This window comes from Stenotrophomonas sp. Sm10 (genome assembly GCF_030985515.1).
Lineage (GTDB): Bacteria > Pseudomonadota > Gammaproteobacteria > Xanthomonadales > Xanthomonadaceae > Stenotrophomonas > Stenotrophomonas hibiscicola.
In genome coordinates this window covers 1-53,768 of sequence record NZ_JAPTFO010000022.1, presented here as the reverse complement: position 1 = coordinate 53,768, position 53,768 = coordinate 1, and the positions used below count along the sequence as shown (strand labels likewise).

The following is a 53,768-nucleotide window of genomic DNA, read 5'->3' as shown; positions in this document are numbered from 1 at the left end:
CTAAAAAAAACCGCGCCCCCCCCGGGGGCGCCGCTTTGACCTCAACGATGTTCAGTCGAGCATGGCTCGACCCTACTTTGCAGCGGCCGCAGCCTTGTCCTTCATCATCGCGTCGCGGGCAGCCTTGAACGGGTTGCCTTCGTACCAGTTCGGCCAACGATCGCCACCGGCCAGTTCCTTGCCCACGCCGTACATCAACTGAAGGTCTTCGACGGTACCGTCCAGCTTCCAGGTGGCCGCGTCGAACTCGTCCTTCGGGCCGTGGTAACGGTTGGCGCCGTAGTCGGCTGCGGCCTTGCGGCCAGCGTCAACGCCGCCCTCGCGCAGGTCCTCGCCGCCATCGGCGTACAGGGCCGGCACGCCGGCTTTGGCGAAGTTGAAGTGGTCCGAGCGGAAGTAGAAGCCGCTCTGCACCGACGTCTCACCATGCAGCGTGCGGTCCTGGGCAGCGGCCAGCGGCTTGAGGATGTCCTCCAGCTCCGAACTGCCGAAGCCGGTGACGGTCACGTCCTTGGCACGGCCGGCCACTGACATCGCGTCGATGTTGATCACGCCAGCAATCTTGTCCAGCGGGAAAGTCGGATGGGCAACGTAGTACTTCGAACCCAGCAGGCCGGATTCTTCCAGGGTCACCGCCAGGAACACCACCGAGCGCTCCGGCTTCGGATCCTGGTGCGCCATGGCTTCGGCCACTTCGAGAATACCGGCGACGCCGGTCGCATTATCGACGGCGCCGTTGTAGATGTTGTCGCCGGTCTCGCCCTCATGCTTGCCCAGGTGATCCCAGTGCGCCATGTACAGCACCGCCTCGTCAGCGCGCTTGCTACCCGGCAACACACCCACCACGTTGCGCGACTGCTTCTGTGCGATCTGGCTCTTCAGGTCGACCGCAGCGGTGGCCTTCAGCGGCACCGGCTTGAAACCGCGCTTGCTGGCATCCTTGTAGGCCTGCGCCAGGTCCAGGCCGGCTCCGGCAAACAGCGCCTTGGCCGCGTCGGCACTCAGCCAGCCCTGCACCGGAATACGGGCTTCCGGGTCATCCTTGGCCGGCAGGTCGTACTGCGGGCCAGCCCAGGAATTCTTCACCACGTCCCAGCCGTAGGACGCGCCGGCGGTGTCGTGCACGATCAGCGCGGCAGCGGCCCCCTTGCGGGCAGCCTCCTCGAACTTGTAGGTCCAGCGGCCGTAGTAGGTCATGCGCTTGCCGTCGAACAGCTTCTCGTCGTCGACATGGAAGCCCGGATCGTTGACGAACATCACGACGGTCTTGCCCTTCCAGTCCTGGCCGGCGTAGTCGTTCCACTTCTGCTCCGGCGCATCGACGCCATAGCCGACGAACACCAGGTCGCTGGCATCGACCTTCACCTCGGCCTGGCCGGTACGGGTGCCGACCACCATGTCGGTGCCGAACTTCAGTTCGGTGGTCTTGCCGCCCTGGGTGATCTTCAGCACGGTCGATTCGTCGGCCGTGGTCTCGGTCATCGGTACATCCTGGAACCAGCTGTCGCCGTTGCCGGGCTGCAGGCCGATGCGCTGCATCTGGTCGCGGATGTAGTTGACCGTCAGTTCTTCGCCCTTGCTGCCCGGCGCGCGGCCTTCGAACTCATCCGAAGCCAGGGTCTTGACCATCTCGGCGAAGTCGCCGGCATTGATCTCCGGGGAGAACGCATGCGCAGCCGGCTTGGCAGCTGCGGTATCGGTGGCCGGCGCGGGCGCCGGAGTGTCTTCGCCTTTGCAGGCACTGAGCGCGGCCGCAGCGGCCAGGCACAGGAGGAGTTTGCGGGGCATCGTCGATTCCTGGGTAACAAAGGGCGGCCGCGCGTCGTGCACGACCGGTGTCAGCGAGTATCACCGAACCCGAAGGCGCGGTGCGCTCAGTCCGCGGGAGCGGTTTCGGTGTCGAACGGGATCGGCTCGGCGCCGGTGACCGGGCCGATGCGCGCAGTGCGATGCACGTACAGCACCACCTCGCGTTCGAACTGCAGTGGACCCTTGACCACGGCATTCGGGCCGATGATCACACGCGGCTTGCGGCTGGCGGTCAGCGAGACACTGAAGTTCGGCTTGCGCACATGCACGCCGCCGTTGACCTGCGAACCGATACCGACGGTGATGTCACCGTTGACGGTCTCCACATCCTTGCCGACGCGGCTTTCGACCAGGCCGATGCCACCATTGACGGTCTCGACACCGCCTTCGACCTGGCTGCCGCGATCGGTGAAGATGCTGCCGTTGACGGTGCTGACGCCGCCGCTGGCGATCACTTCGCGGCCCAGGCGTACGCCGCCGTTGACCGTTTCGATCTTGCCGGTGCGCGCGCCGTCGGCGACCTTGACCCCGCCGTTGACGGTGTCGATGCTGCCGGTCTCGACGCCTTCGCCGACGCGGATGCCACCGTTGACGGTGTCCAGCTTGCCGTAGCGCTGGCCGGGTTCGGCGCTGATGCTGCCGTTGACCTTGCTGATGTTCTCCTGCGCACAGACCGGCCCGGTGGCCAGCAGTACGCCCAACAGCAGCGGAATGGAAAGAATTTTCATGGCGACCTCGATGGAAGTGCGGCTGGCAGGCCGCGTGCGGAGATGTCACCATTCCCCGGTAGCCCCCGCAACTGCCTGAAGTCACTGGAAAGCCCTTGCGCGACAACGTCTTCCCATCACGCCGACATCACATCGCCGCTGCCCGCGGCGGTCGCTGCCTGCTGCTGGGGCTGGCGTTTGCGCTGGCCCTGCCGCTGCCCAGCGGTGCGCAGACCACCCGCGAGACCGAGCGCAAGCTGCAGAAACTGCGTACCGAACTGAAGGGCGTGGCGCAGGAGCGACGGCAGATCGAGGGCCAGCGCGGGCAGGCATCGCGGCAGCTGCGCGAGGCCGACGAGAAGGTAGCCCGCACCGGCCGTGCCCTTGCGCAGACGGAAGCCGCGCTGCGCGAGCAGGGCCGCGCCCTGGCCGAAGCCGAGCAGCGCCGCAGCACGCTGCAGGGCAACCTGGCCCAGCAGCACCGCGAACTGGCCGGGCTGTTGCGCGCGGCGTATCAGCTGGGCAACCACGCACCGCTGAAGCTGCTGCTCTCGCAAGACACGGTGGCCGATGCCAACCGCGCCCTGGCCTACCATCGCTACCTGCAGCGCGAGCGTGCGCAGCGGATCACCACGCTGACCGCCGACCTGAAGGAACTGGAAGCACTGCAGGCGCAGATCGCCGAGCGCAAGCAGAAGCTGCAGGGGACGCAGCAGGACCAGAAACAGCAGGCAGCCGCCCTGGAAGCGGACCGCCGCGATCGCGCAAAGACCGTTGCCTCGCTGGAAGAGCGCTTCAAGGACCAGCGCGAGAAGGAACAGGCGCTGGGCCAGGACGCCAAGGCGCTGGAAACATTGCTGGCCAACCTGCGAGCGGCCGCTGCCCGTGCCGAGGCCGAGCGCCGCGCGGCTGCACGCCGTGCGGCAGCGGAGAAGGCCGCCGCCGAACGTGCTGCACGCCAAGCCGCCGCACAGGGCCGGCCGCCACCGCCACCGACCAAGGTGCCGCCTGCGGTCGCATCGGCACCGGCGCCGAAGGTGGGCGGCCTGGGCTGGCCGTTGTCCGGCAACCTGCTGGCCCGCTATGGCGGCAAGCTGCCCGATGGCCGCACCAGCAGTGGCGTGCTGATCGGCGCACCGGCTGGCAGCACGGTCACCGCCGTGGCCGATGGCACCGTGGTGTTCTCCGACTGGATGACCGGCTACGGCATGATCCTGATCGTCGACCACGGCAACGGCTACATGAGCCTGTACGCGCACAACGACACCCTGCTGAAGGATGCCGGTGCGCGGGTCAGCCGCGGTGATGCAGTGGCCAAGGTCGGCAATTCGGGTGGCCAAGGTGTCACCGCGCTGTACTTCGAGCTGCGTCGTGGCGGGCAGCCGGTCAACCCGGACAGCTGGCTGCAGCGGCGCTGAACCCGGCTCGTTACGCACGGGCCGGATTCAACGGGAATTTAGCTGTGCTTCGCGCATAATCGGTGCATGTGCCTTGGGCACCATGCCACCGTCGACAGGAGTGATCCATGCGCGCAGCCCGTACCGCCACCCTCTTGCTGGCCCTGTTGCCAGCGCTGTCCTGGGCGCAGCAGACCGCGCCTGCCCCAAGCCAGGAAACCAGCGGGCAGGCAGCGAACAGCGAGGAGGCGGTGACCTCGAAGGTGCCGCTGGAGGAAATCCGCCGGTTCGTGGCCGTGTACAACGCGGTGCGCGCCGCCTATGTCGACCCGGTCGATGACAAGAAGCTGATGCAGTCAGCCGTGCGTGGCCTGCTGCTCGACCTTGATCCGCACAGCACCTACTTCAACAAGGAAGACGCGCAGGCTTTCGACGAGCAGGCCAACGGTGCCTACGAGGGCATCGGCGTGGAGCTGCAGCAGCAGCCGGACAACGCCAGCATGAAGGTGATCGCGCCGATCGACGACACGCCGGCAGCCAAGGCCGGCATCGTTGCCGGCGATTTGATCATCGCCATCGACGGCAAGCCGATCAGCGCCATCGATGCGAGTGAACCGCTGCGCGGCCCGGCCGGCAGCAAGGTGGTGCTGACCATCGTGCGCGAAGGCAAGCCGAAGCCGTTCGATGTCAGCCTCACCCGCCAGACCATCCGCGTGACCAGCGTGCGCAGCCGCCTGCTGGAACCCGGCTATGGCTACATCCGCCTGAGCACCTTCCAGGCCGATACCGGCTCGGACTTCCAGAAGCACGTGCAGCAGCTGCAGAAGCAGTCCGGTGGCCAGCTCAAGGGCCTGGTGCTGGATCTGCGCAGCAATCCGGGTGGCCTGCTGACGGCCGCCGTGCAGGTAGCCGACGATCTGCTCGACAAGGGCAACATCGTCAGCACCCGTGGCCGCATCAGCATCAGCGATGCCCGATTCGACGCGACCCCAGGCGACCTGCTGAAGGGTGCACCGGTGGTGGTACTGGCCGATGCCGGTTCGGCCAGTGCCTCGGAAGTGCTCGCCGGCGCGCTGCGCGACAACAAGCGCGCCCGAGTGGTTGGCAGCCGCACCTTTGGCAAGGGCTCGGTGCAGACCGTGTTGCCGCTAGACAACGGTGATTCGGTGAAGCTGACCACCGCGCGCTATTACACGCCCAGCGGCAAGTCGATCCAGGCCACCGGCATCGTGCCGGATGTTGAGTTGAAGCCCGCCGCTACGTCGGCGGAGGATGCCCTGCCGGCCAGCCTGAGCGATTACAGCGAAGCCACCCTGCCAGGCCATCTGCGCGGCGACGACGAAGGCACCGAGGGCTACCACGCCGGTGCGGTGCTGCCGGGCGACGGCCCGATCAACGACGCGCTGGCCGAGCTGAAGAACCCCGGTTCGGTGGCTGTACGGTTGAAGGCCGAGGCCGAGAAGGCGGATGCCGCCAAGACCGCGAAGGCCGCTGCGGCGAAGCCGGAAGCGAAGGTCGAACCTAAGCCGGAAGCAAAGCCGGAAGCAAAGCCCGCACCGGCCCCGGCCAAGCCCTGACGGTAGCGCCGGGCCGTGCCCGGCGTCGGCTCAAGGGCGGAAGAAGAAAACAAATGCCTGCCAGCGGCCGGCACTACCCGGCGTCAGAAGCCGTGGCGCTTGCGCAGTCGGCGCGCGATCGCAGCCCGCACGTAGACCCCGTACACGACGCCGAACACGAAGCCACCGATGTGCGCCCACCAGGCCACCATGCCGAAGCTTGGGCCGATGTGGGCGAACACCACCTGCAGTGCCGCCCAGACGCCGATCAGCAGGTACGCCGGGGCGCGCACGAACTCCAGGAACAGGCCGAGCGGGATCACCACGCCCAGCCGCGCGCCCGGGAACAGGGCCAGATAGGCGCCGATCAGGGCCGACACCGCGCCGCTGGCGCCGATGATGATCTGGTCCGGGCTGCCCATGGTGTAGATCGCCACCAGGTTCGACACTGCGCCGCCGACCAGGAACAGCAGCAGCAGCCGCCACGGCCCCAGCACCCGCTCGGCGGGCAGGCCGAAGATCAGCAGGAACACCAGGTTGCCCAGCAGATGTGACCAGTCGGCGTGCAGGAACAGGGCGGTGAACAGGCGCAGCACGCTGCCGTCCTGCAGGGTCGCCCACCAGTCCAGCGGGTGGGTCAGGCCGGTGGACAGGGCGCCCCAGTCCAGCCAGAGGCTGCCGCGGGCATCGTCCGGCCGCGAGATCGACCACAGGAACGCCAACCACAGTGCCGCAAACAGCACGGGCGTGGCCCAGCGCAGGGCCGCCTTCTTGCGGGACGGGAGGGAGACGAACATGGCACTAGCCTAGCGTGCGGGCGCTTGCGGCGGGGATTGTCCTGTTCAGCTTTCGAGACGAGAAAACCGACCGCACCGTTATTGTTTCATTAACGGCTCTGGGTAATACTCGCATACGGCGTCGTATGTCGGGAGGGGAATCCGGCGCGCTCCGATGGGTCCCAGGACCTGGCGGGCGCAGGCGCACTCAGAGCACCATCACCGCTTACCGGAGAGAGAGAACTACGATGCAAACCGCTTCCACCATTGCCCGACTGACCCTGCTGGCCGTCGGCGTTGCCGGTGCGCTGGCCGCCGCCGATGCCAATGCTGCCGCCTTCCAGCTGAAGGAAAACAGCGCCAAGGGCCTGGGCCGCGCGTTCGCCGGCTCCACCTCGACCGAAGGTGACGCCTCGGTCATCGCCACCAACCCGGCCTCCATGCGCCTGCTCGACGGCACCCTGGTCCAGGGCGACGTCAGCGCCATCAGCTTCGGCGCCAAGTTCCGCGGCCAGGGCCAGTACGGCAACGGCGCGCCGATTTCCGGTGGCAACGGCGGCGACGCCGGCATGATCGCCCCGGTTCCGGCCGCGTACTTCCACGTGCCGTTCGGCGAGAACGACAACATGCACTTCGGTGCTTCGCTGACCGTGCCGTTCGGCTTCAAGACCGAATACGACCGCGACTGGGTCGGCCGCTACAATGGCGTCAAGACCGAGCTGCAGGCGATCGACCTGGGCGTGGCGTTCTCCTATGACGTCAACCCGTACCTGTCGTTCGGTGCTTCGGTGTTCGCCGAGCGCCTGAACGTCGACCTGACCAGCGCTGTCGACACCGGCACCGCGATCAACGCCACCGCCCAGCGCACCGCGGCGGCGCGTGTGCTGGCTGCAGGCGGCACCCCGGCCCAGGCTGCGGCGGCGTCGCAGGCGGCTGCACGCCAGGCCGCCCAGCTCGGCTTCTCGCCGGGCACCGCCGATGGCTACCTGCGCATCAAGGGCGACGAAGTGTCGGTCGGCTACACCCTGGGCATGACGGTCACCCCGGTGGAAGGCACCAACATCGCCTTCAGCTACCGCTCGAAGGTCGAGCACAAGATCACCGACGGCAAGGCCGACTTCACCATCCCGCAGAACGCTGCCGCCTTCCTGGCCACTGCCGCCCCGGGTACCTTCATCGACAGTAACGGCCGCGCCACCATCACCCTGCCGGCCAGCGCCACCGTGGGCTTCACCCACCGCGTGAACGACCAGTGGCAGATCATGGCCGAGGTCACGCGCACGGCGTGGAGCAAGTTCGACCAGGTCACCGTCGACTATGACTCCAACCAGCCGGACAGCGTGCTGCCGTTCCACTACCGCGACACCACCTTCGCGTCGATCGGTACCGATTTCCGCGTGAACGACAAGCTGACCCTGCGTGGCGGCCTGGCCTACGACCAGACCCCGACCACCGACGCCCACCGTGACGTGCGCGTGCCGGACACCACCCGCAAGTGGCTGTCGCTGGGCCTGACCTACGCCGCTTCGGACAAGATGGAATACAGCGTGGGTTACACCCACCTGTTCACCAAGGATCCGAACATCACCTCGACCTCGGCCACTGCCAACACCGTGACCGGCAAGTACAAGGTGAGCGGCGACGTGCTGGCGGCGTCGATGCAGTACAAGTTCTGATTCGGGCGATTGCCTGAAGCAGGACACGGAGGGCCCCGCGCAGGCGGGGCCTTTTTTTTATGCATGGATGACGCTTCCGGCTCGTGACTTTATTGGGAGTGCCTGCCACCTTGCCGGGATTTACGCAGTGCAGGCGAATACAAAATGGTTGATCGTCGCTACCAGAAGCGGATGATCCGATACTGGGCTCGGGAAGAGGCCAAGGCGAACGCGACTCTGGATCGCGTGCTGGAGTCGGAATGGTTCGACTACTGGCACACGCATCTTGACTGGATGGGGCGCGGCAATCGCCATATCAGTGATCGCATCGCCGTTGCCGCAGGGCTCCTACGGCTGCTTGAACGGGTTGCGTCGAGCGGGCGGGAGCATGTGCAGTGTTGGGTGACGCTGGCGCCGGATACCGGTCAGAGTGCGTTGTTCCTGCATTCGCCGAATCCTCAGGGAACGCCATGGCCGCATCCGTTCGATGGCGTGATCTGGGACATCGTTCCGCCTGACTGGCTTGCGCCGTTGCTCTCTTCAACCGGCCTGCAGCCAGGACGCTGGGGAAGCGGAGAAAGCCAGCGATTGCTGGTGCGCGTGCGGCCTTGATTTCCATCCACGCATGGCGAGGATCTACCGGGTTGTCTACGCAGCGCGTGGATCCACGACAATAGCGCCATGAACCTGTCCGACCCGAACTTCCAGCTGGAGCTGGCCGCCAACATCGCCGTCGCCGGCTCGATCCTGTTGGCCGGCCGCAACAACGTGCACACCTGGTGGCTGGGCATCGTCGGCTGTGCATTGTTTGCTGCCGTGTTCGAACGCTCGCACCTGTACGCGGACATGGTGCTGCAGTTCTTCTTCATCGCGATCAGCGTGCTGGGCTGGTGGCAGTGGCTGCGCGGCGATCATGGTGCGCCGTTGCCGATTACTTCATTGCGGCCGCGTGCCTGGGCCTGGCTGGCGCCGCTGGCGGTAGTGGCCACCTTCGGCTACGGCTGGATGCTGACCCGACTGACCAATGCCTATGCGCCGTACATCGATTCGGCGGTACTGGTGCTGAGCGTGATCGCGCAGATCCTGATGATGCGGCGCAAGCTGGAGTCGTGGTGGGTCTGGCTGCTGGTAAACACCGTTGCAGTGCCGCTGTACTACAGCCGTGGCCTGCACCTGACCTCGATCCTGTACATCGGTTTCTGGGTCAATGCACTTGTTGCTCTCGGGCACTGGCGCAATCTGATGCGGGCCGAGGCCACGACGGCACCTGAATTCCTGTAGAGCCGAGCCCACGCTCGGCTGCGCCGGAAAAGCCGAGCATGGGCCCGGCGCTACAGGAAGCAAAACACAAGAAACCCCGCATTCGCGGGGTTTCTTGTTTACCGCACCAAGCAGGCGATCAGTCGCCCAGGGTCAGCAGCGAGGCGTTGCCGCCGGCGGCGGTGGTGTTCACCGTCACCGTCTTTTCGGTGGCAAAGCGCAGCAGGTAGTGCGGGCCGCCGGCCTTCGGGCCGGTGCCGGACAGGCCCTGGCCGCCGAACGGCTGCACGCCGACCACTGCACCGATCTGGTTGCGGTTGACGTACACGTTGCCGACATGGACGCCATTGCTGATGCGGTCAACGGTTTCGTCGATGCGCGAATGCACGCCCAGGGTCAGGCCGTAGCCGGTAGCGTTGATCTGGTCGATCACCGCGTCGAGCTGGTCGCCCTTCCAGCGGATCACGTGCAGGACCGGACCGAAGACTTCCTTCTGCAGCTGGCCCAGGTCCTTCAGTTCGTATGCGCGCGGCGCGAAGAAGGTGCCGTGCGCCGTTTCGGCGGACAGCTCGGCGGCGGCGATCAGGCGCGCTTCGCGGTCCATGCGCTCAGCGTGTTCCTGCAGGATCTTCAGCGCGTCGGCGTCGATCACCGGGCCGACGTCGGTAGACAGCAGGCCCGGGTTGCCGACCTTCAGTTCCTTCATCGCACCGGCCAGCATGGTCATCACCTTGTCGGCGATGTCGTCCTGCACGAACAGCACGCGCGCGGCCGAGCAACGCTGGCCGGCGGAGGTGAAGGCCGAACCGATCGCGTCCTTGACCAGCTGTTCCGGCAGCGCCGAGGAATCGGCGATGAAGGCGTTCTGGCCACCGGTCTCGGCGATCAGCACGCCGATGGCGGCGTCACGCGCGGCCATCGCACGGTTGATCGCACGGGCGGTCTCGGTGGAGCCGGTGAAGGCCACGCCGGCCACGCGCGGGTCGGCGGTCAGCGCTGCACCCACGGTGGCGCCGTCGCCCGGCAGGAACTGCACCACCTCGGCCGGCACGCCGGCATCGTGCAGCAGCTTCACCGCGTAGTAGCCGATCAGGTTGGTCTGCTCGGCCGGCTTGGCGATGACGCTGTTGCCGGCGGCCAGTGCGGCGGCGACCTGGCCCAGGAAGATCGCCAGCGGGAAGTTCCACGGGCTGATGCAGACGAACACGCCGCGGCCGTGCAGCTGCAGCTCGTTGGATTCACCGGTCGGGCTGGGCAGCTTCTCGGCGTGGCTGAACTGCTCGCGCGCCTGCTTGGCGTAGTAGCGCAGGAAATCCACGGCTTCGCGCACTTCGGCGATGCTGTCGGGCAGGCTCTTGCCGGCTTCCTTCACGCACAGCGCCATGAACTCCGGCATGCGCGCTTCCAGCTGGTCAGCGGCGTGTTCGAGGATGGCGGCGCGGCTGGCGGCCGGGGTGCGGTTCCAGGCCGGTTGTGCGGCCACGGCGTTGGCCAGGGCCTTCTGCACGGTGGCGGCATCGGCGGCCAGCCACTGGCCGACCACTTCGCGGGTGTCGGCCGGGTTGGTCACCGGCAGCGCGGCGCCGGCCGGGTTGGCACCCGGTACCAGCGGCGAGGCCTGCCACGGCTTCACGGCGGCGTTGAGCTGCTCGGCCAGGGCGCGCAGTTCGTTGTCGTTGGCGAGGTTGGCGCCCATGGAGTTCTTCCTGTCGTGGTTCTGGCTGCGCAGCAGGTCAACCGGCAGCGGGATCTTGGGATGCGGAATCGATTCGAACGAGGCGACCATCTCGACCGGATCGCGGATCAGGTCGGCGATCGGCACGCGCTCGTCGGTGATGCGGTTGACGAAGCTGGAGTTGGCACCGTTTTCCAGCAGGCGGCGCACCAGGTACGGCAGCAGGTCTTCGTGCGAACCGACCGGGGCGTACACGCGGCAGGGCAGGTTCAAGCGATCGGCCGGCACCACTTCGGCGTACAGGTCGTCGCCCATGCCGTGCAGCTTCTGGTGCTCGTACACGCCGCCGTTGGCGATGCTGCGCACGGCCGCGATGGTGTGCGCGTTGTGCGTGGCGAACATCGGGTAGATCGCATCCGCATGGGTGAACAGCCGCTTGGCGCAGGCCAGGTAGGACACATCGGTGTTCTGCTTGCGGGTGAACACCGGGTAGCCCGGGTAGCCTTCGATCTGCGCGCGCTTGATCTCGGCATCCCAGTAGGCGCCCTTGACCAGGCGCACCTGCAGGCGGCGACCGGCACGGCGTGCCATGTCGGCCAGGTGGTCGATCGTGTACGGCGTGCGCTTCTGGTAGGCCTGCACGACCACGCCGAAGCCATCCCAGCCAGCCAGCGAGGCGTCGGAGAACACCTGCTCGATGATGTCCAGCGACAGTTCCAGGCGGTCGGACTCTTCGGCGTCGACGGTGCAGCCGATGCCGTAGCTCTTGGCCAGCTGTGCCAGTTCCAGCACGCCCGGCACCAGGTCCTTCAGCACGCGCTCGCGCTTGGCGTGCTCGTAGCGCGGGTACAGCGCCGACAGCTTGATCGAGATGCCCGGCGCGTTGTTGACGTCGCCGTCCGGACGGCCACCGCGGGCCTTGTGATCGCCGCCGATGGCGTGGATCGCACGACGGTAGTCTTCCAGGTAGCGCAGCGCGTCCTTCATGGTCAGCGCGCCTTCGCCGAGCATGTCGAACGAGTAGCGGTAGCTGGCGTTGTCGCCCTTGTGCGAGCGTGCCAGCGCTTCGCTGATGGTGCGGCCCATGACGAACTGGTGGCCCATGATCTTCATCGCCTGGCGCACGGCCAGGCGCACCACCGGCTCACCGACGCGGCCGACCAGGCGCTTGAATGCGCTGGGCGCATCGGCGCGCGTGGCGTCGTTCATCTGCACCAGCTTGCCGGTCAGCATCAGGCCCCAGGTGGAGGCATTGACCAGCACCGAGTCGCTGCCGCCCAGGTGTTTTTCCCAGTCGGCATCGGCCAGCTTGTCGCGGATCAGCTTGTCGGCGGTGTCCTGGTCCGGAATACGCAGCAGCGCTTCGGCCACGCACATCAGCAGCACGCCTTCCTCGCTGCCCAGGTCGTACTGGCGCATGAAGGCTTCGATCGCGCCCTGGTCCTTGGCACGCACGCGCACGCGGCCGACCAGGTCGGCGGCCAGCGCCTGCACCCTGGCCTGTTCCTCGGCGGGCAGGCGCGCCTGCGCCAGCAGCTCGCGGACGTGGCTGGCCTCGTCCTTCAACCAGGCATCGGTGATGGCCTGGCGGAACGCGTTGGGGGGCGCCGGCAGTTCCGGCGACAGCAGCGCGCCCGGACGCGGGGCGTCGTGGGCGGCAGGGGAGGAGGAAGGTGCGTTCATGCCGGTCCGGCCAGTGGAAAACTTGGCGATTTTAATCATTTTTGCGGCCTTCGGAAGTGCCACGCAGACACCTTCATGAAGGGCTGATAGCCACTAACGGTGGTGGATTCGGCGTGTTCAGCAAACCCGGCGATATTTGTGCTGAATTCGTCATCCGTGCCGCCGACCGCATGCTGTGTTGCAGCATCGGAAAAAGTGTGAATGCACCCTTGCTACCGGCGAGAGGGCGGGGCTACCATCGAGACGTTTCCCGCGGCAGGAACGCGGTTGCGACATGATCGAGGTGCTTCCAGCTCCGGATGGGTCAGGTACGCAGCTGCGGCTGCGTCCCCCACGGGCGCTCGATGCCCGGCAGTTCGTCCTGTTGTTCACCGTGTTGTCGGGTGCGATGTGGCTGGTGTCCGCCCTCGGGTGGTGGGCCGGCAATGCGTTCGCCCCCCTGTTCGCGCTGCTGTACAGCCTGGTGCTGGCGGCGGCGCTGCGTGCCTTGTGGCGCAGCGGTGAACGGCAGGAGGAGATCCGGGTAGTGCCGGCGTACGTGGAGGTCATCCCCGTACCCGGTGGATCGCCGGTGTTCCGGGCCCACCCCCATTGGGTGCGCCTGCTCACCGACGATGAGAGGGTCCGGCTGGCGTCCAGCGGCCGGCAGGTGGAGGTGGGGAGTTTCCTCGCGCCGGCCGAACGTCAGACGCTTGCAGAGACACTTGAAAGCTTGCTCGCCGCCAGCGATGGCGGCAACCGACGACGCTAAGGGTCTAGGCAATGAAGCAAAGCAGCAGGTGGGGCACGAAGTGCGTGAACGCGGTTGCCGCAGTGCTGGCGACCGGGGGACTGATGCCGGCGTTGGCCTGGGCCCAGGCGGCCGATCCCAAGCCGTGGCAGCTGAACATGGGCAAGGGGGTGACCCAGACCTCGCGCCTGGCCTGGGAATCGAACAATCTCTCGTTGATCATCTGCACGGTGATCGGCGTCATCGTGTTCGGCGCGATGGCCTATGCCATCTTCAAGTTCCGCAAATCCAAGGGCGCGGTCGCCGCCACCTTCAGCCACAACACCAAGGCCGAAGTAATCTGGACGGTGATCCCGGTGATCATCCTGATCGTGATGGCCTGGCCGGCCACCGCCAACCTGATCAAGATGTACGACACCCGCGATGCCGAGATGACGGTGAAGGTCACCGGCTACCAGTGGATGTGGAAATACGAATACCTTGGCGAGAACGTCACCTTCACCAGCCGCCTGGACCGCGAGTCCGACCGCGTGCGGCAGAGTGGCATCGTGCCGACCCGCGAAAGCCATCCGCACTACCTGCTGGATGTCGACAACCGCCTGGTGCTGCCGGTCGATACCAAGGTGCGGTTCGTCATCACTTCCGATGATGTGATCCACGCCTGGTGGGTGCCGGCGCTGGGCTGGAAGCAGGACGCCATCCCCGGCTTCATCAACGAAGCCTGGACCCGCATCGAGCAGCCCGGTGTCTACCGCGGCCAGTGCGCCGAGCTGTGCGGCAAAGACCATGGCTTCATGCCGATCGTGGTCGAGGCGGTGTCCAAGGAGGACTTCAGGAAGTGGCTGGCGCAGCGCAAGCCGGCGCCGCCCGCCGAGCCCGCCACGCCTGCGGCACCTGCCGAACCGACTGCACCGGCGGGCGAGGCACCGGCTGCGCCTGCTGCTGCCGAAGCGGGCAGCGCGCCTGCCAGCGCGGCCAGCGGAGCGTGATGTAAAGCCCGCGGCCGCTCGCGGCCGTGGTGACAACCGATTCTGAGAGGTGTTTTGCAATGGCGCACTCGGCAGTTGGGCACGACGATCACCATCACCACCAGAGCTTCTTCGAGCGTTGGTTCTTCTCGACCAACCACAAGGACATCGGCACGCTGTACCTCGGTTTCAGCTTCATCATGTTCATCATCGGCGCGGCGATGAGCGTGGTGATCCGCGCCGAGCTGGCGCAGCCGGGCCTGCAGTTCGTCAAGCCCGAGTTCTTCAACCAGATGACCACCGTGCATGCGCTGGTGATGATCTTCGGTGGCGTGATGCCGGCGTTTGTCGGCCTGGCCAACTGGATGATCCCGCTGCAGATCGGCGCGCCGGACATGGCGCTGCCGCGCATGAACAACTGGTCGTTCTGGTTGCTGCCGGTGGCTTTCAGCCTGCTGCTGCTGACCCTGTTCCTACCCGGTGGTGCCCCGGCGGGTGGCTGGACGCTGTATCCGCCGCTGTCGCTGCAGGGCGGCTACAACGTGGCCTTCAGCGTGTTCGCCATCCACGTGGCCGGCATCAGTTCGATCATGGGTGCGATCAACATCATCGCCACTGTGCTGAACATGCGCGCGCCGGGCATCGACCTGCTGAAGATGCCGATCTTCTGCTGGGCCTGGCTGATCACCGCCTTCCTGCTGATCGCGGTGATGCCGGTGCTGGCCGGTGCGGTGACCATGCTGCTGACCGACAAGTTCTTCGGCACCAGCTTCTTCAATGCCGCCGGTGGCGGTGACCCGGTGATGTACCAGCACATCTTCTGGTTCTTCGGCCATCCCGAGGTCTACATCATGATCCTGCCCGCCTTCGGCGTGGTCAGCGAGATCATCCCGACCTTCAGCCGCAAGCCGCTGTTCGGCTACCAGGCGATGGTGTACGCCACCGCCGCGATCGCGTTCCTGTCGTTCATCGTCTGGGCCCACCACATGTTCACCGTGGGCATGCCGCTGGGCGGCGAGATCTACTTCATGTTCGCCACCATGCTGATCTCGATCCCGACCGGCGTGAAGGTGTTCAACTGGGTCAGCACCATGTGGCGTGGCTCGCTGACGTTCGAGGCACCGATGCTGTGGTCGGTGGCCTTCGTCATCCTGTTCACCATCGGTGGCTTCTCCGGCCTGATGCTGGCGATCGTCGCCGCCGACTTCCAGTACCACGACACCTACTTCGTGGTCGCCCACTTCCACTACGTGCTGGTGACCGGTGCGGTGTTCGCGCTGATCGCCGCGGTGTACTACTGGTGGCCGAAGTGGACCGGGCGGATGTACAGCGAGAAGTGGGCCAAGGTGCACTTCTGGTGGTCGATCGTATTCGTCAACCTGTTGTTCTTCCCGCAGCATTTCCTCGGCCTGGCCGGCATGCCGCGCCGCATTCCCGACTACAGCGTGGCGTTTGCCGACTGGAACCTGATCAGCTCGATCGGTGCGTTCGGCATGTTCGTCACCCCGTTCATGATGGCCGCGATCCTGCTGTCGTCGCTGCGCAGCGGTGAGAAGGCCGAAGCACGCAGCTGGGAAGGTGCACGCGGGCTGGAGTGGACGCTGCCGTCGCCGGCACCGGCGCATACCTTCACCACGCCGCCGACCATCCGCCCGGGCGATCTGGCGCATGACGACATCACGCATTGAGGTGGGGCATGCATAACGAGAGCCCACTGCAAACCTGTAGAGCCGAGTCATGCTCGGCTGACGTGGAGCAGCCGAGCATGGCTCGGCTCTACAACAGCCCGGGCGACGCCCCGGAAAACGGCATCGAACAGCAGCGCCAGCGCGCCAGGCGCACGGCGATGTGGGTCGGCGCCATCGCGGTGCTGGTCTACGTCGGCTTCATCCTCAGCGGGGTGATCGGCCGATGAGCGAGGCGCCAGCCAGCACACCGTCTCGCAGTGCCGGGCTGCCGCGCCTGATCGGCGTGGCGGTGGCGGTGTTCCTGCTGACCTTCTCGCTGGTGCCGCTGTACCGCATTGCCTGCGAAAAGGTATTCGGCGTGCGCCTGGAACGCGGCCCGGGTGGTGAAGCCAGTACGGGTGCTGCAGCTGGCAAGCGCACCGTGCGGGTGGAGTTCGATGGCGGCGTCAATTCGCGCCTGCCGTGGTCGTTCCATCCCGAGCAGCTGACCATGGATGTGGTGCCCGGCGAACTCAACGAGGCGCTGTACTTCGCCCGCAACGACAGCCAGCAGGCGGTGGTCGGCAGTGCGGTGCCTTCGGTGGCGCCGGCGCGTGCCTCGGGCTTCTTCAGCAAGACCGAATGTTTCTGTTTCACCGCGCAGACGCTGCAGGCCGGCGAGAAGCGCGACATGCCGGTGCGTTTCATCGTCGATCCGGACCTGCCGCCGGAGATCAAGACGATCACCTTGTCCTACACCTTCTACCGCAACGACGCGCTGTCCGATCGGCTGGCCCCGGCCGCCACCTCGGACGGCGCGCACGCCGCACCCTGACCCGGATACCGACATGGCCCAGACACCGACCGACGCCAACGTGTACTTCGTCCCGGCCCAGAGCAAATGGCCGTTCGTGGGCTCCATCGCGATGATGGTGACCATGGTGGGCGTGGCCAGCTGGCTCAACGATGCCAGCTGGGGGCGCTGGACGTTCTACATCGGTATCGCGATGCTGGTGCTGACATTGTTCTGGTGGTTCAGCGACGTGGTGCGCGAATCGCAGGCCGGCAACTACAACCAGCAGGTCGATGGCTCGTTCCGGATGGGGATGATCTGGTTCATCTTCTCCGAAGTGATGTTCTTCGGCGCCTTCTTTGGCGCGCTGTTCTACACCCGCAATCTGGGCCTGTCGTGGCTGAGCGGCGAAGGCCGCGGGGTGATGACCAACGAGCTGCTCTGGCAGGGTTATTCCGCCGGCTGGCCGACCAACGGGCCGGCGGCGATCGGTGGCGCGTTCCAGACCATCCCGGCCTGGGGCCTGCCGCTGATCAATACGCTGATCCTGCTCACCTCCGGCGTGACCTTGACCATCGCCCACCACGCGCTGAAGGCCGGCAACCGCCGCCAGCTGCTGATCTGGCTGGGCCTGACCGTGGTGCTCGGGCTAGGCTTCCTGACCCTGCAGGCGGAGGAGTACATCCACGCCTACAAGGAACTGAACCTGACGCTCGGCTCGGGCATCTACGGTTCAACCTTTTTCATGCTGACCGGCTTCCACGGCGCGCACGTGCTGCTGGGCACGATCATGCTGATCGTGATGTGGCTGCGTTCGGCCAAGGGACACTTCACCCGCGACAACCATTTCGGTTTCGAAGCCGCCGCGTGGTACTGGCACTTCGTCGACGTGGTGTGGCTGATGCTGTTCCTGTTCGTCTACGTGCTTTGACCGCGCACGCATCGGTGGCCTCAGCCGCCGACGCCGTGCGGCTTGATCCAGCCCATGTAGATGCTCACGATCACCAGTACGATCAATGCCACCGACACCGCGATGCGACGTGTCAGCGCGTTGACCGTGCGCTTGGTCTGGCCGCGGTCGACCAGCAGGTAGTACAGGCCGGCGCCCAGATTCCAGACGATGACGATCAGAAACGCGATTACCAGCAGGGTCTTCAGCGAATCACTCATGCGCGGCTCGAGGGCAGGGTGGATATGCCTATCTGACCGCGTTTGCGCGGACTTGTCATGACGCGCCAGCACACGCGCGTGTTCGGATGGATGCTGGCCGTGCTGGCGATGGCCGGATTCACCGCATTGGGGCTGTGGCAGCTGCAGCGCATGCATGCCAAACAGGCAATGTTGGATGCACAGGGTCCAGCCGTGGCTCAGACGCTGTCGCTGGCCCAGGCGCTGGCCGCACCGGGCGCGTTGCATGGCGTGGCCGACCATGGCCGCTTCCTGCCTGGCGTGGTGCTGCTGGACAACCAGATCCGGCATGGTCGCGCCGGCGTGAAGATCTATCGCCCCTTCCGCAGTGACGAGGGCAGCGTGCTGCTGGTCGATCTGGGCTGGCGCGCGCTGCCGCCGGATCGCACGCTTCCGGAGGTGCCGTCGCCGCCTTCGCCGGTGGCCGTGCGCGGGTTGCTCGCGCCGCCACCGTCGGCGGGACTGGTGCTGGGGCCGGCATTTTCTGCCACCAGTGAGGCGGGGCGCTGGCTGGCCAGCCGGTTGCCGGCCGAGGGCCTGGCCGCAGCACTGGGTGTGCCGGCGTTGCCGGAACGCGTCCTGCGCCTGGACCCGGCGCTGCCCTTCGGCGACGAACGCGACCTGGACCTGCTGCCGAACACGCTGCCGCCGCAACGCCACCTGGGCTACGCCGTGCAGTGGTTCGGCCTGGCCCTGACCGTGCTGGTGGTCGCGCTGGTACTGGACTGGCGCAGGCGCCGTGCTGCCCGGTAGTGCCGCCCGCTGGCCGGCAACCCCCGCATTCCTGGATGCCGGCCAGCGGCCGGCACTACCGGCATCGTTTACCCAACCATGAGAAAATGCCCCGCATGAACACTGCTACGTCCCCGCAGGCGCGCGGCTCCGGCCGCCGGACCCTGGTGCTGCTGTTTGCCGTGTTCTTCGGGGCGATGGCGCTGGCCGCCGTGCTGCGCTTCTCTGGCTGGCAGCCCACAGGGCACCGCAATGCCGGCCAGCTGCTGAAGCCGCCCGTGGACCTGCGCCAGCAGGCACCAACCCTGGCCAACGGCCAGCCCTACCCGTGGAACCCCGAAGCCCGTACCTGGCGCCTGCTGGTGGCACCGTCCGGCGCCTGCGACGCGCCGTGCGTCACTTTGTCGCAGGGACTGGGCAAGGTGTGGCAGCTGTTCGGCCATAACGCCGATAATGTCGAGATCCTGTGGCTGGGAACGCCACCGGCGTCGATCGCCTCGCTGCCCGCGCTGCGGCCGCTGGCTCCGTCGCCAGCCCTGCGCGCGGCGCTGCCCGGCGTCGATGATCCGGCTGGACCGCCGGTCTACGTGATCGATCCGAACGGCTTCGTGATCATGCGCCATGCCCCCGGTAGTGATCTGGGCGGCCTGCGCAAGGACATGGCCACGTTGCTGAAACTGAAGTGAGTCCCGTTTGATGAGCCTTTCCGCGCGTCCGGCGCTGCACCGCAATTTCCACCGCCTGGCGTGGTTCGCCATGATCATGACGGCGAGCACGATCATGTTCGGCGCCTTCGTGCGTCTGTCCGATGCCGGCCTGAGCTGCCCGGACTGGCCGACCTGCTATGGCCAGGCCACCTGGCCGCAGCACGTGGAAGAGACCATCGGCCACCCGGCGGCGGAGATCCGCCCGCTGGAGACCCACAAGGCCTGGCGTGAACAGGTGCACCGGTTCCTGGCCGGCGCACTGGGCATCGAGATCCTGACCCTGGCGCTGCTGGCCACGCGCAAGCGGCGATTCGGAAGCACGGCGGTGGTGACCGCCTGCGTGCTGGTGGCCGCCGGCATACCGCTGTACATGATGGGCTGGCATGGCACCGCCAGTACCTTGGCTCTGGTCGGCGAGGCGATCCTGCTGATCGCCGCGCTGCGCTGGAGCAACATCGACCTGGCACGCGCTGCACTGCTGACCCTGGCGGTGGTGATCTTCCAGGCCCTGCTGGGCATGTGGACGGTGACCCTGCTGCTCAAGCCCATCGTGGTGATGGGGCACCTGCTGGGCGGCATGCTGATGTTCGCGCTGCTGGCCTGGATGGCGTGGCGTGCCACGCACATGCCGATCACCCTGGCCGAGGCGCCGAAGCTGAAGTGGCTGCTGCGCATCGGCCTGGCCGTGCTGGTCACCCAGATCGCCCTGGGCGGCTGGGTCAGCGCCAACTACGCGGCGCTGGCCTGCGGCGGTGGCAGCGCCTCGCTGGACAACTTCCCGCGCTGCGCCAACCAGTGGTGGCCGCAGCACAACTTCGTCGAAGGCTTCACGCTGTGGCGTGGCATCGGCGTGGATTACGAAGGCGGCGTGCTCGATGGAGCCTCGCGTATCGCCATCCAGATGGCCCATCGCCTGTTCGCCGTGGTGGTGGCCGTCTACCTGCTGTGGCTGGGCGTGCGCCTGTTCCGTTTGCCGAGCATGCGCGGCTGGGCCAGCGCGCTGATCGCGCTGCTGGTGTTGCAGGTCACCCTCGGCATCCTCAATGTGAAGCTGGCGCTGCCACTGGAAGTGGCCGTGGCCCACAACGGCGTGGCCGTTGCCCTGTTGTTCGTGCTGGTCAGCCTGCTGGCCCGCCTGCGCGCCCCGGACTGACTCCATGTTTTCCAATTACCGCCAGTACTGGGACCTGACCAAGCCCAAGGTCGTTGCCCTGATCGTCTTCACCGCCCTGGTCGGCATGGTCCTGGCTATCCCGGGCGTGCCCAGCTGGGAGCAGGTGCGCGCCGGCCTGCTCGGCTTCCTCGGCATCTGGCTGGCCGCTTCGGCGGCCGCCGCGATCAACCAGCTGCTGGATGCGCACATCGATGCGCAGATGGCACGCACGTCGTGGCGCCCGCTGGTGGTCGGCAAGGTCAAGCCATGGCAGGTGCTGGTGTTCGCCGGCGTGCTGATCGTGCTGTCGATGACCATCCTGGTGCTGTGGGTGAACCTGATCACCGCCGTGCTGACCTTCGCCTCGCTGATCGGCTACGCGGTGATCTACACCGTGTACCTCAAGCGTGCGACCTCGCAGAACATCGTCATCGGTGGCCTGGCCGGCGCGATGCCACCGATGCTGGGCTGGGCCGCGGTGACCGGCATGCAGGGTTCGTCGGACTGGGCGTATTCGTCGCTGCTGGTGCTGATCATCTTCATCTGGACCCCGCCGCACTTCTGGGCGCTGGCGATCTTCCGCCGCGAGGACTACGCGAAGGCGGAGATCCCGATGCTGCCAGTGACCCACGGCGTGGCGCACACCCGCAAGCAGATCATGGTGTATTCGGTGGTGCTGGCGCTGGTCTGCCTGCTGCCGTACCTGGTGGGCATGAGCGGTGCGTTCTACCTGGGCGGCGCGATCGTGCTCAACGCCGTGTTCCTCTGGTACGCCTGGCGCATGCTCAACCCGCCGGACGAATTGTTCTCGATGAAGATGTTCTATTACTCCATCGTCTACCTGATGGCGCTGTTCGCCTTCCTGCTGGTGGACCACTGGATCCTGCCCTGGTTGTAAAGCGCCACCTGTAGAGCCGAGCTCATGCTCGGCTGAGGGGTGGTTGGAAGAGCAGCCGAGCGTGGGCTCGGCTCTACACTTGATCTCTTCCAGCGGCGTCGCCATTGCTGTTCCTGACCGCAAAGGAAAGGAAGGCGCAGGGATGCATTCGATCTTCCGTTGGACCGCTGCGCTGCTGCTGGCGCTGGGTGTGGCCCTCACCGCGCATGCCGATGACACCGCCGCGCAGATCCGCCAGCATGCCGGTGAGCACCGCCTGCTGGTACTGGGCGAATTCCACGGCACCCGCGAGACCCCATTGCTGGTACGCCAGCTGGTGGACGACTACAGCCGCAACGGCCCGGTCCTGCTGGCGCTGGAACTGCCACGCGCCGAGAACCCTGTGCTGCGCGGCTATCTGGAATCCGATGGCGGGGCCACGGCGCGCCGGCACCTGCGCGGCCGCGCGTTCTGGACCGTGCGCGATGACCAGCATGATGGTCGCCGCAGCCGTGACATGCTGGCGATGATCGAAAGCCTACGCGTGCTGAAGTCGCAGGGACGTGTGATCGACGTCGTTGGCTATGACGTCAACGCCAGCAAAGGCGGCAACCAGGTACGCGATGACCTCATGGCAGCCGAGTTGCGGCGGCTCAATCGAGGCCTACCGGCCAGTGCGCGCATGCTGGTGCTGACTGGTAACGTGCACGCGATGCTGCAAAGGCCGCAAGGTATGCCGCCGGAAATGCAGATGCATCCGATGGCGTCGCAGCTGCGGGACCTGGATATCTACAGCGTACGGTTGGGCGCGCAACGTGGTCAGACGTGGGGATGCGCGGGCGGTTGCATGGCGCGGCCACTTCGAGAGCAGGTTGCCACGGGGCCGCGGGTCGCTGCCGGTGCGGAACGGCCGTACGACCTATGGGTATGGATGCCGGAACTGAGCGTCGGGACGCTGGTGGATCCGTAGCGTCAGGCAAGCCATCCATGCATGGCGTGGATCTACTCCGGATCACAGGTGTCAGCCGAGCGTGGGCTCGGCTCTGCAGTAGATCCACGCCATGCGTGGATGTTCTCCCCATCGGGTCAGGGCTTGCGTCGCGCGTAGCGCTGCGCGATCACGCCGCAGACGATCAGCTGGATCTGGTGGTAGATCATCACCGGTAGCACGATCGCGCCGAGGCTGCCGCCGGCGAACAGCACCTTGGCAATCGGCACGCCGGTGGCCAGGCTCTTCTTCGAGCCGCAGAACACGATGGCGATCTCGTCCTCGCGGTTGAAGCGCAGGCGGCGGGCGATGAAGGTGATCAGCGGCATGGCGATGCCCAGCAGCACGGCGGCCACGACCGCCACGGCCAGCAGCGAGAGCAGCGGCGTCTTGCTCCACAGGCCTTCAGTCACCGCTTCACCGAACGCCGAGTACACCACCAGCAGGATGGTGGCCTGGTCGGTGTAGCGCAGCAGCGCGCGCTGGCGTTCCACCCAGCCGGCGATCCACGGCCGCAGCAGGTGGCCCGCCACGAACGGCACCAGCAGCTGCAGCATGATGCCGCCGATCGCATGCAGCGGGTCATGCACGCCGCCGGAAGTACCGGCCAGCGCGGTCAGCAGCAGCGGGGTCAGGAACACGCCGAGGATGCTCGACAGCGAGGCGCTGCACACCGCTGCGGGCACGTTGCCATGCGCCATCGAGGTGAACGCGATGGACGACTGCACGGTGGAGGGCAGGGTGCACAGGAACAGCACGCCGAGGTACAGCTCCGGGGTCAGCAGCCAGCCCGACAGTGGCTTGAACATCAGCCCCAGCAGCGGGAACAGGAGGAAGGTGCAGGCCAGGATGGTCAGGTGCAGCCGCCAGTGCAGCATGCCGCCGATGATCGACTCGCGCGGCAGGCGTGCGCCATGCAGGAAGAACAATGCCGCGATGGCGACCGTGGTGACATCGTCGAGGACGATGGCGGCGGCGCCCTTCATCGGCAGCAGGGAGGCCAGACCGACGGTGCACAGCAGGGCGAGGGTGAAGTTGTCCGGTCGCAGGCGCGACCCCCAGCGGGTCATGGTGGGCAGAGTCCTTGGTGCGGAGGGTTCAGGGTGAGGTGACCGGCGTGGCCAGGCGTTGGCGGGTGGCGGCTTCCAGCGAGGTCAGGCCAGCACGCTGGCCCAGCTGAAGGGCCTGTTCGGGGCTGGCATGTTCGTAGCGTGCGTTGACCAGGCCGAGCACGGCGCCGGCGCGGTTGCCGGACGTACAGTGCAGCAGCACAGGCCCCTGGCTCTGCCGCAGGGCCTGGTGCACGGCGCGCACGTTGGCGGCATCGAGCCCCTCGGCACCGGCCACCGGAATGCGCACGTAGCGCAGGCCCAATGATTCGGCAACGCGCGTTTCGTCGAACCCCCGGTCCTCGCCGGGCTGGCGCAGGTCGATCACGGTGCGCACGCCCTGCGCGGCAAGTTCGCGCAGTTGTGCGGCGGAGGGCTGGCCGCCGGCATACAGGCCCGGCCGGACTTCCCTGAGCGGGCCATCTGCGGCCAGGGCCGCCAGTGGCAGGCAGAGCGACAACAACAGCAGGCAGGTCAGGCGCAGCAGCATGGTCCTCTCCATGAAAACGTTCTGCCGCTACAGGCGCAGTCCGGCGCGCGCCTTTAGCAGCTCGCGCAGTTCGTACTTGTCAGTATCATCCAGGCCCTGCTGGCGCTGCTTTGCCAACAACTCCTCCAGACGTTGCACCAGCAGCTGTTTCTCCAACTGGGCCACAGCATCGTGCAGTTCCTGGGTCCAGCTGGCCTCGGTGCCGGGCAGCGTCTGAGCGGCCAGCGTATGCAGCGACGCCTGTTCCTCGCGGCCGTCGAAGTGTTCCAGCAGGGCGCCGGTGCTGATGTCCGGGCGCTGTTCGACCAGCCCCAGCAGTTCCAGCAGCAGTTCCACACCGGGCAGGCGAAGGCCCTGGAAGTGGTGCTGGCCGCCCAGGGTCAGCGCCAGTGAGGGCTGCTGCAGCAGCACAGCGATCGCGCCGCGCACCAGGCTGCGCCTGGCCACCGGCTGGATCGCCCGCTGTGGCTGGCGTTGCGGCATCGGCGCGCGCACAGACGGGGCGTTGCCGCCGAGCCCGGTCAGCTGCGCCAGCTGCTGCTTCATCAGGTCGCCGAAGGCACCGTCGGGAATCTGCGCCAGCATCGGCTTTGCGCGTTCGGCCAGGCGCGCCCTGCCGTCCAGCGTGCCCAGGTTGATCTCGCGGGTCAGTTCATCGAAGAAGAACTGCGACAGCGGCGTGGCCTGCTTCAGGCGCTCGTTGAAGGCCTCGGCGCCTTCCTTGCGCACGATGGTGTCGGGGTCTTCGCCATCGGGCAGGAACAGGAAGAAGGCCTGGCGGCCATCCTTCATGCGTGGCAGCACCGACTCCAGGGCCTTCCAGCCGGCGCGGCGGCCGGCGGCGTCGCCGTCGAAGCAGAAGAACACGTCCGGTGCGTTGCGGAACAGCAGCTCGGCGTGGTCCGGCGTGGTCGCCGTACCCAGCGTGGCCACCGCCTGGGTGACCCCGAACTGGAACAGCGAGACCACGTCCATGTAGCCCTCGACCACGATCAACCGCTCGATCTTCTGGTTGGCCTGGCGCACCTGCCACAGGCCGTACAGTTCGCGGCCCTTGTGGAAGAGCGCGGTTTCGGGCGAGTTGAGGTACTTGGGGCCGTCGTCCTTCTCGAACACGCGCCCGCCGAAGGCGATCACCCGGCCACGACGGTCGAAGATCGGGAACATCACCCGGTCGCGGAACTTGTCGTAGACGTGGCCGCGATCATTCTTGGAGAACAGGCCTGCGCGGTCGAGCAGCTTCATGCGGCGCTCGTCCTTGCCCAGCGCATCGCGCAGGCCGCTGTAGCCATCCGGTGCGTAGCCGATCTGGAAGCGCGCGCGGTTCGCTTCGTCCACGCCACGGCTTTCCAGATACGCGCGTGCCTTCTCGCTGCCTTCCAGATTCTTCTGGAAGAACCTGGTGGCGGCGTCCAGCGCCGAGTACAGCTCGCGGCTGTCGTCCTGCTGCTGGGGGCTGCGCGGGTTTTCGTTGCGCGGTACTTCCATGCCGGCACGCTTGGCCAGCTCATCCACCGCGTCGAGGAACTCGAGGCGGTCGTAGTTCATCAGGAAGCTGATCGCGGTGCCGTGCGCGCCGCAGCCGAAGCAGTGATAGAACTGCTTGGTGGGCGAGACCGTGAACGACGCCGAGCGCTCGTCATGGAACGGGCAGCGTGCGGCGTATTCCTTGCCCTGGCGCTTCAACGGCACGCGGCTGCCCACCACCTCGACGATGTCGGTGCGGGCGAGCAGGTCGTCGATGAAAGCGTCGGGGATACGGGCCATGGGCAACAGGGCAGGGCGCGGTGCAGGACCACGCGACGGAACCGGGGGCGGTCGGCCTAGTTTACCCCCTGTCGGGCACCTGGCTGGCGGTTGCCGGATCGATGCCGGCTGCGGCCAGGTGATGGCGCGCGCGCAGGCGCTCATCGATCACCGCCGTCATCAGGGCGCCAACGAAGAACACGACGGTGGCGTAGTAGATCCAGACCAGCGAGATCACCAGCGCACCCATCGAGCCGTAGGCACTGCCGGGGGCCACGGTGGCGATGTAGACGCCGATGCCGTAGCGGCCCAGTGCGAACAACGCCGAGGTGATGGCACCGCCGATGAAGGCCTGGCGCCAAGCCACGCGGCGGTCGGGCAGGTAGTGGTACATGAAAGCGAACCCCACCGCGTACAGCAGCAGGCTGGTGACGTAACCCAGCGCGGGGAGGATCGAGGGCAGTTGCGCGAAGGCCACCTGCAGTACCGTGGTGGCAGTCATCGACAGGATCAGCAGGAAGCCCAGGGCCAGCACCACGCCGAACGAGAACACGCGCTTGCGCAGCCAGGCCTTGAGGCCCTCCAGGCGCTCGCCGCTGGTGCGGAAGATGAGGTTCAGTGCGTTCTGCAGCTGCGCGAACACGGCGGTGGCGCCCACGAACAGCAGCAGCGTGCTCCACAGCCCTGCCAACGAGCCGACGTCGGGCTGGTTGTCGGCGTTCTTCAGGACGGTCTCGGCCACGATCGCAGCACTGCTGCCGGCCACCGAGCTGATCTGGTCGACCAGCGCCTGCTGTGCCGGCGGGTACAGCGAAGCGGTCAACCACAGCAGCAGAACCAGCAGCGGTGCCATCGACAGCAGGGCGTAGAAGGAAACGGAGGCTGCCTGGGTCAGCACGTCGACGTCGATGAAGCGCTTGGCCACCGCCATCGGAAAGCTGTCCTGCAGGCGCTTGAGGTACTTGTGCAGGGACACGGGAACGTTGGGCTCGGGTTCAACCATGGGTGTGGTTGTAGCAGGCGACCGACGAAGGTGCGGTGAAGCGGGTGCATCAATGGGGCCAGAGCCCTTTCGCGTTGCGAAAGGGATCCGACTCCGTGTACCGGATTACGCCAGCTGCTGCTTGACCAGCTTGGACACCAGGCCCATGTCGGCCTGGCCAGCGAGCTTGGGCTTCAGGGCGCCCATCAGCTTGCCCATGTCGGCCGGGCCGGAGGCGCCGGTCTCGGCGATGGCGGCCTGGATGGCGGCCACGATCTCGGCTTCGCCCATCTTGGCCGGCAGGTAGGCTTCGATGACCACGATCTCGGCGCGCTCGATCTCGGCGAGGTCTTCGCGGTTGGCGGCTTCGTACTGGCTGACCGAGTCCTTGCGCTGCTTGACCATCTTGTCGAGCACGGCGATCACGGCGGTGTCGTCCAGCTCGATGCGCTCGTCCACTTCGCGCTGCTTGATGGCGGCATTGATCAGGCGGATCACGCCCAGCTTGTGCTTCTCGCCCGCCTTCATGGCGGCCTTCATGTCTTCGGTGAGCTGCTGCTTCATGCTCATGAGGAACCTCGTGGTGGTAGGTGGGGCGGGGCGGATGCCCGAACCCGGAAACGCAAAAAGCCGGCGACGCTCGCGCGTGCCGGCTTCGGCTCCATCGCAACGGGCAGGCCCGCCGCAATGAAGATGCGTCCGATCAGTACAGGCGCTGACGCTTGGTGACGTCGCGCGACGAGCGGCGCAGCTGACGCTTCACAGCAGCGGCGGCCTTGCGCTTGCGCTCCTGGGTCGGCTTTTCGTAGAACTCGCGCTTGCGGGTTTCGGCCAGCACACCGGCCTTTTCGCAAGTGCGCTTGAAGCGGCGAAGAGCAAACTCGAAGGGCTCGTTCTCGCGGACTTTGACGCTGGGCATGGAATCTCCGGGACACAGTAGAACCGGGTCACGCCCGGCGAGCCGCACATTATAGCGGCGAATCGACAAACTGCAAGCGGCCAACCCTGAATACGGGCCGGCGGTTCGAAAGCAGTGAGATCTGCACGTCCCCCGAGGGGGCGGCAGGGGCGTCATAATAGCAGGCATGCGAGTCCTTGGCATCGAATCTTCCTGTGATGAGACCGGCGTGGCGGTGTATGACACCGACCTGGCCGGCAGCGCGGCCCTGCGCGCCCATGCGGTCTACAGCCAGATCGCCCTACACGCCGAATACGGTGGCGTGGTGCCCGAACTGGCCAGCCGCGACCACGTCCGCAAGCTGCTGCCACTGGTACGCCAGACCCTGGCCGACGCCGGTCTGGGTGTAGGCGATATCGATGGCGTCGCCTATACGGCCGGTCCCGGCCTGGTCGGCGCGTTGCTGGTCGGCGCCGGCGTGGCCCGATCGCTGGCCTGGGCGCTGGAGGTACCGGCCGTCGGCGTACACCATATGGAAGGCCACCTGCTGGCTCCGCTGATGGAAGACGACCCGCCGGAAGCGCCGTTCGTGGCGCTGCTGGTGTCCGGTGGCCATACCCAGCTGGTGGCGGTGGACGCGATCGGCCAGTACCGCCTGCTGGGCGAAACCCTGGACGATGCGGCTGGCGAGGCCTTCGACAAGACCGCCAAGCTGATGGGCCTGCCGTACCCGGGCGGCCCGCAGCTGGCCAGGCTGGCCGAGCAGGGCACGCCGGGCGCGTACCGCTTCGCGCGGCCGATGACCGACCGCCCGGGGCTGGATTTCAGCTTCTCCGGCCTGAAGACCCAGGTCCTGATGGCCTGGCGCGACAGCGACCAGAGCGAGCAGACCCGCGCCAACATTGCCCGGGGCTTTGAGGACGCGGTGGTCGAGACCCTGTCAATCAAGTGCGAGCGCGCGCTGGAAGCGGCCGGGACCAACGTGATCGTGGTTGCCGGCGGTGTAGGTGCCAACAAGCGCCTGCGCGCCCGCCTGCAGCAGATGGCCGAGCGCCTCGGCGGCCGCGCCTGCTTCCCGCGGCCTGCACTGTGCACCGACAACGGCGCGATGATCGCCTTCGCTGGCGCGCTGCGGCTGCAGGCTGGCCAGCACAGCCCGCCGAAGGTGGATGTGACCCCGCGCTGGGACATGGCGACCCTGCCGGCGGTGTGAACCGATAGCGTCGGGCCATGCCCGGCGGACGCATTACCGATGCACTGCCAACGGCGACGCCGCCAGCACGGTTGTCGCCCGCTCATGGCGCTGCAGCCAGCCCAGGGTGTGTGGGCAGCGGGCATGGATCAGCCGCCCGATCGCGGCCAGGTCGGCGCCGATGTCGCGCTCGAGGATGGGCTCGTGATGGGCGATGCGGTTGCGCAGGTGGCGGATGCGGCCAATATCCGCGTGGATGGCTTTCCGGATGACACTGGGGTGGGCGCAAGGCGCATGGCGCAGGACTCCGCTGAGTGCCGGTATCCACAGCGTGGAATCGAAGCGACATGTGAATAGCTGCTGCCAGAACACCATAGGCAGGTTGGCGACGATTTCAGGTGTATCGCTTGCGCGACTGGCAAGTTGTTCCAGTGCCGTGCGTGGAGAAGTACTGGACGAAGTTGGCAGCCTGCGTCTGAAGGCATCATTCCAGGGCCAACGTGGACCGTGCTGCCGAACAAGAACCATTGCCGCAGCGTTGCGGGTGACCACCTCGCACAGATGGACCGGCATCATCAGTGCACTGCACAGCCGCATGTTCCAGAGGTAGAGGGATTCGGCTGTGACGTCGGGGCCGCAGGTCGATGCGATTCTCTCGTAAGTAGACAGACGCTCCGCTGACAACGCGCGCCGCAGTACATCGTATGGAGCCATCGTCATGTGCGGTGAAGGAGGGATCGATGTTCGCGAGAGTGGGCGGCGGCGACCATCAGGGAACGTCCTTGTCCGCGCGGCTGATTTTCTGCGTTTTGCCTCGGACGAATACCTGACCTGTCCTGTCGGATTTGGCCTTGACCGGCGATCTGGTCCTTGCCTAATCTGCGTGCCTGCGCCACCGGGACTCGCGGCTGGATTCCAGCTCCCCCTGGGGACAAACGGTAGTACCAAAGGGCCCCGCTAGCAGGGCCCTTTGTTTTTTCCGGGCCGCCCCACGCCGGTGGCCCACCGCCCGTTCCGGGCAGGCTCACCGCCGTGCCGTTACCATGGCCGCCTGTATTCGTGCCGGTAAGCGCAATGGACAAGGTTTTCATCGAAGGGCTGACGATCGACGCCCTGATCGGTATCTACGATTGGGAACGACGGATCCGCCAGGACCTGGTGTTCGACCTGGAAATGGGCTTCGACAACCGTCGCCCCGCGGCCACGGACGACATCGCCCATACCCTGAACTACAAGGCGGTGAGCAAGCGCCTGGAGCAGTTCGTGCGCGAGTCGGAGTTCGGCCTGGTCGAGACGCTGGCAGAGCGCTGCGCGCAGATCGTGCTGGACGAATTCGACGTGAAGTGGCTGCGCCTGAAGCTGAGCAAACCGGGCGCGGTGCGCGGCGCGCGCGCGGTGGGCGTGATCATCGAACGCTCGCGGGACTGACCCGGTAAATCCGGCTGACGGCGGGAAACCCCGGTAGTGCCGGCCGCTGGCCAGCAACCTTGGCAACAACGAAACAGACAGGAGACAACTGATGGTGGATGCGGTGGTGGCGGTACAGTGGCTGGAACGGCTGCAGAACACACTGGAACCCTATCCCGGCGCCTACCTGGCGTTGATGATCTCGGCGCTGCTGATCGCGGCCGGCCTGGCCAACTGGGTGACCAAGCGCATCCTGCTGCGTGGCCTGCGGCGCCTGCTCAGCCGCCTCCCCGGCGCTGACACCGGCCGCGGCAGCCATCTGATGCGGGTGATCTCGCGCCTGTCCAACGTGGTGCCCAGCCAGGTGATCGCCTCGGGCATCCGCATCGTGCCGGACCTGCCGCCGGGCCTGGTCAGCTTCATCATCGGCGCCTGCCAGGCGTGGGCGATCCTGACCGTGGTGCTGGCCATCTCGCATGCGCTGGATGCGGCCAACGATTTGTACGAGCGCCGCCCCGAGGCACGCAACAAGCCGATCAAGGGCTACCTGCAGGTCGCCAAGATCGTCCTCTTCGTGATCGCCGGCCTGTCGATCGTTGCCACCCTGGCGGGCGTCGACCTGCGCTATCTGGTCACCGGCCTGGGCGCGGCCACGGCGGTGCTGATGCTGATCTTCCAGGACACCATCCTGTCGCTGGTGGCCAGCGTGCAGATCAGCGGCGATGGCCGGGTGCGCATCGGCGACTGGATCGAGATGCCCAGCCAGAACGCCGACGGCGACGTCATCGACATCGCGCTGCACACCATCACCGTGCAGAACTTCGACAAGACCATCACCACCATCCCGACCAAGAAGCTGGTGACCGAGTCGTTCAAGAACTGGCGCGGCATGCAGGAAGCTGGTGGCCGCCGGATCAAGCGCGCGCTGTACCTGGACCAGCACAGCGTCGGCTTCCTGGACGAGGGCGACCTGGCCTTCCTCGGCCAGTTCGCGCTGCTGCGCGACTACCTGCGCGACAAGGAACAGGAACTGGGGCAGTGGAACGGGCGCCTGCGCGAGCAGGGCATGGCCGAGGTCAACAGCCGCCGGGTGACCAACCTGGGCACGTTCCGCGCGTATGTGGAGCGCTACCTGCGCAGCCATCCGGGCATCCATACCGACATGACCCTGCTGGTGCGGCAGCTGCAGCCGACCACCGAGGGCCTGCCGCTGGAGCTGTACTGCTTCACCCGCAGCACCGCCTGGGGCGAGTACGAGGCCGTGCAGTCGGACATCTTCGACCACCTGCTGGCGATCCTGCCAGCCTTCGGGCTGCGCGTGTTCCAGGCGTCCAGCGACGCCATGTTGATGGCCGGGCAGCGCCAGTTGGCCGGCTCGGAGTAAGCTGCGGTGGCCCCGGCGGAGCCATACGGACCCCGCTGGTGGCTGAAACTGAATGAAGAAACCTCTCGCCAAATGGCTCGGGATCGCTAGAATGCCGGGCTTGTAAACGTTTTCATCAAGGACTGCCGGTGGCCTCCGAACGCATCGAATCCCTCATTGCCCAGATGACCGTCGAGGAAAAGGTCGGCCAGCTGGGTGTCTTCGCGGACATGGTCCGCCCGTTCGCCCCGGACGTGAACCCGGAAGCCAACGTGCGCAATGCCGACCAGGTGCTGCAGCAGGTGCGCGAGGGCAAGGTCGGCTCGCTGTTCAATGGCGTGGGCGCCGAGCTGGGCCGTCGCATCCAGCAGGTCGCCACCGAGGAGAGCCGCCTGGGCATCCCGGTGATCCTGGCCGCCGACGTCATCCACGGCATGCGCACCGTGTTCCCGATTCCGCTGGGCGAGGCCGCCAGCTTCGAGCCGGACCTGGCCGAGCGCACCGCGCGCGCCACCGCCATCGAGGCCACGGCCGCTGGCCTGCACTGGACCTACGCCCCGGCCGTGGATATCGCCCGCGACCAGCGCTGGGGCCGTGGCGCCGAAGGGGCCGGTGAGGACGTGGTGCTGGGCTGTGCGTTCGCCGCCGCCCGCGTGCGCGGCTTCCAGGGCAGCGACCTGCGCGCCGCCGATTCGCTGCTGGCCACGCCGAAGCACTTCGCCGCCTACGGCGCGGTGATGGCCGGCATGGAATACAACATGGTGGACATCTCGCCGCAGACCCTGCGCGACGTGCACCTGCCACCGTTCAAGGCCGCCTTCGACGCCGGCGCGATCACCGTGATGTCCTCGTTCAATGACATCAACGGTGTGCCGGCCAGTGCCAACGCTGAACTGCTGACCGACATCCTGCGCGGCGAATGGAAGTTCCCGGGCGTGGTGATCTCCGACTACACCGCTGACATGGAGCTGGTCGCCCACGGCTATGCCGCCGACGACCGCGATGCCACCGCCAAGGCGTTCACCGCCGGCCTGGACCTGAGCATGCAGAGCGGCTTCTATGCTGAGCACCTGCCGGGCCTGGTCGAGAGCGGCGAGGTGCCGATGGCGGTGCTGGATGAGGGCGTGCGGCGCATCCTGTGGCTGAAGGAAACCATCGGCCTGTTCGACGACCCGTACCGTTCGCTTGACCCGGCACGCGAAGCCGATACCTCGTACCTCGACGCGCATGACGAACTGTCGCGCGACGCCGCGCGGCGTTCGATCGTGCTGCTGAACAACCGCGACAACGTGCTGCCGTTGCAGAAGACCGGGCAGAAGATCGCGCTGATCGGCCCGTTCGTGCAGGACCGCGAGAACATCGAAGGCTGCTGGACGCTGTTCGGCGACAAGCAGCGTTACGTGGACCTGGAGACCGGCGTGCGTGCCGCCATCGGCGACGAAGCGATGCTGGAAATCGTGCCGGGCTGCGAACTGGAAGCGGCCATTCCGGGCGGTACCGAAGCGGCGGTGGCTGCCGCGCTGCGCGCCGATGTGGTGGTGCTGGCGCTGGGCGAACCGCAGCGCTACAGCGGCGAAGCACAGTCGCGCGTGGAGATCACCCTGCCGCCGGCACAGCAGGCGCTGGCCGAGGCCGTGGCGATGACCGGCAAGCCGCTGGTGGTGCTGCTGCGCAATGGCCGCGCGCTGGCGCTGCAGGGCGCGGTGCGCAATGCACAGGCTGTGGCGGTGACCTGGTACCTGGGCACGCAGACCGGCCATGCCGTGGCCGATGTGCTGTTCGGCGACTACAGCCCGTCCGGCCGCCTGCCGGTCAGCTTCCCGCAGGTGTCCGGCCAGCAGCCGTACTTCTACAACCACCCGCGCACCGGTCGCCCGGAACTGCCGACGATGTCGGAGTTCAAGGCCCGCTGGCGCGAGATTCCGAACGAACCGCTGTACCCGTTCGGCCATGGCATCGGCTACACCACCTTCGCCTACGGCGTGCCGCAGCTGAGCACTGCACAGCTCGGCTGGGACGACACCCTGACCATCACCACCACGCTGACCAACACCGGCAGCGTTGCTGGCGAGGAAGTCGTGCAGCTGTACATCCACGACCGTGTGGCCAGCCGCGTGCGTCCGGTGCGCGAACTGAAGGACTTCCGTAAGGTGGCACTGCAGCCGGGCGAGTCGACCGACGTGGTGTTCACCCTGACCCGCGAGCAGCTGGCGTTTACCGGCCGCGACGGCGTGCTGCGTGCCGAGCCGGGCCTGTTCGACCTGTGGGTGTGCGCGTCCTCGGCGGCTGGCGAAGCGGTGCAGTTCGAACTGCTGAAGGCCTGATCAAAAAAAAGGGGACGGAGGGGATTAAGTCGTTTGTGCCACTAACGACTTAATCCCCTCCGTCCCCTTTTTGTTGCCGTCACTGTGGCGGCGCTACCATCGGGCTTCCTGTTTCGATGGAGTGCGCGTATGCGCCGGATGGCCTACCTGATTCCCGCTCTGCTGCTGGCGGCCTGTTCGCAGCCTGAGCCGCCGGCGCAGCCTGCGGCGGATGCGCCGCCGCCGATGGAAGCGAACGCGGCAGCGACGCCTGCCGCTGAACCGACAGCGCCGGCTGCTGGACCCGCCGACTTAGCACCGCCCGCACCGGCAGCCGAGGCGCCCGCCGAGGATGCGCGTGCGCGCATCGAGTCGCTGCTTGGCGATGCCGCGCAGTTCGAGAAGGTCTTCAATGCGTTCAAGACCGCCGTGGTTGGCGGGGATCGCGCTGCGGTGGTCGAGGAAGTGCGATTCCCGTTGAACATCAGCGGCGGAAAGAAGATCTCCGGCCCCGGAGAGTTCCAGCGCAACTACGAGAAGATCATCACGCCGGAGGTGGTCAAGGCAGTGTCCGAGCAGGACTTCGGCAAGGTGTTCGTCAACCAGCAGGGCGTGATGATCGGCAGCGGCCAGGTGTGGTTGAGCGGCCAGTGCCTGGACCAGGCCTGCACGAAGACCGAGGTGAAGGTCATCACCATCCAGTAAACGCAGACGGCCCCGCGTGCGGGGCCGTTTGGCAAGGTGGTGCCGGCCGCTGGCCGGCAACCGCAGGATGTCGGAAGGATCCAGGTGCGGGCCAGCGGCCGGCACCGGCGGGCATCAGGTCTTCGGGGTGAGCTTCAGCAGGCGCGCCTTGCTGCCGTCTTCCAGCAGCCACAGGGCGCCATCCGGACCCTGTTCCACTTCGCGGATGCGCTCTCCCATGCTGAAGCGCTCAGCTTCGCGCGCGCCGTCGCCATCAAAGGCCACACGCACCAGCGAGGTCGACGACAGGCCACCGATGAAGCCGCTGCCCTTCCACTGCGGGAACAGGTTGCCGCTGTAGATCACGAAGCCGGCCGGCGAGATCACCGGCGTCCAGGTCACCTTCGGCGCGGCGAATTCCGGTCGCGTGTCGTGGTCGGGAATCGGCCGGCCGTCGTAATGGTCACCATTGGAAACGATCGGGTAGCCGTAGTTGGCGCCGCGCACGATCAGGTTCAGTTCGTCGCCGCCGGCCGGGCCCATCTCGTGTGCCCACAGCTTGCCGTTCGCGTCGAAGGCCATGCCCAGAATGTTGCGGTGGCCCAGCGACCACACCTGCGCGGCAACGCCGCCCTGTGAGGCGAACGGGTTGTCGGCGGGCAGGCTGCCATCGTCGTTGAGACGGATGATCTTGCCGAGGTTGCCGCCCATGTCCTGCGCCGGATCGAACTTCTGGCGCTCGCTGGAGCTGATCCACAGCTTGCCGTCCGGGCCGAAAGCAAGGCGATGGCCGTAGTGACCTTCACCGCTCACCTTCGGGCTCTGTCGCCAGATCACCTTCAGGTCCTTCAGCTGGCCGGCACCGTTGGCGTCCAGCGCCAGCGTGGCACGGGCCACGGCAGCGCCGCGGGTGTCCAGCGTGCCTTCCTCGGCATAACTGAGGTAGATCACGTGGTTGCTCGCGAATTGCGGGTGCAGGATCACGTCACCGAAGCCACCCTGGCCGCCGTAAGCGACCTTCGGAACGCCGGTGATCTCATGCTTCTGGCCGCTGGCCAGGTCCAGGTGCTGCAGCTTGCCGCGCTTTTCGGTGACCAGCAGGCTGCCGTCCGGCAGGAAGGTCATCGCCCACGGCTGGTCGAAGCGGCTGATTTCGGTGGCGGTGAACGGGCGCTGGTCGGCAGTGGTGGAGGCTGCGGGCGCTGCGGTCTGGGCGCCGTTGGCGGCCGGGTCGGCGGCATTGCAGGCGGAGGTGGCAAGGATCGGCACAAGGCCGAGGGCGAGCAGCAGGGGCGTGCGGGTCATGGGTATCTCCAGTGCGGGGATGCGGATGGCCGGGCTGTCCCTTGTATACCACCGGCGCCGTGAGCGTCGTGGCCCGAAGGTCCTGCGACCCCTGTGCGAGCGCGGCGGGATCGTCTAGGGTGGTCACGCCCGGGCAAAGCGTGCCCGTCTGCCTGCCAAGGATCTGCAATGAACACTGCCATGCCCCACAAGCCCTCCACCGCCTTCATCGCCGCCTCATGGGTGGCCCTGCTGCTGGGTGCGGCGGCCTACCTGATCGGTCTGTTCAACGCCACGATGGCGCTCAACGAAAAGGGCTACTACCTGACCCTGCTGCTGTTCGGCCTATTCGCGGCGGTGTCGCTGCAGAAGAGCGTGCGCGACCGCGTCGAAGGCATTGCGGTGAGTGGCCTGTACTACGCGCTGTGCTGGTTCGCGTTGCTGTCGGCGCTGATGCTGCTGCTGGTTGGCCTGTGGAATGCCACGCTGGCACCGAGCGAGAAGGGCTTCTATGGCATGGCGTATGCACTGTCGCTGTTCGGCGCGGTGGCCGTGCAGAAGAACACCCGCGACCTGATCGCCGCCGGTGGTGGCGGGAGCAAGCACGGCGCGATCGTGCCGCCGCTGCCGGAACAGGAGTGATCGATCCGGTGTAGAGCCGAGCCATGCTCGGCTCAGTCGAGCATGGCTCGACGTTACAGACGTGGTGCGAGAGCCGAGCGTAGGCCCGGCTCTACAGAAGCATGGCGCTATCGCTTCAACAGCGGGTCCGCCAGGTGCGCTTCGTCCCAGCCACGGCGCACGGCATTGCGTGCCTGCGCCCATTCCAGCCGGCTGCGGCCACGTTCATTGGCCCAGCGCGATTCCAGCTCGGCTTCGACCTGTTCGTAGGCGCGGATCATGTCCTGCGCACGCGCGGCGTGGCCGATGCGGTAGGCCGGCTCGTAGTCCTCGAAGAACAGCTGGTCGTCGTAGTACAGCTCGGCCGTGTAGCGCTCGCGCCAGTAGTTGCTGACCGCATCGCGCGGCGTGCTGTCGTCCGGTACGCGGCCGGGAATCTGGTACTCGGTCATGGAAGGCTCCGTTGTGGACGAAGCCTGATCGTGCCTGCGTGGCGGTTAACGGCCCGGTCCGGCAGCGTGATCACCAGATCAATCCGCCGGGCATGGCCCGGCGCTACCGGTCATCCGGCGTCGGCATCCTTGCGCGGCAGCTTGTAGATCACCGCGCCGATGGCGAACGCGATCAGTGCAGCTGCGATGTTCTGCCAGCTGGCACTGGCGAACAGGGCCAGGCACAGCAGCAGCGCCAGTACCGGAATCAGCGGGCCACCCGGCAGTTTCAGTGCGCCCGGCCGGTCCGCATAGCGCTTGGCCAGCACCAGTACCGCAGCGGCCGTTCCGATGTAGGCGAACAGGCGCGTGGTCATCGACAGCAGGGCCAGCTGCACGAACGAACCGGACAGGGCCAGGCCCAGCGCGATCAGGCCTTGGCACAGGATCGACGCGGCCGGCGTGTGGAAGCGCGGATGCACCTGCGCCAGGATCTTCGGCCCATAGCCATCGCGGGCCAGTGCGAACAGGAAGCGCGGGCCCATCATCATCGTGTTGCTGTTGGTGCCGAGGATGGAGATGGTGGCGCCGACCGTCAGGATCAGCGCCAGTGCTTCGCCGCCGAAGCCGGCAGCGGCATCGGCCAGCGGCGTGGCCGAGCTGGCCAGGCCGGCCAGCGTGCCCTGTGCCACCACCTGCACCGCGCCGTAGATGACGGTGACGGTGATGATCATGGTGATCAGCGCGAACGGAATATCGCGACGCGGATTGCGGTACTCGCCGGCGGCGGCCGGGATGTTCTCGAAGCCGGCATAGGCGTACAGCAGCAGCAAGGCGGCCTCGCCCATGCGCTGCAGGTCATGCGGGTCCGGACGCTGGCCGGAGAAGGCCAGCTGTGGGTCGATGTAGAACGCACCGATGGCCACGAACAGCAGCAGCGGCAGCATCTTGCCGATCACCAGCACCACGCCGGTACGCGCGGCCGAGCGCACGCCGATGATGTTGACGCCGGTCAGGAAGCCCAGCGACACCACGATCACCGCGATGCGCCCCATGCCGGCACCGGCCCACGGCCAGAAACGCGCGACGGCATCGGCCAGCGCGTTGCTGAGTGCGGCCGCCGAGCTGATGCGGGTCAGCCAGATCATCCAGCCGATCTCGAAACCGGCGAAGCGCCCGAACGCCTCGCGTGCATACAGGTAGCTACCGCCGGGTTCATCGAAGTAGCTGGCGGCCTGCGCGTAGCACAGCACCAGCAAGGTCACGACGATGCCGGCGGCGACCACGCCCCACAGGCTGAAGGGGCCGAGCAGGGCGACGGTGGCGGCCGGCAGGAGGTAGATGCCGCTGCCGATCACATCGTTGATCGACAGGCCGACGATCTGCCAGCGGCTGACCGCGCGTTGCAGCTGCGGTTCGTCCTGCGTGCTCAACGGACGTCTCCGGCCAGCGCGGGCAGTTGCCACTGCGCCTGCAGGCGCTTGTACTCCGCGCGCGGCAGGAGCACGAAACGCGGCGCGTCCTGCGGCCGCAGCCAGTCCAGCAGTGCCTGCATGCGTTCCTGCGGCATGGCCGTGCAGCCGGCGGTGGCCTCGCCGGGCTGGCGCCACAGATGGGCGAAGATGCAGCTGCCCTTGCCGGGCTGGTTGTCCGGGTTGTGGGCGATCACGAAGCCCTCCCGGTAGCGCACGTCGCCCTTGTTGTGCAGATCCAGCCGCATCGGCTCGGTGGAGCCCTTGACCGCTGCATTGCCGACCTTCTTTTCATCAACGATGCGGTTGTAGAACGGCGAACCGGGCACGTCCATGCAGTAGCTGCTGTCCAGCATCGGCTGGTAGGGCATGGCGGTGCCGCGGCGGGTGACGGCATAGCCGAACGCACTGCCGAGCGCGAATATGCCGGCCGGGCTGCGGCCATCGCCTTCCTGCTTCTGCGGGCCGTCGGCCTGCGCCGGGTGCAGGCCCAGGCCCCAGGCACTGCCGGTGCGGCCGAGCGCCACCGGGAACGCCTGTCCATGCGCGTGCCAGCCCTTGCCGTCGCGCACATAGGCCTGCAGTTGCCCCTGGGTGCTGTCCCAGCCTTCGCTGGTGACCACGATCAGCTGGCGCGCGCCATCCAGCGGCGCCGCGTGAACGGACACCGCCGTAGCAAGCAGCAGTGCAGCGGTAGCGAGACGGACCAGTGATTTCATCAACAGGTGCTCCGGTCAGGAATCCAGCAGGTGGTCGATCCGCTCCAGGTTCACCGCAAGCTGCTGCTGGCGGTCCGGATTGGTGTGGCAGAGCAGCACGAACAGGAAATCGAGCAGGGCGTGCATGGCGCTACGGTACAGCAGCTGCGCGACCTGCGGCGTGCGATCGTGCGCGCACACCACCAGCGCTGCGTCAGCATGCGCGCGCAGCGGGTTGGCGGTATGGCGGGTGATGGAAATCATCTTGCCACCCATGTCCTGGAACTGGCGCGACAGCTGCGATAGCTGCGGCAGGTTGCCGAATTCGGAGAACACCAGCAGCGCATCGCCCGGGCGCGCGGCCGAGAGGTTGGCCAGCATCAGGATCGGGTCGGTGTGGGGTACCACCAGCAGCCCGAGCAGCGACAGCCGCATGGCAAACTCGCGGGCGAACAGGCCGTCGTCTCCCAGGCCGTACACGAACAGCTTGGGCGCACCGTCGAGCAGCTGCACGATGCGCTCGATCTCCGCGCGTGGATTGGCCTGGCGTGTTTCCTCCTCGGCCTGCGCCTTGCTGCGGCGCAGCGCCTCGCCCAGGCGCAGGTAGTCATCGCCGCTGTCGGGTTCGTCGGGCGCCTGCTGCGGATCGGCACCGGCGCGGGCGACGTCCTGGCCGATGGAGTACTTCAGGTCCGGGTAGCCCTTGAAGCCGAGCTTCTGGCTGAACTTCACCACGCTGGACTGGCTGATGCCGAGCGCACTGGCCAGCTGCTGTGACGAGTAGTCGCGCAGCAGGTGGGCGTTGTCGAGGATGAAGTCGGCGATGCGGCGCTCGATGGCCGACATCTGCCCGCGCTCGGTGCGGATCTTCAGCAGGGGCGGCATGCGGGGTGTCCGGGCATGTGTGGGCGCGTTGCGGCTGGCAGCGTAGAGCGTGTCATGGAATGGGTCGAGCGGGTTCCAGCCTCGAAGAGGTTACGGAGCGCAGTTGTTGCTTTTGACGTTGAGTCCGCCTTCAAGCGAGCCGGGCACCGCAGGTCCGGCGAGGGCGAAGAGGCGCGGGTGTCTGAGCGTAGCGAGTTCCCGCGCCGTCCCTCGACGGGCCGAGGAGCGCAGGGAACCGGTGCGTAGCACCGGCTCGCGGCCGGCGGAGCGTTTCTTCTGGTTACTTTTCTTTTCGCGAAAAGAAAAGTAACGCGCGACCCAGCGCCAGTGGCACGCAACGTCAGCCGCAAGGCAGAAATCAACCCAGCATCTCCAGCCCACGCACTTCGGTGATGCCCAACCCCGGCACGTCGCTGATGCTGATCTCCGATTCGTTGAAATGCACGCCGCCGCTGACCGGGTCGAACTGGCCCAGCGAGGGACCGTCGAGGTCAACCTTGGTGATCACATCACTCTTGGCCACGGCCAGGTGCACGGCTGCGGCCACGCTGATGCTCGATTCGATCATGCAGCCGATCATGCACGGCACGCCGTAGATGCCGGCGATGTCGGCGATGCGGATCGCGTTGGATAGGCCGCCGGTCTTCATCAGCTTGATGTTGATGATGTCGGCCGCGCGCTGCTGGATCAGGTCCATCACCTGGCTGGGGCTGAACACGCTTTCGTCGGCCATCACCGGCGTGTTGACGCGGTCGGTGACGTACTTCAGGCCACTGATGTCCGCGGCCTTCACCGGCTGCTCCAGCAGCTCCAGTACCACGCCGGCTTCCTCCAGCGTGCGCATCGCATGCACCGCCTGCTTGGCGGTCCAGCCCTGGTTGGCATCCAGGCGCAGCAGGGCGCGGCCTTCCACGGCGGCATGGATCGCCTTGACCCGTTCGATGTCCAGCCCGATGTCCTTGCCGACCTTGATCTTCAACGACTCGAAGCCGCGTTCGATCGCTGACAACGAATCGGCCACCATCTTGTCGATGTAGTCCACGCTGATGGTGATGTCAGTGGTGATCACCGGGTCGCCGCCGCCGAGCATCTGGTACAGCGGCGCACCGTGCAGCTGCGCCCACAGGTCGTACAGGGCGATCTCCACCGCGGCCTTGGCGCTGGTGTTGCGCTCCATCGCGGTCTGCACCAGCGTGCACAGGTGGTTGAGGTTGACCACGTCCTGGCCGATCAGGCGCGGGGCGATGAAGTGGCGGACCGCCTCGATGATCGAGCCGTGCGTATCGCCGGTGATCACGGCGGTGGCCGGGGCTTCACCATAGCCGGTGTTGCCGCTGTCGGTGCGGATCAGCACCACCACGTCTTCCACGGTTTCCACCGTGCGCAGCGCGGTCTTGAACGGTGTCTTCAACGGCACGCGCAGCATGCCCAGTTCGATGGCGGTGATCTTCATTCGGGAGTCTTGGCCCGCAGGCGCTGGATGTTGGTGATGCGGTCGATGTAGCGGACGGTGTCGCTGGCCATCATCGGCTCCAGCGGCGTGACCGAAACACCATTGAGATGGGCCTGCACGCGCGTGCCGTCGGCACCGAACCAGCTGCCGCCCGCCGTATCGTGGATCACCCAGGTGCGGCCGTCGACGTGGCCGATGGCCATCATTACGTGGCCGGGGATGTAGACCAGATCGCCGACCTTCAGGTCGGTGACGGCACGGTCGCGCAGTGCCTTGCCGTCCTTGCCGGTGAACGGCAGGCGATCCAGTGCCGGGCTGACCGCCTGTGCACTGGTATTGCGCGGCAGCAGCACGCCGAAGCTGCGGTAGATCTCGGAAACGAAACCGCTGCAGTCGCGCGTGTCGTAGTCGTGGCCCCAACCGTAGCGCTCGCCGAGGAACTTGAAGGCCTGCTGCAGCAACAGGCGTGGGGTCAGCGGCAGGTAATCGGCGGCGGTGTCCTGCGAGCGCGGCAGCAGCGCTGGTACCAGCTTCAGGCGGCCATCGGCTTCGCGCACCGGCAACTGCACCACCCACGAGGCGTGGGCCTGCTGGCCGTTCACCGGTTCTGAAGCGGGCCAGTCGGCCAGCACCGGCAGGCGCACGCCCATGTCCAGCTGCAGGCGCGATACGCGCGGTTCCTCCGGGGTGTAGGCGGTCTGCGCGGTCGCGCCGGTGACGATCCGGTACGGGCCCTTTGCGCCGTAGCCGAGCACCGTGGCCTTGTCGCCGCCGGCGATGGCGTCGGCTTCGATCCACGCGCTGTAGCGCTCGCTGTGCACGAACAGCCAACGGCCGTCGGCGCTGCGGTGGACCACGGCGACCTTGTCGCCGGGGAACAGTGCCGATTCCTGGAAGCGGTCGATGTCGGTGTCACCGGCAGTGCTGAAGACCCGCTCGCGGGTGGGGAAGGTACGCAGTGCCGCGCGCTTCACCACCAGCCCGTAGGCCGGTGCCACCTTGGCAGGGATCGCATCGAGGCCGAGGTTGGCTTCGATCGCGCTGCGCAGCGCGGGTGCGATCGCCTGGCCCTTGTCGTTGTAGAGGGCGCGGGTGGGCCAGCTCGACAGCGCGGTGATGCTGGCGCGAGCCGTCGCCGCATCAAGCTGGGCGGGCAGTGCGGCGATGTCCTGGATGTGGCTGTCCTGCGCCCGCATCCGCGCGTTCTGTGCTTCGATCTGCGCGCGATCCAGAATCGGCGCATCGGCGTTGTCCAGGCGCGCGGCCCAGTACTGCGGGGTCAGATAGGCCTCGTGCAGGCCGATCACATAGGGCAGCGGCGCACCCGGGTCGGGCCGTGGGGCCGCCTGTGCAAAGGCCGGAGCGGCCAGCAGGCACAGGGCCAGGGTCAAGCGGCGCGGCCAATGCCGGTGCCGTTCGCGGAAAGCCAGGCTCATGCGGTGCACACCCTCCTCGAATGCCTGTTGGAATATTTATTCCTTTCGGCATGGAAAGCAAGAATAAATTATTGACCGGCATCCCGGCCCGTGTTACACAGCCATTACCACCCGCGCTGGGGAAGTGTCGCTGTGGATCCTGCCGTTCGCAAACCGCGTCTGCCTGCCGCCGCCGGCCTGGGTGCCGTGTTGCTGCTGTGGGTGTCGGCCACGCACGCGACGGATGGGCATAGCAGCCAGCAGCGGGCGCGCCAGACGCAGGTGATCGACCTGATCGACAGCGGTCGCTTCAGCGATGCCGAAGCGCTGCTGGCAACGGCAGGCGATACCACCGAGGGGACCTTCCAGCGCGAGCGCATGCGCCGCATCCGCGTGGATTTTTCCCTCGGCGAAAACGCCGCCAAGGACGCCGTGCGCCGCTGGATTCCCGATCTGACCGACGAGGAATTTGCGCGCTGGGACCAACTCGGCCTGATCGAGCATCTCGATACCGATGGCGAGCGTTGGTACTTCAAGCGCGCACCGTCGAACCTGTTCCTGCTCAGCGACGAAGCACGCGCGCGCCGCCGCACGGATGCACCGATGCCGCCTCCGGGCCCCAACGAAGTGCTCAACGCCCACCACGCAGGCGTGGTTGCCGCGGCCGAACAGAGTGGCCAGGCGTCGGTACTGCCGCAGCGCTACGAATTCACCCAGTCGCTCACGGTGAAATCCGATGTGGTGCCCGCCGGTGAAACGATCCGCGCGTGGATTCCGTACCCGCGCGAAATCCCCGGGCAGCAGGAACAGGTGCAGTGGCTGGGCAGCACCCCGGGCAAGGCGCGAGTGGCACCGGCCAGTACCCTGCAGCGCACCGCGTACCTGGAAGCCAAGGCAGTGGCTGGGCAGCCGACGCGCTTCGAGATCCGCTACGCGGTCACGATCCTCGCCCGGCATACCGCGATCGACCCGGCCAAGGTACAGCCAACCCCGGCTGATCCGGCCTTGAAGCCCTATCTGGCCGAGCAGCTGCCGCATGTGCGCTTCACCCCGGCGCTGAAGCTGTTCTCCGACCAGGTACTGCAGGGCGAGACACGTCCGTATGAAGTGCTGCGCAAGCTGTTTGCTGCCGTGGATCGCATTCCCTGGGCCGGTGCGCGCGAATACTCCACGCTCAGCAACATCAGCGATTACGCGCTGCATGCCGGCCATGCCGACTGCGGCCAACAGACCCTGCTGCTGATCGCGCTGCTGCGCATGAACGGCATTCCCGCGCGCTGGCAGTCGGGCATGGTGTTCTCCGGCGATGGCAGCGGCTACAACAACCTGCATGACTGGGGGCAGGTCTACCTGGCGCCGTATGGCTGGCTGCCGATGGACGTGACCACCGGCGCGCTTGCCAGCGATGTGCCTGCACTGCGCGATTTCTACCTGGGTGGCCTCGACGGCTACCGCATCGCCTTCAACGACGATTTCGGCCAGCCCTTCGTGCCGGCCAAGCAGCACTTCCGCTCGGAAACGGTCGACTCGCAGCGCGGCGAGGCCGAGTGGGCAGGCGGCAACCTGTACTTCGACCAATGGAGCTACGACTTCCAGTGGCGGGTACTGCCAGCCAGGCAACGCTAGCGCGACACACCGCATTCCACACCATTCAATTCTTGCAGGAGAGAGCAGGGGATGAAGGCTTACAGCATCAAGCGGGCGGCGTTGTGCGTCGCCCTTGGGGCGTGTCTGGGCGTAGTGCTGCCCGGCATCGCGATGGCACAGAACGTGAGCGGCGCAGTTGCCGGCCGTGCAACCGCGGGCGACCAGGTGACCGTGGTCAGCAACAGTACGGGTCTGACCCGTACCGTCACCGTCGGCGCCGACGGCAGCTACCGCCTCGGCCAGCTGCCGGTAGGTGACTACCAGCTGCAGCTCAGCCGCGATGGCCAGAAGCTGGGCGATCAGATTGCTGTCAGTGTGGCAGTAGGCGGAACCACCACGGTCAACCTGGCCAGTGGGGGCGGCGTCACCAATCTCGATGCGCTGCAGGTGGTCGGCACCCGCGTGGTCAACCGCGTGGATGTCTACTCCACCGAGACATCCTTCAACATCAACCGCCAGGAGATCTCGCGGCTGCCGGTGGCGCAGGACCTGTCTGCGGTCGCGCTGATGGCGCCGGGCGTGGTCGGCGGCAACTCGTCATTCGGCGGCCTGTCATTCGCTGGTTCATCGGTGGCCGAGAATGCGGTCTTCATCAATGGCCTGAATGTCACCGACATGTATACCCGTCGCGGCTTCAGCACCGCGCCGTTCGCCTTCTTCAAGGAGTTCCAGGTCAAGACCGGTGGCTACTCGGTCGAGTTCGGCCGTTCCACCGGTGGCGTGATCAATGCGGTGACCCGTTCGGGCAGCAACGAATTCGAGGGCGGTGTTGAAGTCACCGCCGAGCCCAGTGCGTGGCGCGCCAGTGGCGGCGATCATTTCCACCGCGACGGCACCCCGCATTCCTACGGCAGCCGCGACAACAACTCCTTCCTGAAGACCAACGTGTGGGGCTCCGGCCCGATCGTCAAGGACAAGCTGTTCCTGTTCGCGATGTACGAAGACCGCAGCGACAAGGGACACAACACCTCGTCCGATGGCAGTACCTGGTTCAAGAACGATTCCGGCAACGGCTTCTGGGGCACCAAGCTGGACTGGAACATCAACGACAACCACAGCCTGGCGCTGCTGGCGTTCTCGGATGAGGGCGATGTCACCAATGCGTCGTACGGTTACAACTGGAACGCCGACCAGCTCGGCGCCTGGGGCGGCGATTCGGTCACCGAGACCGGCGGCCGCAACTGGTCGGCCACCTACACCGGCCACTTCGGACAGAACTTCACCGCGCGCGCCATGGTCGGCCAGAACAACCAGCGTGCGTTCACCAATTCATCGCTGGATCAGGCCTGCAGCCCCGTGTTCACCGACAGTACCTACGGCCCGCGCCTGGGCAAGCTGCAGGGCCTGCGCGCAGGCTGCCACCCCACGGGCACGGCAGTGGCCGAGCGTGACGATACCCGTGACGTGGCGCGACTGGACTTCGAATGGCAGCTGGGTGACCACCTGCTGCGCTTCGGTGTCGACCGTGAGCTGATGACCACAAAGCAGTCCACCCGCTACCCCGGCCCGACCGAACTGAGCTACACCGCCTACGTGGCGCGCCCCGGCGATGAAGTCTGGGACGGTGCCAATGCCTACGTACCGGCTGGCGTTACCGAAATGCTGCGTGCGCGCAACCGCAAGTCGGGCGGCACGTTCGAGACCGAAGCCAATGCGCTGTACGTGGAAGACATCTGGAACATCACCCCGAACCTGATGCTGAACCTGGGCGTGCGCTGGGACCGTTTCGAGAACCGTACCGCCGCCGGCAAGGCGTTCATCAAGATGGATGACCTGATCGCACCTCGCGTCGGCTTCTCGTGGGACATGCGCGGTGATGGCAGCACCAAGCTGTTCGGCAACGCCGGCCGCTACTACCTGCCTGTCACCAACAACATCAACGTGAATTTCGCAGGTGGCCTGACCGACGAGTACAGCTACTACGTGCTCAATGGCTGGGAGCGGAAAACCTCGCCGACCGGCTCACCGTACATGGCACCGGTCGTCGGCCAGCAGATCGGTCCGACCGACACCCGCATGAACACCGGCGGTGCCGACCTGCGCCAGAGTGTGGATCGCGACCTCAAGGCGGTCTACCAGGACGAGTACATCCTGGGCTTCCAGAACATGATCAACCAGGCATGGTCGTGGGGCGTCAACGCCACCTATCGACGCATGACCCGTGCGCTGGACGACATCCGCATCAATTACACCCCATGCGGCCCGACCCCCAGCACGCTGTGGCCGATCGCCAACCCGGGCGAGAGCCTGACGATCTGGGGCGACAGGAGCATCGGCTGCGCCAACGAAGGCTGGATCACCATTGACACCGCCAACAGCGGCTATCGGAAGGGCGGCAGCGGCGAGGTGATCGGTTACTCCAAGCCCAAGCGCACCTACAAGGCACTGGAGTTCCAGATCGACCGTGCCTGGGACGAGAAGTGGATGTTCAACGCGTCCTACCTGTGGTCGAAGAGCGAGGGCAATTTCGAAGGCCCGGTGAATTCCGATACCAACTACGGCGACACCGGCATGGTCCAGTTCTGGGACCATCCGGCCACCAACGAGCGCTATGGCGTGCTGTTCAACGACTTCCGCCACCAGTTCAAGCTGCGTGCCGCTTACGCGCTGAACAAGCAATGGTCGTTCGGTACCACACTGCAGGTGCAGTCCGGTGGCCCGATCACTGCCTACGGCGTGATGTGGCCAAACGATTCCATCGCCGGTGGCAGTACTTCCAGCGAGGGTAGCGGCGGTGGTACCGGCTGGCTGTGCGTGGCCAACTGTTCGGGCCCGTACAACCAGCGGCAGTTCGAGTACAGCCCACGCGGTGCGTTCGGTCGCCTGCCGTGGACCTGGACCATGGGCGCCAACGTGACCTGGCGTTTGCCGGTGGAGGGCATCGATCTCAGTGCACGGCTGTCGGTGTACAACCTGTTCAACAACCAGAAGACCATCAACGTGCACCAGCGCTATGAAGCGCAGCCCGGCCAGTACCGCGAAGCGACGTTCGCCACCGGGACGCGCTGGCAGGCCCCTCGCTATACCCAGCTGGTGGTGACCTGGAACTTCTGAGGCCACGATCCGCGCCGCCCACCGTGACGGCGCGGGCAATGGAGGGGCTGCGCGCATGTACCACCTGCTGATCGTCGCGGCGGCACTGGCCGCACCGTCCGCTTCGCCGACCGATATCGCCTCCCTCGATGCCGACGTCGCCGCTGTGGTCCAGCACGAGCACCTGCCCGGGCTGGCCATGGCGGTGGTCGACAACGGGCAGGTGGTCTATCGCCACGCCGAAGGCGCGCGTGGCGACGGCGGCCGCATCGACCAGGACACGCTGTTCAAGATCGCCTCCAACAGCAAGGCGATGACCGCCGCGCTGCTGGCGCGGCTGGTGCAGCAGGGCAAGCTGCGCTGGGAGGATTCGGTGCAGCAATATCTGCCGGGCTTCCGCATGCACGATGCGTGGGTGGGCGAGCAGATGCAGGTGCGCGACCTGCTGATCCACAACAGCGGCCTGGGCCTGGGCGCCGGTGACCTGATGCTGTGGCCGGAACCGAACGCGTTCACCCGTGCGGACATCATCGCGGGGCTGGCGCACCTGAAACCGGTCAGCAGCTTCCGCAGCCGCTACGCCTACGACAACCTGATGTACGTGGTGGCCGGGGAAGTGGCGGCGGCAGCGGGTGGCAAGCCTTACGACCAGCTGATGCGCGAGCAGGTGTTCGAACCACTGGGCATGACGCGCTGCCAGGTGGGGGCGTGGTCGGTGAAGCGCGTGGGCAACGTGGCGCAGCCGCATGCCTGGCGCGGTGATCGCAACGCGGTAGTGAACGGGGATGGAGCGATCAGCCCGGACCTGCCGTCGATGGCGGCCGGCGGCATCCGTTGTTCGCTGCGCGACATGACGCGCTGGATGCAGGTGCTGCTCGATCCCGCCCTGGCACCTGGCTGGTTGGACGCTGAGCAGCGCCGTACGCTGTGGACCCTGCACATGCCGATGGCGCTGGGTGAACGCCAGCGGCGTTGGGACAACGCGCATTTCTATGGCTACGGCTATGGCTGGCGGGTGTCGGACATGGATGGGCAGTGGAAGGTGGCGCACACCGGCACCCTGTCGGGCATGTACTCGTCGCTGGCACTGTTGCCTGACCGCGAGGTGGGCGTGGTGATGCTGATCAACGGTGAAGGCGAGGATGCGCGCACCGCATTGATGCAGGCCGCACTGAAACGCTTCACCGCCCCCGATGATGCGCGCCCGGCGATGGAATACCTGGCCGAACTGAAGGCGGACCAGGCCGCTCGTGCGGCAACCGGGCACCAGCGGCCGCCGACGTCGGACGCGCGGCAGGCGTCGGCTTCCGATCTGCCGCGTTGGCAGGGACGCTACAGCGATCCCTGGCTGGGGCCCGCATCGCTGTGCCCAGGCAAGGACGGCCTGCGCTTCAGCGTGGACAAGTCGCCCCGCCTGCAGGGGGCCGTGCTGCAGCTGCAGGGGCGCTGGCTGCTGCGCTGGGATACGCTGGGTGACGATGCACAGGCGTGGCTGCGGCCGGGCGAGGGCCCGGCACCGACACTGGACCTGCGCGCCATCGATCCGGACATCGACTTCAGCTATGACTTCCAGGACCTGCATTTCACTCGTACTGGCGATTGCCCTGGCGGCGACCACCGGCGCCGCTGAGCCACCGCGCGTTTCACCGGCCACCGACGCGGCCAGCGCCGGACTGGTGGAGATCCGCACGCTGTCGCCGCGCATCGACCTGGATATCCGTTATGCGGGTGCCAACAACTTCACCGGTGCGCGCGTGCCCGGCTACGAGGCGCCATCGTGCTACCTGCTGGCGCCGGTGGCAAAGGCACTGGCACAGGTGGAACAGGACCTGCGCGCCGATGGCTTCGGCCTGCGCCTCTACGACTGCTACCGGCCGGTGCGTTCGGTGCAGGCGTTCATGGCCTGGGTGAACGATCCGCGCGAGCTCTCGCGCAAGGCGCAGCAGTACCCGGATCTGGACAAGCCACGCCTGCTGGCTGACGGCTACATCGCCGAGCGCTCCGGCCACAGCCGCGGTGCCACGGTGGATCTGGGCCTGCTGGATTGCCGCAGCGGTGCATGTGCGCCGTTGGACATGGGCACTGACTTCGACTTCTTCGGGCCACGTGCGCATACGCAGACGAGCGGGCTGAGCACTGTGCAGCAGGCGAACCGCCAGCAGCTGGTGCAGGCGATGGCGCGCCGTGGCTTCGTCAACTATCCGCAGGAGTGGTGGCATTACACCCTGCAGCCCGAACCGGATTCCGGCACCGCGTACGACGTGCCAGTGCTTTAGGCGGTATCGGCAGGGCACCGCCCCGCCTCTGACAGTTTCCCGCGTGGTCCGTTGTAGAGCCGAGCCCATGCTCGGCTGCTCCTTGTTCAATCGTCGAGATATTCGATTTGGATGGAGATTCATCCACGCATGGCGTGGATCTACTGTGGCTACCGGATCGGGTCCGGGGCAGATCCCTTACACTGGCCGCCTCTTCATCCCTGCCCACCCGATGAACCTTCCTCTGCACTTCGGCCTGCTCGGTACCCTGGAAGCTGGCGCCATCGCCCTGCTGGTCGGGCTGCTGGTGTACTTCCTGTGGTTGCAGCTGTGCCGGCTCCTGCACTGGACAGCGGGGCATGCGATCGGCTGGTCCTGCGTCATCGCCGTGATCATCTCCGCCGGCATCGATGCATGGAAGCTGTTCTACATGGGCATCGTGCGGCTGGAATCGCCGCTGTACGCGCGCATCTTCCTGGCCACCATCCACGATCCCAACGAGCTCGGCAGCCGTGTGGTGCTGGAAATCGCCGGTGCGCTCGCCGGTGTTGCTCTTGCATGGGTGTTGTTCAGTTCGCGGTCATCGGAAAAAACCGTCGACTGACGCAGGTTTTTCGTTGCCTGCCGGTTAAATGCAGAGGCGCTGAATGCGCATCTTATGAGCCACTCACTTCACCCTAACCACCGCGCTAAAGCATGCGTGGAGGCCAGTGGTTAATCGCGCGTGTGGGCGCCGGTCGCGGCGCAAAATCGATTCAGAAACGCGGTGGCAGGGTAGGTGCCGTGCGGAATCAACACGCCGCGCAACACCACCCAATCGGTAGGAGACACCCCTGATGACTATTCGCAACCGCAAGCCCCTGATCGCCCTGATCGTCGCCGCCGGCAGCGTGCTGGCCATCCCGGCGATGGCCCAGTCGGCCAAGCAGCAGGCCGCGCAGGCACAGAACGAGGCCGCCCAGGCGCAGCAGGCAGCGGCACAGGCGGGCCAGGCGGCTGACCAGGCAACCAATGCGGCCGCAGCGGCCTCGGCCCAGGCCAACGGCGGTGGCCAGACCTGGGCCAGCATCGATACCGATGGCAACGGCACCATCAGCAAGACCGAGGCGCAGGTGAACGCCGGCCTGGCCCAGGTGTTCGACCAGGCCGATACCAACAAGGACGGTGAGCTGAGCGCCGATGAGTACAAGGCCTATGTGGCCGCCCAGCAGGCCGGCGCCGGCGGCGCAGCGCAGGGTGCGCAGGGCAGGTAAGACCCGTATCGGGGCGTATGGGAACCCGGGCGGCTTCGGCCGCCCGGGTTTTTTTCGTCACCACGGCCCCTGTATCCTTGCGCGATGAACACCTCCACGCCTGCGCCGTCGCGCGCCATCGGCCTGGTCGGTTTTGACGGTGACGATACGCTGTGGAAGAGCGAGGACTACTACCGCAAGGCCGAGCAGGATTATCTTGACCTGTTGTCGCGCTACGTCGACGTGCATGACACCCAGACCGCGCGCCACCTGCTGGAAGTGCAGCAGCGCCACCTGGGCACCTTCGGCTACGGCGTCAAGAGCATGACCCTGTCGATGATCGAAGCGGCCATCGACATCACTGGCCAGCGCATCGAGGCCAAGGACATCCAGCGCATCCTGGATATCGGCCACGACACCCTGCGCCACCCGGTCGAGCTGATCGACGGTGTGCGCGAAGCGGTGGCGGCCATCGCCGAGCACTACCCGGTGGTGCTGATCACCAAGGGCGACCTGTTCCACCAGGAAGCGAAGATCAAGGTCGCCAACCTGGCCGAGCTCTTCCCGCGCATCGAGATCGTTTCCGAGAAGGACCCGGAGACCTACGCCCGCGTGCTGGCCGAATTCGACCTGCCGATGCAGCGCTTCGTGATGGTCGGCAACTCGCTGCGCTCGGACATCGAGCCGGTGGTCACCCTGGGTGGCTGGGGCGTGCATACCCCGTACGCAGTGACCTGGGCCCACGAGACCCAGCATGGCGTGGCCGACGACGAACCGCGCATGGTCACTGCCGATACCGCCCACGACTGGCCGGCCGCACTGGCGGCGATCGAGGCCAAGGCCGCTGCGGCCTGACAGGGCCCGTCGGCTGCGGCAGAATCGGGGCATGAACCACCGACTGCGCGCGCTGATGTTGTCCCTGCTGTTGGCGCCGGCCACCGTGCTGGCCCAGCAGACCGCCGAGCGCTCAAGCGCCTACGAAGTGGACACCGGCGACAGCTGGGTCGATGCCCAGCTGCGGGACATCAACCATTACGCCGAACGCTACCCCGACGCTTTCCTCGACGAAGTGTCGCGCTATGCCGACGTGCCGCGTGGCTACATCAGCGCGCTGTTCACCACCCACGGCTGGCAGGCCGGAGACATCTATTTCGCCTGCTTCTGGGCCAAGGCCAGTGGCCAGACCTGCCGCGACAGCGTGCGTGCCTTCAGCCAGGACCCGGAGGGCGGCTGGGAGGCGGTGGTCAAGCGCATGCCCACCAAGCCGGACAATCTGCACTACCGGTTTCCTTATGTTGCTCTGCGTATCGCCGCCGCCGGGCGCTCCGGCGACAATACGGTTCCGAGCTGTTCCCCGTTCCCGTAATCGAGTGACTGATGAGCGCCTCTTTCGTTTCGCCTGATGTGATCCGCCGCCTGTTTGCGCAGGCCATGTCCCGCATGTACCGCACTGAAGTGCCGCTGTACGGCACGTTGGTGGAACTGGTGGAGCGGATCAACGCGCAGGTGCTTGCCCATGACCCGGCGCTGGCCGCGCAGCTGCAGCGCAACGACGAGCGTGCGCGGCTGGATGAAGAGCGTCATGGCGCGATCCGCGTCGGCACCGCGCAGGAGCTGGCGACGCTGCGCCGCCTGTTCGCGGTGATGGGCATGTACCCCGTCGGCTACTACGACCTGTCGGTGGCCGGCGTGCCGGTGCACTCCACCGCGTTCCGCCCACTCACCGGCGCGGCGCTGGCACAGAATCCGTTCCGCGTGTTCACCTCGCTGCTGCGCCTGGAACTGATCGAGGATGAAGCGCTGCGTGCCGAGTCGGCGAAGATCCTGTCACGCCGCCGCATCTTTACCGACGGCGCACTGGCACTGATCGAGCAGGCCGAGCGTGACGGCGGCCTGTCGCAGGCCGATGCCGAGCGCTTCGTCGATGAAGCACTGGAAACCTTCCGCTGGCATGGTGACGCCACGGTCGACCTGCCGACCTACCGCGCGCTGCACAACGCGCACCGGCTGGTGGCCGACGTGGTCAGCTTCCGTGGCCCGCACATCAACCACCTGACCCCGCGCACGCTGGACATCGACGCGGCGCAGGCGGCAATGATCGAGCACGGCATGGCGGCCAAGGCGGTCATCGAAGGTCCGCCGCGCCGTGCCTGCCCGATCCTGCTGCGCCAGACCAGCTTCAAGGCCCTGGAAGAAGCCGTTCATTTCCCGGATGCCGAAGGTGGTGACGCCGGCACGCATACCGCGCGCTTCGGCGAGATCGAACAACGCGGCCTGGCGCTGACCCCGAAGGGCCGCGCGCTGTACGACCAACTGTTGTCGCAGGCCCGCGACGCCGGTGGCGAAGGCAGCACCGGCGGCGACTACGGCCAGCGCCTGCAGGCGGTGTTCGCCAGCTTCCCGGATGACCATGACACGCTGCGCCAGGAAGGCCTGGGGTATTACCGCTACCAGCTGACCGACGCCGGCCGCGCCGCGCCGGAGCGCGTGGCCGATCTTCCCGCTGAAGTGCTGGTGGCCGCCGGCCTGGCGACGGCTGACCCGATCGTCTACGAGGATTTCCTGCCGGTCAGCGCCGCAGGCATTTTCCAGTCGAACCTGGGTGGCGAAGAACAGCGCGCCTATGCCGCGCATGCCAACCGCGAGGCCTTCGAGCAGGCATTGGGCGTGGCGGTGAACGACGAGTTCGAGATCTACGAGCGGCTGCAGGCCGAATCGCTGGCGGCGCTGCGCGGGTAAACCGCTTGCCGTGGAGCCGAGCGTGGGCTCGGCTCTACAGGGATTCTGCGGAGCGGCCCCTTTGTAGAGCCGGCCGCTGGCCGGCTGTTGGGGAAGCCGGCCAGCGGC

Annotated in this window: 50 protein-coding genes; 31 read left to right on the top strand and 19 right to left on the bottom strand. The window is 66.7% G+C overall.

What is annotated here, in order from left to right; translation table 11 throughout:
- Positions 1-72 precede the first annotated feature (72 nt).
- Together O0J15_RS08690 and O0J15_RS08685 are read right to left on the bottom strand one after the other, a co-directional pair.
- Complete coding sequence (locus O0J15_RS08690; protein WP_155028839.1) at positions 73-1,788, bottom strand: M28 family metallopeptidase; 1,716 nt, start codon at positions 1,786-1,788, stop codon at positions 73-75.
- 86 nt (positions 1,789-1,874) lie between these two features.
- Complete coding sequence (locus O0J15_RS08685; protein ID WP_019662232.1) at positions 1,875-2,537, bottom strand: hypothetical protein; 663 nt, start codon at positions 2,535-2,537, stop codon at positions 1,875-1,877.
- 158 nt (positions 2,538-2,695) lie between these two features.
- Between O0J15_RS08685 and O0J15_RS08680 the strand changes: the two genes are divergently transcribed.
- Both O0J15_RS08680 and O0J15_RS08675 read left to right on the top strand, forming a co-directional pair.
- Positions 2,696-3,934 (top strand): murein hydrolase activator EnvC, encoded by a 1,239-nt coding sequence (locus tag O0J15_RS08680; RefSeq protein WP_258014327.1) that lies wholly within the window; start codon positions 2,696-2,698, stop codon positions 3,932-3,934.
- 107 nt (positions 3,935-4,041) lie between these two features.
- On the top strand, positions 4,042-5,490 hold the full coding sequence (locus O0J15_RS08675) for a S41 family peptidase (protein ID WP_308305497.1): 1,449 nt from the start codon (positions 4,042-4,044) through the stop codon (positions 5,488-5,490).
- An 83-nt stretch (positions 5,491-5,573) separates the two neighbouring features.
- Here O0J15_RS08675 and O0J15_RS08670 read toward each other — a convergent pair whose 3' ends face one another.
- Positions 5,574-6,266, bottom strand: coding sequence for a rhomboid family intramembrane serine protease (locus O0J15_RS08670; protein ID WP_019662230.1), 693 nt, complete (start codon positions 6,264-6,266; stop codon positions 5,574-5,576).
- 227 nt (positions 6,267-6,493) lie between these two features.
- Between O0J15_RS08670 and O0J15_RS08665 the strand changes: the two genes are divergently transcribed.
- From O0J15_RS08665 to pnuC, 3 genes are all read left to right on the top strand, one after another.
- Positions 6,494-7,921: an outer membrane protein transport protein gene (locus tag O0J15_RS08665; protein WP_134735033.1), complete on the top strand. Its 1,428-nt coding sequence runs from the start codon at positions 6,494-6,496 to the stop codon at positions 7,919-7,921.
- Between the two features lie 144 nt (positions 7,922-8,065).
- Positions 8,066-8,512, top strand: a complete 447-nt coding sequence (locus O0J15_RS08660; protein WP_005414996.1) for a hypothetical protein — start codon at positions 8,066-8,068, stop codon at positions 8,510-8,512.
- A 69-nt stretch (positions 8,513-8,581) separates the two neighbouring features.
- Entirely contained in the window at positions 8,582-9,181 is a 600-nt protein-coding gene (gene pnuC / locus O0J15_RS08655) for a nicotinamide riboside transporter PnuC (protein WP_005414997.1), read from the top strand.
- 118 nt (positions 9,182-9,299) lie between these two features.
- On the opposite strand, the gene putA is transcribed toward pnuC, so the two are convergent.
- Positions 9,300-12,518 (bottom strand): bifunctional proline dehydrogenase/L-glutamate gamma-semialdehyde dehydrogenase PutA, encoded by a 3,219-nt coding sequence (gene putA / locus O0J15_RS08650; protein ID WP_308305495.1) that lies wholly within the window; start codon positions 12,516-12,518, stop codon positions 9,300-9,302.
- A 274-nt stretch (positions 12,519-12,792) separates the two neighbouring features.
- On the opposite strand from putA, the gene O0J15_RS08645 reads away from it, so the two are divergent.
- From O0J15_RS08645 to O0J15_RS08620, 6 genes are all read left to right on the top strand, one after another.
- Positions 12,793-13,269 (top strand): DUF2244 domain-containing protein, encoded by a 477-nt coding sequence (locus O0J15_RS08645; RefSeq protein WP_021202927.1) that lies wholly within the window; start codon positions 12,793-12,795, stop codon positions 13,267-13,269.
- Between the two features lie 11 nt (positions 13,270-13,280).
- Positions 13,281-14,237: a cytochrome c oxidase subunit II gene (gene coxB, locus O0J15_RS08640; protein ID WP_134731209.1), complete on the top strand. Its 957-nt coding sequence runs from the start codon at positions 13,281-13,283 to the stop codon at positions 14,235-14,237.
- Between the two features lie 59 nt (positions 14,238-14,296).
- The gene (gene ctaD / locus O0J15_RS08635; protein WP_111102237.1) at positions 14,297-15,904 is read left to right on the top strand and encodes a cytochrome c oxidase subunit I; all 1,608 of its coding nucleotides are present in this window, start codon (positions 14,297-14,299) and stop codon (positions 15,902-15,904) included.
- A gap of 77 nt (positions 15,905-15,981) precedes the next feature.
- Complete coding sequence (locus O0J15_RS08630) at positions 15,982-16,131, top strand: hypothetical protein (protein ID WP_021202929.1); 150 nt, start codon at positions 15,982-15,984, stop codon at positions 16,129-16,131.
- The gene (locus tag O0J15_RS08625; protein WP_019662223.1) at positions 16,128-16,718 is read left to right on the top strand and encodes a cytochrome c oxidase assembly protein; all 591 of its coding nucleotides are present in this window, start codon (positions 16,128-16,130) and stop codon (positions 16,716-16,718) included. Before O0J15_RS08630 ends, O0J15_RS08625 begins: the two co-directional genes overlap by 4 nt.
- Positions 16,719-16,731: 13 nt before the next feature.
- Positions 16,732-17,607, top strand: a complete 876-nt coding sequence (locus O0J15_RS08620; RefSeq protein ID WP_251103143.1) for a cytochrome c oxidase subunit 3 — start codon at positions 16,732-16,734, stop codon at positions 17,605-17,607.
- A gap of 20 nt (positions 17,608-17,627) precedes the next feature.
- On the opposite strand, the gene O0J15_RS08615 is transcribed toward O0J15_RS08620, so the two are convergent.
- Positions 17,628-17,846 (bottom strand): twin transmembrane helix small protein, encoded by a 219-nt coding sequence (locus O0J15_RS08615; protein WP_049416782.1) that lies wholly within the window; start codon positions 17,844-17,846, stop codon positions 17,628-17,630.
- Positions 17,847-17,903: 57 nt separating this feature from the next.
- Here O0J15_RS08615 and O0J15_RS08610 point away from each other — a divergent pair, with 57 nt between their 5' ends.
- From O0J15_RS08610 to O0J15_RS08590, 5 genes are all read left to right on the top strand, one after another.
- Positions 17,904-18,617 (top strand): SURF1 family protein, encoded by a 714-nt coding sequence (locus O0J15_RS08610; protein WP_308305493.1) that lies wholly within the window; start codon positions 17,904-17,906, stop codon positions 18,615-18,617.
- A gap of 95 nt (positions 18,618-18,712) precedes the next feature.
- Complete coding sequence (locus O0J15_RS08605; protein WP_134735030.1) at positions 18,713-19,282, top strand: hypothetical protein; 570 nt, start codon at positions 18,713-18,715, stop codon at positions 19,280-19,282.
- 10 nt (positions 19,283-19,292) lie between these two features.
- Complete coding sequence (locus tag O0J15_RS08600) at positions 19,293-20,456, top strand: heme A synthase (protein WP_164144979.1); 1,164 nt, start codon at positions 19,293-19,295, stop codon at positions 20,454-20,456.
- 4 nt (positions 20,457-20,460) lie between these two features.
- Positions 20,461-21,354, top strand: coding sequence for a heme o synthase (gene cyoE, locus O0J15_RS08595; RefSeq protein ID WP_111127774.1), 894 nt, complete (start codon positions 20,461-20,463; stop codon positions 21,352-21,354).
- A 142-nt stretch (positions 21,355-21,496) separates the two neighbouring features.
- Positions 21,497-22,303: a calcium-binding protein gene (locus tag O0J15_RS08590; RefSeq protein WP_134735028.1), complete on the top strand. Its 807-nt coding sequence runs from the start codon at positions 21,497-21,499 to the stop codon at positions 22,301-22,303.
- A gap of 116 nt (positions 22,304-22,419) precedes the next feature.
- Here O0J15_RS08590 and O0J15_RS08585 read toward each other — a convergent pair whose 3' ends face one another.
- From O0J15_RS08585 to rpsU, 6 genes are all read right to left on the bottom strand, one after another.
- Entirely contained in the window at positions 22,420-23,391 is a 972-nt protein-coding gene (locus O0J15_RS08585) for a bile acid:sodium symporter family protein (protein WP_308305492.1), read from the bottom strand.
- Between the two features lie 28 nt (positions 23,392-23,419).
- Complete coding sequence (locus O0J15_RS08580) at positions 23,420-23,920, bottom strand: protein tyrosine phosphatase family protein (protein WP_308305491.1); 501 nt, start codon at positions 23,918-23,920, stop codon at positions 23,420-23,422.
- A 27-nt stretch (positions 23,921-23,947) separates the two neighbouring features.
- Complete coding sequence (gene dnaG / locus O0J15_RS08575) at positions 23,948-25,687, bottom strand: DNA primase (RefSeq protein ID WP_171953317.1); 1,740 nt, start codon at positions 25,685-25,687, stop codon at positions 23,948-23,950.
- 61 nt (positions 25,688-25,748) lie between these two features.
- Complete coding sequence (locus O0J15_RS08570; protein WP_164144983.1) at positions 25,749-26,669, bottom strand: YihY/virulence factor BrkB family protein; 921 nt, start codon at positions 26,667-26,669, stop codon at positions 25,749-25,751.
- 105 nt (positions 26,670-26,774) lie between these two features.
- Positions 26,775-27,218 (bottom strand): GatB/YqeY domain-containing protein, encoded by a 444-nt coding sequence (locus tag O0J15_RS08565; RefSeq protein WP_005415013.1) that lies wholly within the window; start codon positions 27,216-27,218, stop codon positions 26,775-26,777.
- Between the two features lie 133 nt (positions 27,219-27,351).
- Complete coding sequence (rpsU, locus tag O0J15_RS08560) at positions 27,352-27,567, bottom strand: 30S ribosomal protein S21 (protein WP_002808376.1); 216 nt, start codon at positions 27,565-27,567, stop codon at positions 27,352-27,354.
- Between the two features lie 166 nt (positions 27,568-27,733).
- On the opposite strand from rpsU, the gene tsaD reads away from it, so the two are divergent.
- On the top strand, positions 27,734-28,759 hold the full coding sequence (gene tsaD, locus O0J15_RS08555) for a tRNA (adenosine(37)-N6)-threonylcarbamoyltransferase complex transferase subunit TsaD (RefSeq protein WP_005415014.1): 1,026 nt from the start codon (positions 27,734-27,736) through the stop codon (positions 28,757-28,759).
- 33 nt (positions 28,760-28,792) lie between these two features.
- On the opposite strand, the gene O0J15_RS08550 is transcribed toward tsaD, so the two are convergent.
- Positions 28,793-29,458, bottom strand: coding sequence for a hypothetical protein (locus tag O0J15_RS08550; protein ID WP_021202940.1), 666 nt, complete (start codon positions 29,456-29,458; stop codon positions 28,793-28,795).
- Positions 29,459-29,812: 354 nt separating this feature from the next.
- Between O0J15_RS08550 and folB the strand changes: the two genes are divergently transcribed.
- The 4 genes from folB to O0J15_RS08530 all read left to right on the top strand — a co-directional run bounded on the left by folB (position 29,813) and on the right by O0J15_RS08530 (position 34,516).
- Complete coding sequence (gene folB, locus O0J15_RS08545) at positions 29,813-30,166, top strand: dihydroneopterin aldolase (RefSeq protein WP_005415016.1); 354 nt, start codon at positions 29,813-29,815, stop codon at positions 30,164-30,166.
- 91 nt (positions 30,167-30,257) lie between these two features.
- Positions 30,258-31,529, top strand: a complete 1,272-nt coding sequence (locus O0J15_RS08540; RefSeq protein WP_134731197.1) for a mechanosensitive ion channel family protein — start codon at positions 30,258-30,260, stop codon at positions 31,527-31,529.
- A gap of 128 nt (positions 31,530-31,657) precedes the next feature.
- On the top strand, positions 31,658-33,832 hold the full coding sequence (locus O0J15_RS08535; protein WP_111098415.1) for a glycoside hydrolase family 3 N-terminal domain-containing protein: 2,175 nt from the start codon (positions 31,658-31,660) through the stop codon (positions 33,830-33,832).
- 129 nt (positions 33,833-33,961) lie between these two features.
- A complete protein-coding gene (locus tag O0J15_RS08530) occupies positions 33,962-34,516 on the top strand; it encodes a hypothetical protein (protein ID WP_111098414.1) in 555 nt (184 codons plus the stop codon).
- A gap of 114 nt (positions 34,517-34,630) precedes the next feature.
- Here O0J15_RS08530 and O0J15_RS08525 read toward each other — a convergent pair whose 3' ends face one another.
- A complete protein-coding gene (locus tag O0J15_RS08525; RefSeq protein WP_180877740.1) occupies positions 34,631-35,800 on the bottom strand; it encodes a PQQ-dependent sugar dehydrogenase in 1,170 nt (389 codons plus the stop codon).
- A gap of 168 nt (positions 35,801-35,968) precedes the next feature.
- Here O0J15_RS08525 and yiaA point away from each other — a divergent pair, with 168 nt between their 5' ends.
- Positions 35,969-36,421 carry an inner membrane protein YiaA gene (gene yiaA / locus O0J15_RS08520; RefSeq protein ID WP_134731190.1) on the top strand — a complete coding sequence of 151 codons (453 nt, stop codon included), beginning with the start codon at positions 35,969-35,971 and terminating at the stop codon, positions 36,419-36,421.
- Between the two features lie 107 nt (positions 36,422-36,528).
- Here yiaA and O0J15_RS08515 read toward each other — a convergent pair whose 3' ends face one another.
- The 6 genes from O0J15_RS08515 to O0J15_RS08490 form a co-directional block, all read right to left on the bottom strand.
- Positions 36,529-36,852, bottom strand: coding sequence for a hypothetical protein (locus tag O0J15_RS08515; RefSeq protein WP_308305489.1), 324 nt, complete (start codon positions 36,850-36,852; stop codon positions 36,529-36,531).
- Positions 36,853-36,962: 110 nt separating this feature from the next.
- Entirely contained in the window at positions 36,963-38,264 is a 1,302-nt protein-coding gene (locus O0J15_RS08510) for an amino acid permease (protein WP_308305488.1), read from the bottom strand.
- Positions 38,261-39,022, bottom strand: coding sequence for a L,D-transpeptidase (locus O0J15_RS08505; protein ID WP_180832993.1), 762 nt, complete (start codon positions 39,020-39,022; stop codon positions 38,261-38,263). Before O0J15_RS08505 ends, O0J15_RS08510 begins: the two co-directional genes overlap by 4 nt.
- Positions 39,023-39,037: 15 nt before the next feature.
- Positions 39,038-39,886 (bottom strand): MurR/RpiR family transcriptional regulator, encoded by an 849-nt coding sequence (locus O0J15_RS08500; RefSeq protein WP_019662204.1) that lies wholly within the window; start codon positions 39,884-39,886, stop codon positions 39,038-39,040.
- Positions 39,887-40,244: 358 nt separating this feature from the next.
- Positions 40,245-41,339: a dipeptide epimerase gene (locus O0J15_RS08495; protein ID WP_134735022.1), complete on the bottom strand. Its 1,095-nt coding sequence runs from the start codon at positions 41,337-41,339 to the stop codon at positions 40,245-40,247.
- Positions 41,336-42,775 (bottom strand): SH3 domain-containing protein, encoded by a 1,440-nt coding sequence (locus tag O0J15_RS08490; protein ID WP_134735021.1) that lies wholly within the window; start codon positions 42,773-42,775, stop codon positions 41,336-41,338. The genes O0J15_RS08495 and O0J15_RS08490 overlap by 4 nt, the downstream gene beginning before the upstream one ends.
- Positions 42,776-42,907: 132 nt before the next feature.
- Here O0J15_RS08490 and O0J15_RS08485 point away from each other — a divergent pair, with 132 nt between their 5' ends.
- From O0J15_RS08485 to O0J15_RS08445, 9 genes are all read left to right on the top strand, one after another.
- Complete coding sequence (locus tag O0J15_RS08485; protein WP_134735020.1) at positions 42,908-44,380, top strand: transglutaminase domain-containing protein; 1,473 nt, start codon at positions 42,908-42,910, stop codon at positions 44,378-44,380.
- 51 nt (positions 44,381-44,431) lie between these two features.
- Positions 44,432-47,455: a TonB-dependent receptor gene (locus O0J15_RS08480; RefSeq protein ID WP_134735019.1), complete on the top strand. Its 3,024-nt coding sequence runs from the start codon at positions 44,432-44,434 to the stop codon at positions 47,453-47,455.
- A 55-nt stretch (positions 47,456-47,510) separates the two neighbouring features.
- Entirely contained in the window at positions 47,511-49,064 is a 1,554-nt protein-coding gene (locus O0J15_RS08475) for a serine hydrolase domain-containing protein (RefSeq protein ID WP_308305487.1), read from the top strand.
- The gene (locus tag O0J15_RS08470; RefSeq protein ID WP_219633974.1) at positions 48,997-49,710 is read left to right on the top strand and encodes a M15 family metallopeptidase; all 714 of its coding nucleotides are present in this window, start codon (positions 48,997-48,999) and stop codon (positions 49,708-49,710) included. Before O0J15_RS08475 ends, O0J15_RS08470 begins: the two co-directional genes overlap by 68 nt.
- A 211-nt stretch (positions 49,711-49,921) precedes the next feature.
- Positions 49,922-50,293, top strand: a complete 372-nt coding sequence (locus O0J15_RS08465; protein ID WP_180832986.1) for a hypothetical protein — start codon at positions 49,922-49,924, stop codon at positions 50,291-50,293.
- 232 nt (positions 50,294-50,525) lie between these two features.
- Positions 50,526-50,942 (top strand): EF-hand domain-containing protein, encoded by a 417-nt coding sequence (locus O0J15_RS08460; protein WP_019662197.1) that lies wholly within the window; start codon positions 50,526-50,528, stop codon positions 50,940-50,942.
- 84 nt (positions 50,943-51,026) lie between these two features.
- Positions 51,027-51,776: an HAD family hydrolase gene (locus tag O0J15_RS08455; RefSeq protein ID WP_224328896.1), complete on the top strand. Its 750-nt coding sequence runs from the start codon at positions 51,027-51,029 to the stop codon at positions 51,774-51,776.
- Positions 51,777-51,807: 31 nt separating this feature from the next.
- The gene (locus tag O0J15_RS08450) at positions 51,808-52,287 is read left to right on the top strand and encodes a hypothetical protein (protein WP_245152085.1); all 480 of its coding nucleotides are present in this window, start codon (positions 51,808-51,810) and stop codon (positions 52,285-52,287) included.
- Positions 52,288-52,298: 11 nt separating this feature from the next.
- Positions 52,299-53,660, top strand: a complete 1,362-nt coding sequence (locus O0J15_RS08445; RefSeq protein ID WP_111098406.1) for a VOC family protein — start codon at positions 52,299-52,301, stop codon at positions 53,658-53,660.
- The last annotated feature ends 108 nt before the right edge of the window (positions 53,661-53,768 follow it).

Excerpts from the sequence above, each read along its gene's own strand:
- O0J15_RS08465 (WP_180832986.1), top strand. The coding sequence starts at position 49,922 with ATGAACCTTCCTCTGCACTTCGGCCTGCTCGGTACCCTGGAAGCTGGC.
- O0J15_RS08500 (WP_019662204.1), bottom strand. The coding sequence starts at position 39,886 with ATGCCGCCCCTGCTGAAGATCCGCACCGAGCGCGGGCAGATGTCGGCC.
- O0J15_RS08645 (WP_021202927.1), top strand. The coding sequence starts at position 12,793 with ATGATCGAGGTGCTTCCAGCTCCGGATGGGTCAGGTACGCAGCTGCGG.
- O0J15_RS08660 (WP_005414996.1), top strand. The coding sequence starts at position 8,066 with ATGGTTGATCGTCGCTACCAGAAGCGGATGATCCGATACTGGGCTCGG.
- O0J15_RS08505 (WP_180832993.1), bottom strand. The coding sequence starts at position 39,022 with ATGAAATCACTGGTCCGTCTCGCTACCGCTGCACTGCTGCTTGCTACG.
- O0J15_RS08550 (WP_021202940.1), bottom strand. The coding sequence starts at position 29,458 with ATGACGATGGCTCCATACGATGTACTGCGGCGCGCGTTGTCAGCGGAG.
- O0J15_RS08455 (WP_224328896.1), top strand. The coding sequence starts at position 51,027 with ATGAACACCTCCACGCCTGCGCCGTCGCGCGCCATCGGCCTGGTCGGT.
- tsaD (WP_005415014.1), top strand. The coding sequence starts at position 27,734 with ATGCGAGTCCTTGGCATCGAATCTTCCTGTGATGAGACCGGCGTGGCG.
- O0J15_RS08685 (WP_019662232.1), bottom strand. The coding sequence starts at position 2,537 with ATGAAAATTCTTTCCATTCCGCTGCTGTTGGGCGTACTGCTGGCCACC.
- O0J15_RS08480 (WP_134735019.1), top strand. The coding sequence starts at position 44,432 with ATGAAGGCTTACAGCATCAAGCGGGCGGCGTTGTGCGTCGCCCTTGGG.
- O0J15_RS08470 (WP_219633974.1), top strand. The coding sequence starts at position 48,997 with ATGACTTCCAGGACCTGCATTTCACTCGTACTGGCGATTGCCCTGGCG.
- O0J15_RS08515 (WP_308305489.1), bottom strand. The coding sequence starts at position 36,852 with ATGACCGAGTACCAGATTCCCGGCCGCGTACCGGACGACAGCACGCCG.
- O0J15_RS08620 (WP_251103143.1), top strand. The coding sequence starts at position 16,732 with ATGGCCCAGACACCGACCGACGCCAACGTGTACTTCGTCCCGGCCCAG.
- O0J15_RS08565 (WP_005415013.1), bottom strand. The coding sequence starts at position 27,218 with ATGAGCATGAAGCAGCAGCTCACCGAAGACATGAAGGCCGCCATGAAG.
- cyoE (WP_111127774.1), top strand. The coding sequence starts at position 20,461 with ATGTTTTCCAATTACCGCCAGTACTGGGACCTGACCAAGCCCAAGGTC.
- O0J15_RS08475 (WP_308305487.1), top strand. The coding sequence starts at position 47,511 with ATGTACCACCTGCTGATCGTCGCGGCGGCACTGGCCGCACCGTCCGCT.
- O0J15_RS08630 (WP_021202929.1), top strand. The coding sequence starts at position 15,982 with ATGGCTCGGCTCTACAACAGCCCGGGCGACGCCCCGGAAAACGGCATC.
- O0J15_RS08540 (WP_134731197.1), top strand. The coding sequence starts at position 30,258 with ATGGTGGATGCGGTGGTGGCGGTACAGTGGCTGGAACGGCTGCAGAAC.
- dnaG (WP_171953317.1), bottom strand. The coding sequence starts at position 25,687 with ATGGCCCGTATCCCCGACGCTTTCATCGACGACCTGCTCGCCCGCACC.
- O0J15_RS08690 (WP_155028839.1), bottom strand. The coding sequence starts at position 1,788 with ATGCCCCGCAAACTCCTCCTGTGCCTGGCCGCTGCGGCCGCGCTCAGT.
- O0J15_RS08460 (WP_019662197.1), top strand. The coding sequence starts at position 50,526 with ATGACTATTCGCAACCGCAAGCCCCTGATCGCCCTGATCGTCGCCGCC.
- O0J15_RS08570 (WP_164144983.1), bottom strand. The coding sequence starts at position 26,669 with ATGGTTGAACCCGAGCCCAACGTTCCCGTGTCCCTGCACAAGTACCTC.
- O0J15_RS08530 (WP_111098414.1), top strand. The coding sequence starts at position 33,962 with ATGCGCCGGATGGCCTACCTGATTCCCGCTCTGCTGCTGGCGGCCTGT.
- O0J15_RS08625 (WP_019662223.1), top strand. The coding sequence starts at position 16,128 with ATGAGCGAGGCGCCAGCCAGCACACCGTCTCGCAGTGCCGGGCTGCCG.
- O0J15_RS08670 (WP_019662230.1), bottom strand. The coding sequence starts at position 6,266 with ATGTTCGTCTCCCTCCCGTCCCGCAAGAAGGCGGCCCTGCGCTGGGCC.
- O0J15_RS08600 (WP_164144979.1), top strand. The coding sequence starts at position 19,293 with ATGAGCCTTTCCGCGCGTCCGGCGCTGCACCGCAATTTCCACCGCCTG.
- pnuC (WP_005414997.1), top strand. The coding sequence starts at position 8,582 with ATGAACCTGTCCGACCCGAACTTCCAGCTGGAGCTGGCCGCCAACATC.
- O0J15_RS08605 (WP_134735030.1), top strand. The coding sequence starts at position 18,713 with ATGAACACTGCTACGTCCCCGCAGGCGCGCGGCTCCGGCCGCCGGACC.
- O0J15_RS08675 (WP_308305497.1), top strand. The coding sequence starts at position 4,042 with ATGCGCGCAGCCCGTACCGCCACCCTCTTGCTGGCCCTGTTGCCAGCG.
- rpsU (WP_002808376.1), bottom strand. The coding sequence starts at position 27,567 with ATGCCCAGCGTCAAAGTCCGCGAGAACGAGCCCTTCGAGTTTGCTCTT.
- O0J15_RS08585 (WP_308305492.1), bottom strand. The coding sequence starts at position 23,391 with ATGACCCGCTGGGGGTCGCGCCTGCGACCGGACAACTTCACCCTCGCC.
- O0J15_RS08490 (WP_134735021.1), bottom strand. The coding sequence starts at position 42,775 with ATGAGCCTGGCTTTCCGCGAACGGCACCGGCATTGGCCGCGCCGCTTG.
- O0J15_RS08665 (WP_134735033.1), top strand. The coding sequence starts at position 6,494 with ATGCAAACCGCTTCCACCATTGCCCGACTGACCCTGCTGGCCGTCGGC.
- ctaD (WP_111102237.1), top strand. The coding sequence starts at position 14,297 with ATGGCGCACTCGGCAGTTGGGCACGACGATCACCATCACCACCAGAGC.
- putA (WP_308305495.1), bottom strand. The coding sequence starts at position 12,518 with ATGAACGCACCTTCCTCCTCCCCTGCCGCCCACGACGCCCCGCGTCCG.
- O0J15_RS08445 (WP_111098406.1), top strand. The coding sequence starts at position 52,299 with ATGAGCGCCTCTTTCGTTTCGCCTGATGTGATCCGCCGCCTGTTTGCG.
- yiaA (WP_134731190.1), top strand. The coding sequence starts at position 35,969 with ATGAACACTGCCATGCCCCACAAGCCCTCCACCGCCTTCATCGCCGCC.
- O0J15_RS08495 (WP_134735022.1), bottom strand. The coding sequence starts at position 41,339 with ATGAAGATCACCGCCATCGAACTGGGCATGCTGCGCGTGCCGTTGAAG.
- O0J15_RS08580 (WP_308305491.1), bottom strand. The coding sequence starts at position 23,920 with ATGCTGCTGCGCCTGACCTGCCTGCTGTTGTTGTCGCTCTGCCTGCCA.
- O0J15_RS08610 (WP_308305493.1), top strand. The coding sequence starts at position 17,904 with ATGACGCGCCAGCACACGCGCGTGTTCGGATGGATGCTGGCCGTGCTG.
- O0J15_RS08525 (WP_180877740.1), bottom strand. The coding sequence starts at position 35,800 with ATGACCCGCACGCCCCTGCTGCTCGCCCTCGGCCTTGTGCCGATCCTT.
- O0J15_RS08615 (WP_049416782.1), bottom strand. The coding sequence starts at position 17,846 with ATGAGTGATTCGCTGAAGACCCTGCTGGTAATCGCGTTTCTGATCGTC.
- coxB (WP_134731209.1), top strand. The coding sequence starts at position 13,281 with ATGAAGCAAAGCAGCAGGTGGGGCACGAAGTGCGTGAACGCGGTTGCC.
- O0J15_RS08450 (WP_245152085.1), top strand. The coding sequence starts at position 51,808 with ATGAACCACCGACTGCGCGCGCTGATGTTGTCCCTGCTGTTGGCGCCG.
- folB (WP_005415016.1), top strand. The coding sequence starts at position 29,813 with ATGGACAAGGTTTTCATCGAAGGGCTGACGATCGACGCCCTGATCGGT.
- O0J15_RS08590 (WP_134735028.1), top strand. The coding sequence starts at position 21,497 with ATGCATTCGATCTTCCGTTGGACCGCTGCGCTGCTGCTGGCGCTGGGT.